We start from the raw sequence: 57,671 nt of genomic DNA, 5'->3' as shown, positions 1-57,671 counted from the left end.
TAGAAGCATGGTGATGGTCATAGGGCCCACACCACCAGGTACTGGAGTGATGAGACTAGCCACTTCTTCGACCTCATCAAAAGCCACATCACCGATGATTTTTCCAGCATCTGTACGATTGATCCCCACATCAATCACCACAGCTCCCTCCTTAACGTAGTCCTTGGTGATGAAGTGACCTTGTCCAATCGCAATCACCAAAATATCCGCTGTCTTAGTGACCTCTTTGAGATTCTCGGTCTTAGAATGGGCAATGGTTACCGTAGCTTCTCTAGCAAGAAGGAGCTGGGCCATAGGCTTTCCAACGATATTGCTACTTCCCACCACAACAGCTCGTTTTCCTGAAATCGCTACGTCATAGGCATCTAGCATAGCGATGACACCAGCGGGCGTACACGGTAACATCAAGGGATGGCCTGTCCAGAGAAGCCCCATGTTCATAGGATGAAAACCATCTACGTCCTTTTTAGGATCGATAGCTAAAAGAATGGCCTCTTCATCAATATGAGGAGGAAGAGGAAGCTGCACCAAAATACCGTGATAGCGACTGTTTTGATTATAAGCCTCTACCTGTGCTAGCAACTCCTCTTGCGAAATGGTCTCAGGCAAACGTACCACCTCACTATGAAAACCAGCAGCAAGAGCTGCTCGCTCTTTATTGCGCACATAAACTTGACTGGCTGGATCCTCACCCACCAACAAGACCACAAGACCAGGGACCACACCCGTCGTCTCCTCTAGGACTTGAACCTTCTTTGCCAATTCCTCTTGCATGCGTTTTGCTAAAGCCTTACCATCAATCATTTTAGACATGTTTTTCTTTTTCCTTTCCTAACGAAAAAAGGCACCCCAAAAAGGTGCTCTTTTTAATAAAGCAAATCGTAAATCTCCATTGCAATCAAATCAATGCTGTCAAAGGTATACGTTTCACGCGCCGCTACGTCACGAAGCGTAAAAACTGGGCCATTTTCAGGATCGTTGCTAAAGGAAACTTCTGCCACCACGACACCTTCGCGCTCAAAATGGCGCTTTAGGTTGCTACCGTCAGTTGCCATCAATTCCAAACGATTGATAATTCGAACTAAGTGTGATTCCATTTCGTTTCTCCTCTTTTTCTTATCGTCTTTATTTTACCACATTCATCCGAGAAAAACGACCAAAATCTCACTTTTTCATGAAATTTTTCTGTTTTTGCTCATTCGCACGCCCTGTTACCGTGTAGAAAATCCTCTTAGTTGTTTTTCTTTTGATGAAATGATAAAATATCTATTAAACTATCGTTTATATTATTCGCCTTTACTTTTCGTTACACTAAAGGTAAAAAATCGAGAGCCACTATGCAAACCACCTTAGAACAAATCAGCGAACGCATTAGACAATTACGCATCAAACAAGGTCTCACGCAGCAAGAATTGGCAGAAAAAACCGATCTTAGCGTCCCTTATATCAGCCAAATCGAAAACAATCATCGCAACATCTCCCTTGAAACACTCCTCAAGATGACACAGGCTTTGAACACGCCACTGAGTGACTTTTTTCTTCCCTTTTCCTCCGTGACGCCAAACGAGCTGACCGATTTAATCTTAGAGTTGCAAAAAATTCAACCATCTAAAGAACTTCTCCAACATATCCTAGCTATTATCCGCCTCTCACGGGATAACTAGACTTGCCACAGCCTGAAAAGGCTGTTTTTTTCGTCAATCAAGGTCAAACTTTTTACTTGCATTCTTGCCAAATCCTGCTATAATAAGGTCTATATATTTGACTATTACTGACTTTTTAGCCAGTAAACAGTATAGAAAGAGGTAAGGCAAATGTTATGTCAAAATTGTCAATTAAATGAAGCCGGTATTCACCTCTATGTGACGGTGAATGGGCAGAACCAGCAGCTTGACCTCTGCCAACGCTGCTACCAAATCATGAAATCCAATCCTTCCCTTCGTAATGAAAGCCAAAGAAATCCACTGGAGGACTTCTTCAATGATTTGAGCCAATTCAGAGCCTTTAATGCGGAGGCTAATCAAAGAGAGCAGGCTAAGAAGCAACAACAAATACCGCCTCAACCACCAAAACAGGGCGGTCTCTTGGCTGAATTTGGCATCAATATCACAGAGCAGGCTAGACAAGGTAAAATTGATCCCGTGATTGGTCGGGACAAGGAGATTATCCGTGTCATCGAAATTTTGAATCGCAGAACCAAAAACAACCCTGTCCTCATCGGTGAGCCTGGTGTCGGAAAAACAGCCGTTGTTGAAGGTTTAGCTCAAAAAATCGTCGATGGCAGCGTCCCTCAAAAACTGCAAAATAAAGAAGTGATTCGCCTTGATGTCGTGAGTTTGGTGCAGGGCACTGGTATTCGTGGACAGTTTGAAGAACGCATGCAAGAGTTGATGAAAGAGATTGAGGAACGCGATGATGTAATCCTTTTCATTGACGAAATCCACGAAATCGTAGGGGCGGGCTCGGCAGGAGATGGCAATATGGATGCTGGAAATATCCTCAAGCCAGCCCTTGCTCGTGGGGAGTTTCAACTGGTTGGTGCAACCACTCTGAAAGAGTACCGTATCATCGAAAAAGATGCCGCATTGGAACGCCGCATGCAGCCTGTCAAGGTCGATGAACCAAGCGTTGAAGAAACCATTACCATCCTACGTGGCATTCAGCCTAAATATCAGGACTACCATCATGTGACCTATACAGATGAAGCCATTGAGGCAGCAGCCACCCTCTCCAACCGCTACATTCAAGATCGTTTCTTGCCAGATAAAGCCATTGACCTCCTTGACGAAGCAGGGTCTAAGATGAATCTCACACTCAATCTCATTGATCCAAAAGAAATTGATCGACGCTTGATTGAGGCAGAAAACCTCAAGGCCCAAGCCACTCGTGAGGAAAATTACGAACGTGCTGCCTACTACCGTGATCAAATCACCCAATACAAGGATATGCAGGCCAATCAAAATCAGCACATTGATTTTCCTGTGATCACGGCAAAACACATTCAAAAAATCATCGAAGAAAGAACGCAAATTCCAGTCGGAGACTTAAAAGAAAAAGAACAGTCTCAACTCATCAATCTTGCTCATGATTTGAAACAACACGTCATCGGTCAAGACGAGGCAGTAGATAAGATTGCAAAAGCCATCCGCAGAAACCGTGTTGGACTAGGCAGTCCAAATCGCCCTATCGGTAGTTTTCTCTTTGTCGGACCGACCGGCGTTGGAAAAACAGAACTAGCCAAACAGCTGACGACAGAACTTTTCGGCTCTCCTGAACGCAGCATGATTCGCTTTGATATGAGCGAGTACATGGAAAAACACGCCGTGGCAAAACTCATCGGCGCACCTCCTGGCTATGTGGGCTACGACGAAGCCGGGCAACTCACCGAGCAAGTGAGACGCAATCCCTACTCCTTGATTTTGCTGGACGAGGTCGAAAAAGCCCATCCTGATGTGCTGCACATGTTTCTACAAGTCCTTGATGATGGTCGCCTCACCGATGGCCAAGGACGGACCGTGAGCTTTAAGGATACCATTATCATCATGACTTCTAATGCCGGAACAGGTAAGGTGGAGGCTTCGGTCGGATTTGCAGCAACCAAAGAAAACAAACAACACTCTGTTTTGGGGCAATTAGACCAATTCTTCAGTCCAGAATTTATGAACCGTTTTGATGGGATCATCGAATTTTCTGCTCTCAAAAAAGACCATCTTTTGACCATTGTTGATCTCATGCTAGAGGAGGTTAAAAAACGCCTCTCTAGCCGACAAATCAACCTCACCATCACCCCAGAAGTGAAGGATAAATTGGTCGAGTTGGGCTATAATCCAAAAATGGGTGCTAGACCCTTGCGCAGAACCATTCAAGATCATATCGAAGACACCCTAACCGACTACTATCTCGAACACCCAGAACAGTCAAGGCTCCTAGCAACCCTAAATGATGATGGCAAAATCATCGTAACCGCAAATGAAAATGCAGTGGTCAAAACCGTCTAAAGCCTTTAAACGAGAGCCAGACGATTGTCTGACTCTCATTTTTTGTGCTTCTTCCACAAGAAAATCATTAAATTCTCAAAGTTTGTTCTTTTCCATTGTCCGATTGGTGCGGATATGCTAAAATATAACCAACGGTCAGCCGTTTTGCTTGCCATATCCTTTCATCTCAACATTGGATGCAAGCATTTCTATAGCGCGACCTCAAAACCTTGCTGAAACAAAGAAAGAGGAAAAATCACATGACATATCCCACTTTTGGAGAGAAAAAAGACGGCGTGACCTACACCCCTCGTTACGGGGTTTATGCCATTATCCCAAATCAGACCCGCGATCAGATTATCCTAGTCCAAGCGCCCAACGGCTCTTGGTTTTTACCCGGCGGAGAAATCGAAGCTGGCGAAGACAAACTTAGCGCTCTTGCGCGTGAACTCGTTGAGGAACTAGGGTTCACCGCAACGATTGGGCAATATTACGGACAAGCCGACGAGTACTTTTACTCCAGTCACCGTGATCAATATTTCTACAATCCCGCCTACCTTTACGAAGTCACTGCTTTTGAGGCTATCGGTCAACCGCTGGAGGATTTTAACCATTTGGCTTGGTTTTCCATTGACGAAGCCCTCCAAAAACTCAAACGTGGCAGCCACCAATGGGGAGTAAAAGCTTGGCAAAAATCACATCAATAACTAAAATTTATCCCATTTTATGGTATAATAAACGTGAAGATATTATCGATATAGAAAGGATTTGCCATGCGACTTATCAATACCACCAGTAGCCACCGTGAGTTGGTCAGCAACCAGCTCAATCACACCGATGCCCAATTGGTTGAGGTCTATTCGGCTGGAAACACCGATGTCATCTTTACCAAGGCACCTAAGCACTATGAACTGCTCATCTCAAACAAATACCGTGCCATCAAGGACACCGAGATTGAAACCATCCGCGAGTTCTTTTTAAAACGTAAAATTAATAAAAACATTGCTCGCTTTGACCAAATCAAAACCATTCACAGCAAACACTTGATTGAGATGTCTATTCCAATCGTTGAAGAGTAAAAATATCCCAACCCTCTCATTTATAGCAAAAAAATGAACTTGAGTGTTTCACTCAAGTTCATTTTTCTTATTCAAATCCTTCTGCAAGGGCATCCTTGAAGTGTTCTTCCAAGATACTTGCGCAGTGATCGCAGACAAAGGCATGGTAAGGGCGTTCTTTGGTCGTTGGATCTAGACGACGGCAACGATCACAAACTTCTCCTTTGGCACGCTCTACAACAAAGGCAACGTCATCAAAGCGAATGGCGCCTTCTGGTGCTGGTTCATCAAGAACGGTTAATTGCGAAACGATGAGGAGTTGGGCAATGTCGCTATCAAGCGCTGCTAGAAGAGTTTTCACCTCTTGGCTTGCATAGACGCTCAAGTGAGCTTCTAGGGATTTTCCGATGCGTTTTTCATTTCTAGCTTCTTCCAAAGCCTTTTGTGCCTTGCTTCTAAAGTCTAGGAAAGCGTTCCATTCTTCTAGAATACTGTCTTGACCAGCAAAGGTTTCGACCATTGGCATTTCACTCAACTGAACAAAGGCTTCAGGCTCACTGAGGTAAGACCAGATTTCCTCTGCTGTATGTGGCAAGATTGGGGTTAAGAGTTTGGTGATTTTCACCAAGATGTCATAAAAGACTGTTTGCATCTGACGACGAGCGAGAGCATCTGCTGCTTCGATATAAACCACATCCTTGGCAAAATCCAAGTAGAAGGCAGACAAATCAACCGTCACAAAGTTGACCACCGCCTTATAAATCGCCATAAAGTCATAGTTATCGTAGGCTTCTCGGATTGTTGCCACCAACTGATTAAAGCGGATGGTCATGTACTTATCTACAGGACGCAAATCTTCATAAGCTACTCGGTCTGTTTCTGGATTAAAATCTGATGTATTAGCTAAGAGGAAACGAAGGGTGTTTCTAATCTTGCGATAGGTTTCTGATACCTGACCTAAGATTTCCATGGAAACCCGAACATCATTGTCCGTATCCACTGACGTTACCCAAAGACGGAGGATTTCAGCCCCGTATTGTTTAGCCACATCATTTGGTGAGATGATATTGCCTTTTGATTTAGACATTTTCTCACCCTTGCCATCTAAAACGAAACCTTGAGACAAGACTGCCTTATAAGGTGCAATGCCATTGACCGCTACAGAAGTGATGAGTGAAGAGTTAAACCAACCACGGTACTGGTCGCTACCTTCCAGATAAAGGTCAGCTGGGTAATCAAGGTCTGGACGAGTTTTCATCACACCATTCCATGAAGAGCCAGAGTCAAACCAAACGTCCATGATATCCGTTTCTTTGGTGAAGTGACCATTTGGCGATCCTGGATGCGTAAAGCCTTTCGGCAATAAATCCTTGGCATCACGTTCCCACCAGATGATAGAGCCATGCTCCTCAAAGAGATCAGCCACATGATCAGTCACTTCCTTGCTCATAATAGCGGTACCGTCTTCGGCATAGAAAATCGGTAGCGGCACACCCCAAGCACGCTGACGTGAAATTACCCAGTCACCGCGGTCGCGGATCATATTGTAAAGGCGAGTATGACCCCATGAAGGGTAGAAGGTGGTCTTATCGATTTGATCTAAGATTTCCTCACGGAATTGTGACACAGAAGCAAACCACTGTGGAACCGCTCTCCAGATGATTGGCTTTTTCGTCCGCCAGTCAAATGGATAGGAGTGAGAGATTTCTTCTTGCGCTAAGAGCAACTCACCCAATTTTTCAATGACAACAGATGTGACTTTTTCGTAGAATTGTCCTGCAAAGTCAGGGCCTGCTTCCTCGGTCATCATACCACGCTCATCCACTGTCACGACGACGTCAACGCCATTGGCAACACCAACATTGTAGTCATCCTCACCAAATCCTGGTGCCGTGTGGACAATCCCTGTTCCTGAATCCGTTGTGACATGGTCACCAAGGACAACCAACTCATCCACTTCTTCATCCCAAGGGTGCTCAGTCACAATATGATTGAGGTCACTGCCCTTGTAAGTGGCTAGGACTTCCACATCTTCCCAACCAAATTTTTGAGATAGGCTGGTTAATAATTCACTAGCAATGACAAACTGACGTGTTTCATCTTTTGGACGCACCAAGACATAGTCAATATCAGCACCGACCGTCAAAGCGCGAGAGGCTGTCACTGTAAATGGTGTCGTCGTCCAAACCACGAGATAAGTGTCGGTATCCAAAACGCCCTTACCATCCTTGACACGGTTAGCATAGTAAAGTGATGTCGAAACCAAATCATGGTACTCGATTTCTGCTTCTGCAAGAGCAGACTCTGATGACCAAGACCAATAAACCGGCTTAGCACCACGATAGATATAGCCCTTATCAGCCATAGCACCAAAAACACGAACCTGTGCAGCTTCAAAATCAGGTGTCAATGTCACATAAGGATTTTCCCAATCTGCAGCGATACCCAAGCGTTTGAAATCCTCACGTTGCTTGTCCACCTGACTCAGCGCATAATCCCGGCACATCTTGAGGTAGTCTGACAAATTAATTTCTTTACGTTTGACCCCTTGTTTGGCCAACATCTGCTCGATTGGAAGACCATGTGTGTCCCAACCTGGGACAAAAGGTGCCCGAAAGCCCATCATAGACTTAGAGCGGGTGATGATGTCTTTTGAAATCTTATTTAGCGCATGACCAAGATGGATGTTTCCGTTGGCATAGGGAGGGCCATCGTGTAAGAAAAAGGTCGGTTTATCAGCATTCAATTCTTGACGTTTTTGATAAATCGCCTCTTCCTGCCAACCTTTTTGCCATTCTGGCTCTTTGTTTGGTAAACCTGCCCGCATTGGGAAGGCTGTTTTTCCGAGATTTAGCGTTTCTTTTAATTTCATTTCTTACCTCCTCTTCATAAACAAAAAAACTTTCGTCAAAAGGACGAAAGTTCGTGGTACCACCTTAATTTAGACACTAGCTCAGCTAGCATCCCTCCTTGGTTAGTAACGTTAACCAAACGTTTCACCCTACTCTTGTTCAGATGAAAATGATGACAAAAGGATAATCGTCATCTAAGGGATTACAAGTCTTCCACCACCACCTGCTCGCTGGAAATATTAGATAACCATCGTGTTTTTGTTATTCATGAATATTCAATTTAAATGTTTGGGTGTAATCCAAAGGGTCGCTGACCTCTTCTTCAACGGTTTCTGCGACAACCTCTTCAGAAAAATCTGGCAGATCCAACTGTTGCGTCATCTCTAACTGTTGGTTACCTTCTTGCATCCGTCTTTGCAATTCTTCCATTTCTTCTGCGGAAAATTGACGTGTGGCATCCAAGGAATTTTCATCCGTTGCTACAGGCACATCTTCATTAAGGACTTTTTCCACGACCTCTTTAAAGGCGGAATCGGAATTTTGCAGATAAACAGCTGTCGGCTGAAGGAGCTCGCTCCACTCAGGCGACATAATCAAACTATGCTGCGCCTCAATAGCTGCCAATAAACGCTGGTGAAAGACACGGCTCTGACGCTTGAGATTCTCCGTTTCAATAGCAATCCCTTTGGCATCATCCGTCGCTTCACGAATAAGGTTATTGGCCTTAATCTTGGCTTCTTCAATCAAACGATCGGCTTGATTATGCGCGCCATTGATGATATTTTGTGCTTCATTTTTGGCAGAAAGTTTCACCTTGTCGGCTGTCTCTTGAGCCAACATCACAGATTGACCCAAGGATTCTTTCATGTCATCGAAATAAGCCAATTTATCTTCCAAGGAACGGATGCGATTGTCTTTTTCTTGGCTGATGCGCAACAATTCTTCGTAATCTTCAATCAAAAGATCCAAAAACTCATTGACTTCATCTTCGCTATAACCACGAAATTTTACACGGAATGTCTTTTCTTTAATATCAAGTGGTGTCAGTGCCATAGGCTCTCCTTAATCTTTTATTAACTTATGAATGTTCAACTTATATTTTCCCTTCTTGGTGCTCCCAAGATTCTCCGTCAGTTGAAAACGTCCGTAGCCGCGTACACTCACTAAATCATTCTGATTGAGCTCAATAAATGCTTTAGATGCTTCACGGTAATTGACAAAAATACGACCTTGATCAATTAACCCAGCCACCTTACTGCGTGATAAACCAAGAACAGCAGATAAAACGCTATCAAGACGCAGACTGCTCGCTAAGACGACTGCCTCTTCTCCCTGACTTTGGTTTTCTAATTTTTGATCAAAAGAAAGCTCCTCAAACGTCACTGGTGCTCGTCCAATTTTATCTAAATGATTCACCAGATAAGTAAACCATTTGCGATCCAAAAAGAGCTGTGCTCGTCCTTTTTGAACTAAAATATCTCCAAAAATGGAACGTTCTACCCCAAGTTGATTGAGCAGCGCTCCTAAGATTTGCCGATGTTCCAGCTGATAAAACTTATTGGGATACTGAATCTCTAATAACATGATTTCAAAATCCCTCTCATCATAGGAATAATAAGGCGGCACAATCAGAACTCTCGCATACTCCATCTCTGACAGAGACGTTGAAACCAGATACTCTTGTCCCAGATAGTCTAGGACTGAACTAGCCACTGAAATTTGTCTAGGATTCAAAAAAGCCGTCAGCTGAGGAATATAAGTTTCCTGCGCTTTTTGAGACAAATCGTTCATGCGATCAATCAGCTCTTCCTCACCAGAGTCAAAATGCTGATAAAGCTTCAAAGGTCTTGACATTATTTTACCACAAATTACTTAAAAAACGACTAAATAAATCTAACAGAAAAATAATAAGGACAATCGAAAAATCAAAGCCTGCAAATCTCAAATTCAAGCGCTCAAAGGGACGAACAATCGGATAAACAATCCATGTCAAAAACCGTCCAATCCTTGTCTGATAGGCTCCTGGAAACCAAGACATAAACGCATATAGGATGAGAAGGAGCGAATAAAGACGAATAATACGCAGGGTAATGTAAATGAGTAATCCCGTCATATTAACGTCTCTTCATGTCAAAATCAAAGGACATGTCTGCACCGCTATTTGGGAAATTCAAATCATCCACATCCACAATGACCGAAGAAGGGGTCAACAGATACATGGATGATCCGACTTTTTGAAGTTTTCCTGACAAAACCTCACTAGCCCCATCAATGAAGTCCAAGCAACGGCGTGCTTGAGCTTCTAACATGTTTTGAAAATCCATCAAAACACATTCATTTTGATTAAGGAGGGCAACAATTTCCTTAGCATCCTCATATTTCTTAGGGTATTTAATCGCAATCGTCACACTCCCCTGCTGTGGAGAGAAAGATTTTCTCTCTTGATTTTGTGAATTCATCGTTTGCCTCACTTGTTGTTTTGCTTCTATTGTTTGATGAGTAGCTTCTTGTTTCGGTAACGAAGCTCTCCTTTGCTCCTGATCTTTAGGGGATGAAGGCGTGTTTACCGAAGCCTCTTCGACTTCACTGAGTTCATCCGTCTCCAGATAGGAAAGCACTTTATCAAATGTATTTTTAAAAAATCCCATAGTTTCCTCACTCGTCAAAGAAGGCTCGACCAACTCTAACAAAGGTCGCTCCATGTTCGATAGCAATCTCAAAGTCACCACTCATCCCCATGCTCAACTGATCAAAGGGCATCCGAGGATAATGCAGCGCTTGTAAATCTTTCTGAAGCTGCTGTGTTTGTTTGAACAAATCATGAAGTTCAGACGGACTTGCTTCCAAAGGGGCCATAGTCATCAAACCAACCAAGACAATGTTTTTTAAATCTCTCATGGATGCAACTGCATCCATAACCTCTTCCTTACGAAAGCCATGCTTGGTTACCTCACCCGATACATTAACCTGTAAAAAACACTGAATGGGGTGCTCTGCACGTTTATCGATTTCCTTGGCTAATTTCAGCGAATCAAGCGCATGAAAATAATCCACCTTGTTGATGACATCCTTGACCTTGCGTGTTTGTAAGGTTCCTATGAGATGCCAAGTCAAGTTTTTATCCTTTAAAAGGGCTTGACGCTCTAGAAGCTGGTCCACACGATTTTCACCGATATGCTCCAAACCCAGATCCATGAGTTGACCTGCTGTTTCAACATCCACGGACTTAGTCACAGCAATCACATAGACATCATCTTTGCGATTGGCCTTCTTTTTGGCATGCTCAACCTGATCTAAAATCTTATTTCGGTGTTCAACTAAACTCATTTTAACGGTTCTTAAAGAATGGTGGTGTTTCTAGTTCGTCATCACCATCGAAACTATTTTGTTGGAAACTAGACATGCTCAATTGACTATCAAGTTGACCTTCTGTTGGACGGGTAATGGTTTCATTTTTCAAATCCCAATTTCCAAAAGCAGAAGTCTCTTGCTGGGTGCTCGTTTGTTGCACGCTCTGTTGACCAGGCATTTCATGATTTTCCGCCATGTCAAAATTAGCTTGACGTCTTTCAAAACTAGAAGCAGACACAGGTGTGCTAGACTCCGTTGTTCGATTTGCACCTAAGTTCCCACTTGGTTGAGAGAGGATACGTTGTTTTGGTTGTGCGCTTGCAAAAGGATTAGTCTCTTTTCCTACTCCTGTTGCAACAACGGTCACACGAATCTCGTCTTTCATATCCATATCAATAGCGGTACCAAGCCAGATGTTGACTCCCTTACCAGCTGCTTGACTGACGATTTCTGAAGCTTCTTCTGCTTCAGTCAAGGTCATATCCATGCCACCTGTCACATTGACGATAACATCCTCAGCACCATCAATGGTCGTCTCAAGTAGCGGAGAGTAGATTGCCTTACGTGCTGCTTCCACAATACGCTCTTCACCACTACCGATACCAATACCCATGAGGGCATTACCTTTATTTGCCATCACAGTTTTCACATCCGCAAAGTCAAGGTTAATCAACCCTGGGCTTGTAATCAAGTCGGTGATCCCTTGAACACCTTGACGAAGGACATTATCGGCTTCGCTAAGCGCTTCTAGAAGAGGGGTTTTCTTATCTACGATTTCAAGCAAATTATTGTTAGAAATAATCAACAAGGTATCCACTTGCTCTCTGAGCTCAGAAATCCCTTCGATGGCAAAATTGCCCCGTTTATTTCCTTCAAAACCAAATGGTCGAGTGACCACGGCAACTGTGAGAGCTCCAAGGCTCTTGGCGATACGAGCAATCACTGGAGCAGCTCCTGTACCAGAGCCTCCTCCCATACCAGCTGTGATAAAGACCATATCAGCCCCATTAAGCGCTTCTGTCAAGACTTCTTCGCTTTCTTCGGCAGCTTTTTTACCTACTTCAGGCTGACCTCCAGCACCAAGACCACGCGTCAACTTAGGGCCTAACTGAATTACAGTCTCAGCCTTAGATGAGCTAAGGGCTTGAATATCAGTGTTTGCAGCGATAAACTCAACACCTGCTACACCTTCATCAATCATTCGGTTAATGGCATTGCCACCGCCACCACCAACTCCAATTACTTTAATAACTGCACCTTGTACCGATGCTGCATCAAATGAAAATGTCATTGTTCTTTTTCCTCTTTTCACTAATCAAATAAACTACCAAAGACACCGCGAACCCGATCTGTCAATTTTGGTTTTGGCTCTTTCGGTTCTTGTGGTGTTTCTACTACTGTTTCGACCGTCTCAACTTCAACCGTTTCTGGCTGTCTTATGCTTTCCGTTCTTGGAAATTCCTGAACAGGAACGCTAAAACTTGGTTGCACTTGAGGACGATCCGGTTTACGTCTTAATAATTCCTCGCCAAAGACAGCTCCTTGAGCCAAGACATCAACGTCGGTCATCATACCCACATACTCTACCAAGCTAATCACATTGGCAAACATCGGGTTTCTAATCCCCACTTGGTTAGGCACATGCAACTTCACATTGGTCTTAAAAATCTCTCTGGCTAACTCCACCACGCCAGGCATAATAGCTCCTCCGCCGATGAGGATGATGCCTCCAGGGAGGTCTAAGAGACGACCACGTTCTAAATCTTGCTTGATTCGCTCCAAAATATGACGAACACGCGCTGAAATAATCTCTGAAAGGTAACGTTCACTCACCTCAACAGGCTCAGTCTTTCCGACCACTTGAACTTGAACAGTTTCCTCTTCACTCGTACTTGTAATATCCGCACTTCCAAAATTAAATTTCAAAGCCTCAGCCACTTTCATGGATGTTTTCAAGACTTTTGAAATATCTTTGGTGACGTATTCTCCACCTTCTGGGTAAATATTGGTGTACTGCAACTCTTGCGCGCGCATAGAGGCAACAGTTGATTGACCTGCTCCCAAATCAATCACCGTAGCACCAAACTCACGTTCGCCTTCATTAAGGACAGCCTTGGTCATTGCAAGCGGGGAAATCACGATATTTTCGACCTTGATGCCTGCTCGCTCAACCGTTTTTCTTAAATTATGTAAAATCGTGCTAGGACCAGTGTAAAGTAACCCTCTCATCTCAAGGCGAATGCCCATCATACCCCTAGGATCTCTAATGCCTTGAAAACCATCCACAATGAACTCTTCAGGAACCAGAGAAATCACCTCACGTTCTGGCGTGATACTCTTTGTCAGAGCAGAACGCACCACACTATCAACGTCTTCGTCCTTGATTTCTTTTGATTCGCTTGGGACTGGAATCATGCCTTGAGTTGGCTCAATCTGAAGCAAATTAGCTGGTAAACCAACGTTGACACGGTCAATGGTAATCCCTGATTTTTCTTCTGCTTGCTCAACAGCTGCCTTAATCGCCAGCGCTGCGGCTTCAATATCGACAATAATGCCGTCTTTTACCCCTTCACTAGGGACATTGCTCACACCGATGACGTTCATCTCACCTTTGATGAATTCTGCAACCAAGACTTTTATCGAGTTTGTTCCAATATCTAATCCTGTAAAAAAGCCATTTCTAGCCATTCTCCATTCCTCTAACTTTCCAATCTTACTAGTCTTTGCTATCTAAAAATAGAACTATTCGCATGCTATTATAACATAAAAACGCGTCAAATGCCTAACATTTTACGCGTTTTGTAAGAGAAACTTAAAATTCCTTTCCTCACTCTATTCAGAAGCAGAAGTCGAGGTGCTTTCTTCTGAATCAGAACTAGAAGAGGTGGTTTCATCCGTTTCATTCTGTTGTGTTTGCGTCTTTTCTTCGCTTTTCTTTTCCTTACTTGCTTCTTTCAAGCTGCTTTCCAAGTCAGACGATGTGGTATAAATTCCAACTTCCATATCAACAATGGAAGGCTCACTCAAGTTTTTCTTAATTTCCTCATAGTAAGGCAGTTTGGCGCTTAATTCTGACAAGGGAACGCGCACGCTATTGCCATCATAAAACTCAACCAAAAGCAAGTCCTTGGTAGCTTTAGTTGGAGATAAGGAAATCGCTCGGATTTGCTTGGTGAGCTTAGGGCTTAAAGATTTCAAGGACTGAATCAAGGATTTCATCATCGTTTTATCGGTTAAAGAAACACTGATATAGCCTTCTGTTATCTGTTTTTCTTGGTTGTCATTGACGACAACCCCATTATCCAAAATTGGTCGATACCCTGACTTGGTTGACTGATAAGCAAAAATCTGGTGTTCTTTGACCTTAACCTCAAAATGATTGAAAAAACGATAGTCCATTGTCGCTTCAGAAATCCAAGGGTTGCGCGCCACCAGACCATTTTCATAACGTTTATGGTGAAAAATCAAATCCGTAATGTAATCGGTCGGCTTCACCGCTAAATCCGTTATAATAGCTGCTTGCGTTGCTTGTTCTTGACCTGACACTTGAATGTCTTTTGCTTTACTGTAAGGGCTAAGGTAAAAAGCAGAAACGAGGAGGATTAAACTTGCCAAAACGACAATCGGCCGTGAACGTCGTTTGGCCTTTGCAACCTCTGTCAAGAGTTTCTTTTGAACAGGTACCTTTGATCTCTTTGTTTTTTTGGGTTTTTTGACTTTTTTAGGCTTGGCTTTTTTTTCTTTGTCCTCTAATTGCGTTTCTTTCTCAACTTCTTCAAAAACTTCACCTCTAGCCTCGGCTTGACGTTTTTTGAGTTCACGTTCTTTTTCTTTGGTGATTTTTGCATCACGTTCTTTTTTTTTCTTCAAGAACTCAATGTTGCGCTTTTGCCATTCGGTTAAAGCCTTTGGTTGACTTTTTTTCTCTTTATCTTCTTGTTCTTTTGCCATAGTATCCTTTTGATGTTTTGACTAGGATAACTTCATATCCTTCTTCAAGCGTGCATAAAAATCACTTAAAGACGTTAATTCCTTGGTTTCTTTCATTGCATTTTGGTAGCTTTCAGCTTGATCCAATAAGATCTTGACCTCTTCATCTAGGCTTTCTAAACTCAAATTTTCTTCGGCTAACTGCCTAGCATACCCTTGCTTTTCAAAATAAGCGGCATTTTCCAGCTGATCCCCCCGACTTGCTGCTTTTCCAAGCGGAACGATGAGATGGAGCTTCTGAAGAGCTAACAGCTCAAACAAGGTATTAGAGCCTCCCCTTGTCACGACCACATCTGCCAAATCCAGCAAGGGCTGGTAGAGATCGGTCACATAGTCCACTCGGTAAAGGTGATCTTGTAAAGTATTCAACTCTGGTTGCCCTGTGATGTTGATGATATTATAACGCTCGCTCAAGTTCGGGTGAGCTGTGATAAAGTCATTAAAAACCTTAGCACCAGCAGAACCACCAACAAATAAGAGAGTCGGACGATCTAACGTCATGTGGGCCTTGATGGCTTCCAATTCTTTTGGAAGGCTTGCGCTTGTCGGTCTAATCTTTGTAATCGCACCAACATGGACGACTTTAGGATCAGAGCTGTCTTGCTCAAAAGTGGTGTAGAGTTTGGTCGCAAAGCGTGAGGCAATTTTATTAGCAAGCCCCATAGAGAGATCGGACTCATGCACAAACACAGGAATTCCTAAGAGACGAGCGGCAATCACAGGAGGAACAGACACGAATCCACCTTTAGAGAACAGGGCTTTAGGCCTTAGTCTCACCAGAATAGCAAAGGACTGTAAAATCCCGTAACCCACCTTAAAAACGTCTGCTAGATTTTGCCAACTAAAATAGCGCCGCAATTTTCCTGTGGCAATACCATGAAAGGTCACATCTAGCTGCAATTTCTGGATTTCTTGGTACTCAACTCCATGCTTATCCCCGATATAATGCACTTCAAACCCGTCATCAAGAAGCAGGGGAATCAAGAGTAAATTAAGGGTCACATGACCAACTGTTCCACCACCGGTTAGCGCGATCTTCGGTTTAGCCATGCTCTTCTCCTTTTAAATCCTCAAAAGTCGCGATAAATTCGTCCCCGCGCACTTCAAAATTCGGATACATATCCCAGCTCGCATTGGCAGGACTAAGAAGAACGACATCCCCTTCTTGTGCCAACTCATAGGCTTTTCTCGTCGCATCAGCTACACGCTCGGCTAACACATAAGGCACCTGTGCTTGCTCTGCTGCCATGGTGAGTTTTGGTGTCACTTCTCCCAAGATGACCATCCCCTTTAGCCCCACCAAGTCAGGAATCAAATCTTCAAAACCAATGCCACGATCGAGTCCGCCAGCAATCAAGATGACCTTTTGCTTGTCAAAGCCAGAGAGAGCCTTTTTCGTCGCTAAACTATTGGTCGATTTACTATCGTTGTAAAAAGCAACCTGCTGAATCTGACCGAGATGCTGCAAGCGGTGTTTAACACCTGTAAAGTGAGAAAGGGCAGTCCGAATAGCATCATCCTCTATCCCCCAAGTCTTGGCAACCACAATCGTTGCTAGAGCATTTTCCACATTGTGTTCCCCAGGCACACCCAGATCAGCTGCTTTCATGATTGGCTGGTCTTTGAAGTAGAGAAGACCATCTTTGAGGTAAGCTCCATCCACCACTTCTTGGCTAGAAAAAGGAACGACCTTGGCTTTGGTTTTTTTCGCCAATTCTTTAGCCATGTCTTGCCCAAAATTAAGAACCAGCGTATCTTCTGCCGTCATCCGGTCTTGCAGATGCCACTTGGCTGCCACATAGTCCTCAAAACTTCCGTGATAATCCAGATGAGTGGGAAGAAGGTTAGTAATGACCGCCACATTTGGATGAAAGTCAGTGACCCCCATCAACTGGAAGCTAGAAAGCTCCATGATGAGCGTGTCGGTACTTTCTGCCTTTCTTGCCACACTGCTAGCAGGAAAACCGATATTACCAGATAGAAGACCTGAGCGACCCGCAGCTTGAAAGACTTCTGCAATCATGGTTGTGGTGGTCGTTTTTCCGTTTGAGCCGGTAATACCAATAATAGGCGCTTCTGAAATCCAGTAGGCCAACTCCACCTCTGTCAAGACAGGAATGCCTTTTTCTAAGGCACGCTGAACCATGGCGTTGCTATAAGGAATTCCTGGATTTTTCACCATCAAAGCGAAATCCTCTTCTAGCAAATCAAGAGGATGCTCACCACAAATCACCTTGATGCCCTCTTCAAGCAGGGCTTGAGCGCTCGGATTTTCGTCAAAGGGCTTGCCATCATTGACTGTGACAATGGCTCCCAACTCCGCTAAGAGGCGGGCTGCTGCTTCACCAGACTTGGCAAGACCTAGCACGAGTACTTTTTTATCTTTTACTTTTGTTGTTGCTTTCATATCGATAGACTCTTTTCCTAATATCTTCACTCTATTTTACCTTTAATTGCCCTATTTTTCAAGAACGCCACAGCCTTTGCCCATGCAAAAAAGATGAGAGAGCCTCTCATCTTTTACTGGTTTCCTTCTTTTTTTTCGGAAGAGGTTTGAGCCTCATAACATCTCTTAGGGCGAAAAAGCCTACGATCGCCATTCCTCCTCCAACAAAAATTTCAGGCGGAGACTGAATCAAACGAATAAAGCTAAGGATAGAAAGGACGATCAAACAGGCAATGCCTGCCACAAGAAAAATCATGTGCATGGTTCCCTTGATGGATTTCGGTGCGACGAACACATAGTATAAAATCATAGCAACCGCAATAATCAAGTAAAACATTCCTACCTCCTTCTCTAAGATACAAAGGGCGTTAAGAAAGCGAGAAGAAAATAGACAGTTTGACGCTGGAACTTTCAGTTCCTAGGAAAACTAGAGATTTTCTCGACGCTTTTAGCCCGTGTTCAGTTTCATAAGATACAAAGCCCGTTAAGCGAACACAGAAAAATAAGAAAGCTGACGAAGAACGGATTGCGTTCTAGGAAGGTTTCGCAGTTCCATAAGATACAAGGTTCCTAGGCTTTGTTCAATTTCTTCTTCAAACAGCCAATTAGGCTTCTTCAATCGCTTGCTTTTTCTTCTTAGCCGCCTTAGCACGCAAGTTTTTATCCAAAATTTGTTTTCTCAAGCGAATAGACTCCGGAGTGACTTCCATATACTCATCGTCATTCAAGAACTCTAAGGATTCTTCCAAAGTCAAGATCCGTGGTGTCTTGATGACAGCCGTTTGATCCTTGGTTGCAGAACGCACGTTGGTCATCTGTTTCGCCTTGGTAATGTTGACCGTCAAGTCGTTATCACGCGAGTTTTCTCCGATAATCATGCCTTCATAGACTTCTGTCCCTGGATTGACAAAGATGGTCCCACGCTCTTCAATTGACATGATAGAGTAGGTCGTTGCCTTACCGGTATCGATAGACACCAAGGCACCTCTATGACGACCACCGATTTCACCTGGAACAACTGGCAGATACTGGTCAAAGGTATGGTTCATAATTCCGTAACCACGTGTCATAGAAAGGAACTCGGTCGAATAACCAATCAAACCACGCGCAGGCACAAGGAAGATCAAGCGCGTTTGACCATTTCCAGTTGACTGCATATCAAGCATCTCACCCTTACGCTCAGAAAGAGATTGGATAACAGAACCTTGGTACTCTTCTGGTGTGTCGATTTGCACACGCTCAAAAGGCTCCATCTTCACCCCATCAATCTCTTTGATGATAACCTCTGGACGAGAGACTTGAAGCTCATACCCTTCACGACGCATGGTCTCAATTAGAATAGACAAGTGCAGCTCCCCACGTCCTGACACCGTCCACTTATCTGGAGAATCTGTCGGATCCACACGCAAGGACACGTCTGTTTGCAACTCAGCCATGAGACGCTCTTCGACTTTACGAGAGGTAACCCATTTTCCTTCACGCCCTGCAAATGGCGAGTTGTTAACCAAGAAAGTCATCTGAAGCGTTGGCTCATCAATGCGAAGCACTGGAAGAGGCTCAACCGCATCCGTCGGTGTGATGGTTTCCCCGACAAAGATATCCTCCATACCAGATACGGCAATCAAATCTCCTGCTTTAGCTTCTTGGATTTCACGACGCTCCAGACCAAAGAAGCCAAAAAGCTTTGTGACACGGAAATTCTTTGTGGTGCCATCCAACTTAGACAATGTCACCTGATCTCCGACCTTGATAGTGCCACGGAAAACACGCCCGATACCGATACGTCCAACAAAATCATTGTAGTCTAGGAGCGATACTTGGAACTGGAGGGGCTCATCCGAATTGTCAATAGGCGCTGGGATGTGGTCAATAATGGTATCAAAAATCGGTGCCATTGTCTTTTCTTGATCCGCTGGATTGTCAGAAAGCGAAGAGGTTCCATTGATAGCTGAGGCATAAACCACTGGAAACTCCAATTGATCATCATCTGCACCCAATTCGATAAAGAGTTCCAACACCTCATCAACTACTTCTTCTGGACGAGCAGAAGGTTTGTCAATTTTATTGACCACCACGATTGGAGTCAAGTTTTGCTCCAAAGCTTTTTTCAAAACAAAACGCGTCTGTGGCATGGTACCTTCGTAAGCATCAACGACGAGCACGACACCATCAACCATTTTCATGATCCGCTCAACCTCACCACCAAAGTCCGCGTGTCCTGGGGTATCCATAATATTGATGCGCACATCATTGTAGGCAACTGCTGTATTTTTCGCCAAAATGGTAATTCCGCGTTCTTTCTCTAGATCATTGGAATCCATAGCCCGCTCATAAAGCGTGGTTCTTGCATCTAAAGTTTGGGATTGCTTCAACAACTCGTCAACAAGGGTGGTTTTCCCGTGGTCAACGTGGGCAATAATCGCAACGTTGCGAATATCTTCTCTTAATTTCGTCATGATGTCCTCTATCTCTTAAAATTTTCTATTAACCCATCAATTATAGCACAGATTAAACAAAAAGACACCAAGAAAATCGCGGTAAACGTTTTCTAGGTGTCTTTCTTATTTGATTTCGTTACAACATTTTCATTCTTTCCTTATTTCTCATCATCTTTGACAATTAAAACCAAATCTAATTGCACTATCAGAGTGAGGACAAATAGCACAGTGATTAGAATGTTTCTGTTATACAAATAGCGGTCTAAAAAGATATAAATATTAAATAAAAAATAGTAGAACAGCCATTTTTTATAGAAATGCCGATTGAACTTTCGCCGCTTCATCCTTTTTACCTCCTCAACCTATCTCTCTCTTTTTATTTTACTCCTTTCTGGTACAAAAAGAAAGAAGATACTGTTGTACCTTCTTTGCCATCCTTATTTACTTTCTTTGACCTTACCATTCCAGTAGTCAAAACCGTCTTTTAAGGCATAGACCTGCGTGTAGCCTGCTTTTTTGAGTTGCAAGATTGCTCTTGCTAGGTTGCTCCCTCTGGCAGAGTCATAGACAAGGACGGGACGGTCTTTTCTAAGGGCAGAGAGCGACTCTTGAAACTGCCCCATTTGGAAATTTCTAGCTCCTAGGATGTGCTTTTTCCTAAAACTCTCAGGGTCTCTGACATCGATGACCTGCCCCTCTCTCATATAGGCTTCAAAAGTGCGATTATCCACGAAATCAGCTGCTTTTCTGACGCGGTAATATTGGAAACCAAACCATACCAAAAGACCGATTAGAACAATCCATAAAATCAATGTGACCATATTCTCTCCTTAGTCTTTGACTGAAAATTGACGGGCCAAACTAGCTGCTCCGATAATACCAGCATCATTGCCCAGTTCTGCGAGCTTGATTTTCGTTGTGAGACGCACCTGCGGAAAGGCATAGCGCTTAAACTGGTCTTCGACCTTGGCTCTTAAAAACTCACCCGCAGCAGATACCCCACCACCGATGACAATGGCATCTGGGTTGAGGATATTGCCTAGATTGGCAGCTGCCAAACCAAGATAAAAGGCAACCTTATCGACCACTTGACCGGCAAAGAAATCACCTGACTCAGCTGCAACAAAGACATCCTTGCTGGCCACCAAATCTCCATTATCAATAGCAAGTTTGATGGCAGATTCACCCTCATACTCCTCAGCTAGTAGGCGCGCTACACGGACCACACCCGTCGCAGAAGCCACCGTTTCAAGACAGCCTTTGTTGCCACAGGTACACTCAAAGCCATCTGGCTCTACAATCATGTGACCAATCTCACCACCAGCACCAGCCACACCATGAATGAGGTTGCCATCTGCAATGATGCCGCCACCAACACCCGTTCCAAGGGTCATAAAGACAACATCTGGCTGATTTTCACCAGCTCCCATCCAGCGCTCCCCTAGAGCAGCCACGTTAGCATCGTTATCAATGGCAAAAGGGATACCAAGTGCTTGCTCAATCGCAGCTCCTACTTCTTGCTTTTGTGCCCAGTTGAGGTTAAAAGCCCCTGTCACTGTTTTGGCCTTACGATCCACTGCCCCTGGAGACCCCATGCCAATCCCAGCCACATCTTGGCTAGAAAGACCATACAAATCTAAACGGTGCTGAATAGAAGCAATGATGTCTGGAACGATATGTTTGCCCTCTTCTAAGCTGTTGGTTTCAATCGCCCATTTTTCCTGCACTTGGCCATCCAAGGTCAAAATGCCAAATTTAATGGTTGTTCCACCTAAATCAATCCCTATTAATTTTTGTGTCATCTTCTCTTTCCTTTTCTAAACGATGTTCACGCCTTAAAATCAATTCGGCTTCTAAGTACTCCATCTTGTCCAACAAACCTGCTTGATACAAGGCTTCTAGCTCTATTTTCATCATTTCGATATCATACAAACGTTTGCCTAGATAGACCAAAATGCCAAAGCGTTTTAGAAGTTGCTGCACATCATATAAAGTTTTCATATACACTTGATTCTATCAAAAAATCCTTAATTTTTCAATCCTTCTTCCATTCAAAAATGACTAGGAATAATCCCTAGTCATTTTCACTTTTATCGCATTAACGCGCTGCTTTTCCAAGCTCAGCTCTTAGCATCCAAACAATCTTTTCTGCTTCACCAATCGCATCAGAAAATAAGTTATTTGATGCCTCGTCACCCTCTTCATCTGTGATGGCAAGACCTGTTTGGTAGAGGCTAATCAAGTAAGTATAAACATCCACGATACGTTCTAGATGCTCCGCCATCGTCTTATCGTAACTTCCAGGAACTTCTTCAAGGTTAGATGCTTCATCAAATTCCTTCAAAGTCGAATAAGGATGACCACCAAGAGCAATCAAACGCTCACTCATCTCGTCCAAATGCGCATTCAAACCATCCATGAGCTCGTCCATCTTAGGATGGAGGTAGAAGAACCCCTCACCTCGCATATACCAGTGAGCTTGATGGATAATCGAAATTGCTTTAGATAGGTCTGCCACAGCTTGATTTAACACCGCTTGACTTTGTTCATAGGTTGGTAATTCGTTCACAGTAATTTTCATTTTCTTTTCCTCCTTTCTTTATATTTTAGAACAATTCTAATTAAAAAGCAAATATTTTACTTCTTTTTACGAATAAAAAGATATGATGATTGTTCTCTTATTTTTCGGGGCATTGACAGGCTATTTCCTGTCTCAAATTGTCCTTTATTTCCCAGATTTTCCTTTTTCAAGCCGTTTTCATACCTGTCCGACTTGTTCTTTTAGGCTACCTCTTTTTCACTTTTGTCTCATCGTCGGGCGGCTCTTAACCAAGCATGCTTGTCCATCTTGTCACCACCACCTGCCTTGGTTTTTGACTGGTCTTGAGATAGGATTTGCTCTTCTTGCTTATGGCTATTTAGAGCATATCCTTTCGTTTCCCGTGGTCCTCCTCTTAGGGCTTGGATTTGTCCTTAGTCTGTATGATAGCGCCCATCAGGAGTATCCTCTTTTGATTTGGGTCATTGGAACACTTTTCTTAATTCCCATCACTGGGATAACACCTTTTAGTTTACTCTTATTGGCTTTTGGCATCTTGGCTTTCATCTTTCCTATTCCCATCGGCAGTGGAGATTTCTTGTACCTAGCCAGTCTTGCACTCGTTTTTTCTTTCCAAGACATGCTCCTCTTAATCCAGTTCGCCAGCCTTTCAGGTATTCTTTATTGCCTAATGAAGAGAAAAACCAACGAAACCATCGCTTTTGTTCCTTTTCTATGGGCAGGGCTAATCTTAATCACTTTTCTCTCTTTATGACGCTTTCACCTTTTATTTGTCTTTTAAATCATCTGGGAGGGTAATTCCTAGCTCTTTTGCAACAGCATCATTGACCACAGGGGTTCCTTGATCAAAAATCTCAACCGGTAAATCAGACACCTTTTTACCAGACAAGATTTGTGCGGCCATCTTACCTGTTGCCACACCTAAATCATGCTGATTGATGACAACAGAAGCAAGACCGCCTTCTTCAACCATCTTTGCAGCGCTTGGATAAATCGGTTTCTTTTGCTCTTTTGCGGCAGAAACCACGCTAGAAAAGGCACTGGCAATCGTGTTATCTAGGGGAATATAAACGGCATCAACCTTGCCTAACATGACGTTCATGGTTGTTGCGATTTCATTGCTAGAAGGAACCGCATAAAGCGAAACCTCATAACCTTCTTTTTGAGCTAGTGACTTGAACTCTTCGACTTGTGATTTAGAATTGTCTTCGTTACTGGAGTAGAGGACACCGACACGCTTCACATCAGGGGTGAGGCGTTTCATCAAGGTAATTTGTTTGGCAATCGGGGTATGGTCAGAAACGCCGGTCACATTTTTATCTGGCTTTTTCAAATCCTTAACCAATTTTGCTCCCACAGGATCGCTAACAGCTCCCATCACAACAGGAATATCAGAAGTCGCATTTGCCAAACCTTGGGCGGCTGGTGTTGCGATGCCGATGAGCACATCATTTTTGTGGTCAACCAAGGTCTGACTCATGCTTTGTACCTTGCTTTGATCAGCTTGGGCATTGAGAAAATCAATCTTTAAGTCTTTCCCGCTATAACCACTTTCTTTCAAACCATCTTGGATGCCCTTATAAATCTCATCCAAGGATTCATGGGTGACATATTGCAAAACGCCCACTCTAGCCACTTTTTGACTAGCTTTTTCTTTGGTTTTACCAAACTGAGAATAAAGCCCACCTCCCACTAGAAGGACGACTAAAGCAAGCAACACGACCATTAACGATTTATTTTTCATTTCTCTTCTCCTTGTCTTTTGTTTTCATTGGTGATTGTCCTTTGAACTTTGCCATCGTTTCATCGCTTGACTCCTTTCTATTTCCTTCAAAACAAAAACGCCCCCACATAGAAAATTCTATGTGAGGACGTCAAAAACGCGGTGCCACCTCTCTTATGGGTACCAAAAAAGACCCATCTCCTTAGACCTGTCCAACAACAGGTTGCACGATAAGGGGTGCCTACCGAATTCTTATGGTTTCGAATTCTATGATAACCTCAGTCCAATATTCATAAAGACCTGCTACCCACTTTCACCAACCGCGAGCTCTCTACTTAGAAGTTCTTTACTACTTTTCTGATTGTCACCATTTTAAACATTTTTCAGACTTTTGTCAAGTTTTATTGTCCGATTTTTTATTTTTTCTTCACTTTCACTTTTTTTGACGAAAACGGACGAACTATTGGTCTTTTGTGGATAGCTTGTCTAGTCTCTGATTAACTGTGGCGAGTAGCTCTTCTAAAAGCAACTTGAGAAGCCCCAATACACGCGGGTCATCGCTTTTAAGGTAAGCCTTAATCCCAGCCAAAGGATCTTGTCCACTGGTATAAAAATCTTCTAAAGAAATCTGCTCGTCTTTTTTATCTGTCATGTGCTCACTCCTTTTTCTTTTAGTGTATCACACCCAAACACTAAAAACAAGATAAAAAAAGGCCCTCCTTGCACCGGCAAAGAGGGAACATAAACTGTCTTTCGACAATTTTAGGAGATTTATGAAAAAGAAAAGTTTTTAGGATGGTTATATTGTAAGGTATTTAGCTTAAAGAAACCTTAAAGCATCTTATTTTTTTCCTTCTTTTATGAATAAGAAAAATCTGGAACTTTTTTCGCTCCAGATTTGCTTTTTTTACGCTTAAAAATTGCGTTTTGAACGATTGTAGCCATAACGCTCGACAAAGTCTTCTCTAAATTCTAAGAGATTGTCATCCAAGATGGCTTGTCTGACATTTTTCATGAGGTTAAGCAAGAAATAGAGATTGTGATAGCTGGTTAGTCTGATACCAAAGGTCTCATCCGCTTTAAGGAGGTGACGTAGATAAGCCCTCGTGTAGTTCTTGCAGGTATAACAATCACAGTTGTGATCAAGTGGGGTGAAATCCTCGGCATATTGAGCATTTTTCACCACTAAACGACCTTCACTGGTCATGCAGGTTCCGTTTCTTGCAATCCGAGTCGGTAGAACACAATCAAACATATCGACCCCTCTAATCACCCCATCAATCAAGCTATCTGGCGCTCCAACACCCATGAGGTAGCGCGGCTTATCTTCTGGTAAGAGAGGGGTAGTAAAATCAAGCACTGCATTCATTTCTTCGTGGGTCTCCCCAACCGCTAGACCTCCGATGGAATAACCAGGGAAATCCATGCTCACCAAATCTTGGGCAGACTGTCTTCTCAAATCCTCAAAGCCCGCTCCTTGAACAATGCCAAAGAGACCTTGGTCTTCTGGACGACGATGAGCCTTTAGGCCACGTTCTGCCCAACGAGAGGTGCGCTCGATGGATTTTTTCACATAATCATAAGGTTGATAGAACTGTGGGCATTCGTCAAAACTCATCATGATGTCACTTCCGAGATTGTTTTGAATGGAAATGGCCTTTTCAGGTGAGAGAAACATCTTGGCACCATTGAGATGGTTTTTAAAGGTCACCCCTTCTTCTGTGATGTGACGGCTATCTGCTAAAGAATAGACCTGAAAACCACCACTATCGGTCAAAATCGGCTGATTCCAGTTCATAAATTGATGCAAACCACCCGCTCTTGCGACCAACTCATCACCTGGACGGAGCCAGAGATGGTAGGTATTAGATAAAATAATACCTGAACCCATGGTCTTGAGTTCCTCTGGCGAGAGAGTCTTGACGGTTGCTTGTGTCCCCACAGGCATAAACATAGGAGTAGGAAAGGTACCGTGCGGTGTGATAATCTCACCCAAACGGGCACCTGTGTGTTTTTCTTTTTTAATCAATCGATATTGAATCGGTGGTGTTGTCATTTTGTCTCCTTTATCTGCAAATGGCAAAAACAGTGCCACGCGTTTTTTCAACTGTTCCAGTGTACCAAAAAATCCACGTCTTGTCATGCTTTATGGTATAATAAAACGGTTAGGAGAATACTATGTCGAATCATCATATCAAACAATTTGCAAAACAGTTCCTAAGGGAAAATAAAAGTCACTACGCTGTCTTTTTGACCCCTATTATCCTGTCGATTCTGTCTTTATGGGTACTTTTTTGGGATCAGGGCAGACAATCGCTCTTTAATTTTTCAAACCTCATCACCTTGATTGCTACGATGTTTACCACGTCCGCTTCTTTTTCTGTTTTGGATCTGTTGCACCGCAAAAAGCAAGCGCTTGATTTTACAGACAGCAGCCTTATTTTTTCGAGAAAGATTTTTTTCCAGTGGCTACTGCTGATAGGGCTAAAATTTTTACTCATCTTCACCCTTTCTTTTCTCGTCTTGATGCTAGCAACCTTGCTTCTTTTAGGCTTGGGACTTGGGCAAACTCTTGCCTTTGAACTGTTGATACTCATAGCTCTTGCCGTCAACTTGCCGCTCTATTATTCTTATCTCTTTGCAGATCTGATCCTCTATGAACAACTGACACAAGGAATTTATCTCGGTCCTTTCCTTGCCTTGCGCTTATCCAGGCAACTGATGGCAGGAAAGCGAATCAAAGCCTTCTTGCTTGATCTTTCGTTTATTCTCTGGTATGTTTCCATTCCGTTTACTCTGGGTTTGACGTATTTTATCCTCCTGCCTTATCAAACGACCAGTCGTATCTTCTTTTACCAACAGCTCATCTTTGAAACCATGGAAAAAGGATTACAGAAAAAAGACTTAGCCTAAGGGGCTAAGCCTTTTTTAATGCTTCTTGACAGTTGGGACAAAGTCCGTAAACGACTAACTGAGAACGGGTGACTTGATAACCTGTTCGTCTTTCAATCGCCTGATGAATATTAGGATGGTGGCTATCCATAAAATCCTCAATAGCCCCGCAACGTTCGCACACGATATGAGGGTGTTCATTTCCCATAAAATCATAGCGACTGGTGCTGTCTTGGCTAACCTTCAACTCACTAATAAACCCCTCATCCACCAGCAATTTAAGATTGTTATAAACCGTTGCTAAACTCATGCTTGGAAAAGAAGGCAAGAGATCACGGTAAATCATCTCTGCACTCGGATGATTAGGACTTCCGATAAGGTAATACAAAATCGCCTTTCTGGTATCTGTCAAGCGAATGCCCTTTCCTTTTAGGTGATCCAGCGCATTCTGATAAAGTAATTGTCTATCTTCTTCGAGATGAGTGTGCATATCCTCCACTCCTTATCGTAATAGGTTTATTATATCACAAAATCTAAAAAGACAGAAGCCATTCCTTATTTTAGTCTTGATTTTCTTCAAAAATCGCTTTTGCCCGCGTCAAAGCAGACCAAGCCTTGGGCCAACCGGCATAAAAGGCCAGGTGGGTCAACATGGCGGCCATCTCTTCTTTTGTGATGCCGTTTTGCTTACCAAGTTTGAGATGGGCATCGAGTTGTTCGAGATTGCCTGCTGAAACAAGGCTTGCAATAGTAATCATAGACCGTGTCTTAGGGGTTAGGACGCTATCTTCTTTGAACCAAACTTCCCCAAAAAGGACATCATCATTAAAATGTGCAAAATCTGGGGCGAAATCCCCTAGCAAATCCTGTCCTGCTGTTTGTTTTTCTGCCATTTTAGTTCTCCTTTTGATTGGCTGCTTGGTAATCTTCTTCAGAAACCGCCTCTTCCCACTTGGCGCTGCCTTTGGTGATAGCGATATGGGCAAAATAACTGTCCTTGGTCGCCCCGTGCCAGTGTTTGACATTTTCCCTAGTGACAACCACATCACCCTTTTTCAAGTGTCTAGCAGGCTTGCCCCACTCTTGATAGAGGCCTTCACCAGCGCTCACCAAAAGGACTTGATAGCCATTTTCATGACGGTGCCAATGATTGCGACAAGACGGCTCAAAACTGACTTGTGCGATGCCAACCTCGTCATCTGGCGTCGTGGCTAAAAATTCCAAATAAGATAGACCTGTAAAATAGTCTTGATAGGCCGTATTTTCCTGACCGATTGGAAATGGGCTGGTTTGTTCTAATTCGCTTTTGTTCATACTTTTACCTCAAGTTTTTTCTTAGATAATGCCTTACTTGGCTTCGTACCAAGTTTTTCCTGCGTGTTCATCGACAATGAGAGGAACACTTAAATCCACCGCTTGTTCCATGATTTCTTTGACCAGTTGACTGACAGCTTCGAGTTCTGCTTTTGGCACTTCTAGGACGATTTCGTCATGCACCTGCAAGAGCATCTTGGCCTCAAAACCTCCCTCAACCAAGCGTTTATCTAGCTCAATCATAGCCAATTTCAAAATATCTGCGGCACTTCCTTGGATGGGAGAATTAATAGCGGTGCGCTCAGCAAAACTTCTGACATTGAAATTTCTCGAATTGATGTCTGGCAACTCTCTTCTGCGTTTAAAGATGGTTTCCACATAGCCCTTATCCTTGGCCTCACGGACAATGGTCTCCATATAAGCCTTGATACCTGGATAGCGCTCAAAGTAAGTTTCGATATAGTGTTTGGCTTCTTTTCTGGTAATGCCTAGATTATTGGACAGACCAAAATCAGAAATTCCATAAACCACACCAAAGTTAACCGCCTTAGCATTGCGCCTGTCGTTATCCGTCACCTGATCTGGCGAAGCAATCCCAAAGACCCGCATGGCTGTGCTGGTGTGGATGTCCGCCCCATGTAAAAAGCCGTCAATCAAATGCTGGTCTTTGGCGATATGTGCCAAAACCCGCAATTCAATCTGAGAATAGTCCGAGCTTAATAAGACCGCATCCTCACGAGAAGGCACAAAAGCCTTACGAATTAAACGCCCTTGCTCTAAGCGAATGGGGATATTTTGAAGATTGGGATCAATGCTTGATAAGCGCCCCGTTTGGGTCAAATCCTGAACGTAACGCGTATGAATCTTCCCATCGGATAGGATATAATCTTGAAGACCAATCACATAAGTCGATTGTAGCTTGGTAATCTGACGATAATCCAAGATTTTAGAGACGATTTCAGACTGACCAGCAAGACGCTCTAAAACATCTGCAGCTGTCGAATAGCCTGTCTTGGTTTTTTTGGTTGCCGATAGAGGTAGACCCAGTTTTTCAAATAAAAGGATGCCCAGCTGCTTGGGAGAATTGATATTAAATTCCTCACCCGCCAAGTCATAGATGTCCTGTGTCAACTGGTCAATGACCACTTGATTGTCCCTAGCCATCTCCTCTAAGGTTTCTTTTTTGACGGTAATACCTGCAATTTCCATCTTGCCTAGAACATGAGCGAGAGGAATTTCCATATCAAAGAGCAGACTTTCTTGACCATTGTCGTGAAGGGCCTGCAAGATAGGCTCCTTGGTTTCCACTAGGACTTGCACTTTATTGGCCAAATGCTGCAACAAGGTTTCTTTTTCCGGAATCGCTCGTTTAGCGCCCTTGCCATAGACCGCATCATCACTAGGCAAGTCTCTTTGCCCATAAAGGCTAGCAATGGTGGTTAAAGTATTATCCTCTACCGTAGAGAGCAGGTACTTGGCCAAACGGCTGTCAAAGGAGGCTTGGGGGAAGTCAATTCCAAAGCGACTGAGCAGGACCTGACTGCGCTTGGCATCATAGGTTTGAATCGGCTTAGCCAGCAGCTCTCGTAAGAGAGGATGCTCCAACAAAGAAACAGCCTGTGTCGCAAAAATCCGCTCCTTATTGCCCCAAGCAAAGCCAATCACTTCTTCGGTGTGATAGTTGTCTCCCAAAATTTCAAAATAGAAAAAGTCATCTGGCGCAAACATCTCTGCGGACAACTCTTCCACCTCTTGGTAGGAAACTTGCTCAATAGCTGTCTCAGGCACATCTAAGCCCAACTTAAACTGTTTGAAACCCAGCTCATCATAAAGTGGCAACAAGAGCTCTGGTCTCGGTCCTTGGTAGCGAATATCATCCAAACCAATGGTAATTGGTGCCTTGGTATCAATGGTTGCCAAAGTCTTCGACAAGAAAGCCTGTTCCTTATCTTGAAGCAGATTTTCCTTCATCTTGGAGGGTTTCATCTGATCGATGCGCTCATAGATCCCCTCTAAACTACCGTACTCATGTAAGAGCTTGAGACCTGTCTTTTCACCGATTTTGGTCACACCGGGAATATTATCCGACTTGTCCCCCATCAAGGCCTTGAGGTCAATGAACTGCTCAGGAGTAAGCCCCATTTTTTCAAACAGATAGTCGGGGGTAAAAGCTTCAAACTCAGCCACTCCTTTTTTGGAGATTTCCACCACTGTGTGAGCATCCGTCAGTTGGATCAGGTCCTTGTCCCCACTGACAATGGTGATGGCAAAAGCTTCATCATCCTGCTCAGCTAGTTTATCCAAGGTCCCGATAATGTCATCTGCCTCATAATTTTCAAGGTCGTAATAGGCAATCCCTAACCCTTCTAGCATCTCACGAATATAAGGGAATTGCTCACGAAACTCATCAGGAGTCTTGGCTCTTCCAGCCTTATAATCGGTAAACATCTCTGTCCGAAAAGTCGTTTTACCCGCATCAAAAGCCACCAGCACATGCGTCGGGTTGATGCGTTTCATGACATGGTCCAACATCAAATGAAAACCATAAATGGCATTGGTATGCAGACCACTGGTCGTTTGGAAGCGATCCAGCTGATTGTAAAGGGCAAAAAAGGCCCGATAAGCCACAGACGAACCATCTATCAATAATAATCTGTTTTTCTTCATACCCTTATTTTATCAAAATTAAGCCTTTATTTCAAAAAAGACAAAAAGAGGCTGAGACAAAAAAATGAATCAACCTCCTTATACTTTCTAAATAAACGACTGACGCAGTAGGTGATGGGGCTACGAACTAAAAATGTTTCATTTTGAGTTCTGTCCCACTCTCAAAAAGCTGTCCCTAAAGGAACAGCTTGTCAGTCATCTTATTTCGCAACTGGATAAACAGATACTTGGCGTTTGTCACGACCTTTGCGCTCAAAACGAACCACACCTTCAACCTTAGCGTAAAGGGTGTCATCTCCACCACGACCAACGTTTACACCTGGATAGATATGTGTTCCACGTTGACGGTAAAGGATAGAACCACCAGATACAGTTTGTCCGTCAGCAGCTTTTGCGCCAAGACGTTTAGCTTGAGAGTCACGTCCGTTTGATGTTGAACCTCCACCTTTTTTGTGGGCGAAGTGTTGCAAATTAGCAAGATTTAGTTTTAACATATTGATAATCCTTTCTGATTTCTTAGATAAGGCTAGCAACAAGGAAATCCCTCTACTAGCGCAGTTGACTTTTCTAAAGTCTAACAGGATTGATGCTGAACGTCAGCAATCTTCCTTATATCTAGTCTTTATTAAGCGTTGATGGCTTTAATAACAACTTTGGTATAAGGTTGACGATGACCTTGTTTACGGTGGCTACCTTTTTTAGGTTTGTATTTGAAAGTGACAACTTTCTTTTGTTTGCCTTGTTTTTCAACCGTACCAACAACAGTTGCTCCAGCTACAAGCGGTGTTCCAACAAGAGTCTTCTCACCACCAACCAAAACAACTTCATCAAATGTTACATCTGATCCTGCTTCTACGTCCAATTTTTCAACGTAGATGGCTTGACCAACTTCAACTTTAACTTGTTTTCCACCAGTTTTAATGATTGCGTATGTGCTCATTATGCACCTCCTATATAAAATATTTTGAGGTTTCCCTCTTAGTGAAGACTCGCCTAGCATCGTGGAGTAACTCACTTAAAACGATGGTCGAGCGGTTGCACAGGACGTGCATTTAGTCAACTGTTATAGTTTACCATACCTGCTCACAGATTGCAAGAAAAAGATGATTTTTCTTCTTTACTTTAAGCCACGATAGCTTTTGCGACTTCTTCGGTAGTCATCCGTGAGAAATAATCTGCAATCGGTAGTTTCTCTAAGGTCGCAAGGACATCCTTATAGTCATAAGGGACACCAACGAGAGCGTCTTCAACATCAACCACATCTTTGATGCCAAAGAAATCACCATAAATCTTAATCGATTGGATAATAGATTTTTCAACATTGGCATAGGTTGTGATTTTTCCAGCTGGATAGCGAACATCACGTGTAATGGTATATTCTGGCGCTTGTCCGTAGGTCCAATCCCAAGTACCAAACTGTTCTTTTTCTAGTTGTTTAATCTTAGCCAAATCATCATCTGATAACACATACTCCGTCATATCTGGATAGTGTTCTTTCATCTTGGCAAGCAACAAGTCAGAAAACTCATTGACCGTAATCTTTTCTGGAAGTTCATCTAAGATATTGGTCACACGCGCCCGAACAGATTTGACCCCTTTAGATTCAATCTTGTCCTTGCTCACCTTGAGGGCATCTCCAAGAACGGTCATATCCACATCAAACAAGAGGCAACCATGGTGCATCATACGTCCCTTGTGGTAGGCTTGAGCATTGCCGCAGAATTTTTTGCCATCAATTTCAAGGTCATTACGTCCAGTAAATTCCGCCTTAACTCCTAAATCTGCAAGGGTTTCAATGACGGGAGCAGAGAAAGTCTTAAAGTCAAAAGCCCCTTCCTCACTCTTGTTTGAGATGATAGTGTAATTGAGGTTATTCAAGTCGTGATAAACCGCACCACCCCCTGACAAGCGACGGACAACACGAATATCGTGGGCATCGGTGTATTCTTTATTGATTTCTTGAATAGTGTTTTGGTGGCGGCCAATGATGATGGAAGGGCGGTTAATCCAAAGAATGAACAACTCCTCTTCATCCACCAACTCCCTAAAAGCATAGGCTTCAAGAGCAATATTGTAGGCTGTTTCGTTGCTAGTGTTGACAATATATTTCATGTTCTTATCCTCACAAAAATGTGCAAAAAGGACAAAGTAAACTCTTGTCCTTTTCGACACTCAATTCTTAATTATTTGCGTTTTGGTGGGTTGTGGATGGCTTCGCCAAGTACATCAAGGAAAGCTTCGTACATCACTTCTGAATAAGTTGGGTGTCCGTGGATAGATTGTGCCACATCGTCCACTGTCAATTCAGATTCCATGATGGTAGATGCTTCGTTGATGAGTTCGGCAGCAGATGGACCAATGATGTGTACACCAAGGACTTCATGGTATTTCTTATCTGCGATGACTTTTACAAAGCCTTGAGCTTCGCTTGATGCGATAGAGCGTCCATTTCCAGCAAAGCTAGCACGTCCAATCAAGACATCACCATATTTTTCGCGGGCTTGATCTTCTGTGAGACCACACATAGCCACTTCAGGATGCGTATAAACCGCTGCTGGTGTGAATTCAAGATGAGCCTTACGCGTATTGCCGTGAAGAGCGTTTTCTGCTGCGACTTCACCCATACGGTAGGCTGCGTGTGCAAGCATCTTGGTACCATTGACATCACCTGGAGCATAGATCCCTGGGATAGAAGTTTCTTGGAAGTCATTGACCTTGATACGACCACGGTCCATAGCAAGATCGAGTTCTTCAAGACCTTCTAGCTGTGGCACACGACCGATAGACAGAAGGGCTTTTTCTGCAACAACCACTTCACCGTTATTGAGTTTGAGGTTTAATTGACCGTCTTTTTCAACGATTTCTTCCAAACCAACAGAAGTCAAAATCTTCATGCCCTTCTTAGACAAGATTTTTTGCAATTCAAGTGAGATTTCTTTATCCATAGCTGGGATGATACGGTCTGCCATCTCAATAACAGTCACTTCAGTACCAAATGACTCAAATACCAAACCAAGTTCAACACCAACAACCCCACCACCGATAACGGCAAGAGATTTTGGCACTTCACGCATATCCAAGATCTCATCAGAAGTAAGGACAAGCGGCGAGTCAATACCTGGGATATTGATACGAGAAACCTTAGAACCCGTTGCAAGGATAATATTGCGACCCTTAATGGTCTTATCTGCAATCGTCACACTCTTATCTGGGTGAACTTGACCAAGACCATCAAAAACAGTCACCTTGTTAGCCTTCAAAAGACCACGAACCCCGCCTGTCAATGTTTTAACAACAGAGTTCTTAAAGTCAACAGTCTTATCCATATCAACAGTGAACTCACTTGAAGACAACTTAATCCCACGACCAGCTGCAACCTTAAGGTTGTCTAGGATACGCGCATTTTTAAGATAAGTCTTAGTTGGGATACATCCTCTGTTCAAGCAGGTTCCACCGTATTCGATTTTTTCCACAATGGCGATTTTTCCGCCCAATTGTGCACCACGAATAGCCGCATAGTATCCAGCAGGACCACCTCCGATGACAACAATATCATACTCGTCTGCACCAAGTTCTGCTTTTGGTGCTTGTGCTTCACCTGGAGTGGCTTTTGGTACTTCAAGTCCAGCTGCTTCTAGCTCTTTTGCAGCAGAACTTTCACCAACCACTTCACCTGCTTCACCAATATATCCGATGACTTCTGTAACAGGTACAGTCTCGCCATTGCCACGAACAATCTTAACCAATACACCAGAGTCTTCTGCTTCTAGTTCCATGTTGGTCTTATCAGACATGATCTCAAGGAGGACTTCTCCTTCTTTAACCTCATCTCCTTCTTGTTTTTTCCACTCGATGATTTCACCTTCTTGCATATCTACACCGAGTTTTGGCATAATAATCTCGACAGCCATTCGTTTCTCCTTTGTTTCTTTGCTTGTAAATAAATCGTTTCAATACCCTTATGCTCTTATCAGATAAGGAGTTCCATTGGGTTTTCCAAGATATGTTTCAAATCAACCATAAACTTAGCACCATTCATACCATCCACTAAGCGGTGGTCAATGGTCAGGCAAAGCGCCATAATTGGACGAATCACCACTTCTCCGTCTAATGCTACTGGTGTTGGAACAGTTGCTGCAACACCCAAAATAGCAGAGTTTGGTTGGTTAATAATTGGGTTGAAGCTCTTGGTACCAAACATACCCAAGTTAGTAATAGAGAAGGTTGAACCTGACATTTCAGCTGCCTTCAACTTACCAGTTTGAGCTTTTTTAATCACGTCCTTAGAAGCCACAACAAACTCAGACAAGCTCATCTTGTCTGCTCCGTGCACCACTGGAACGACCAAACCATCATCAAGACCAACGGCAATACCAAGGTTAACGAAGTTATGAATTTCAATATCGTTAGCGTCGTTGATGAGTGAGGCATTGAGGTAACGGTGCTCAGGCTTCATCAGCGTTCTCACTACAGCAAGACCGATCAAGTCAGTAAAGGTCACTTTGTTCCCTGTTTTGTTCATGATTGGCTCAAGCACTTGTTTTCTAAGCGCCATAAGATTTGTCATGTCCACATCATAGTTAAGGGTAAAGGTTGGAGCTGTGAGGTAAGAGTTGACCATACCTTTTGAAATTGCCTTACGCATAGCGCTCATCTTGATGATTTCAACATCACCTGCAGGAGCTTTTTCTGGTGCCGCTTCTGGAGTAGCAACCACTGCTGCTGGCGTTTCTTTGACTTCTTCTTGACCAAGAGCAGAAAGAACGTCACGTTTCATAATCTTACCAGCTACACCGCTACCACTAACGTCAGCGAGGTCAAGTCCCTTATCTTCTGCAATCTTACGGGCAAGTGGAGAAACACGTGGACCTGAAGCTTTAGCTGCTGCAACATCATCCTTATGAATCCGACCTCTCGCTCCAGAACCTGAAACGCTAAAGAGGTCAATTCCTAGTTCTTTAGCTAATTTACGCGCTGCTGGAGTAGCTCTAACTTTTCCATTTTCATTGACCGCTGCAAGGACAGGGGCTTTTTCTGGTGCTGAGGCTTGAGGTGCTTCTTGAGCTGGGGTTTCAGTCGCTGTTTCTAGTGCTGCGTTAGCAGAGCCTGCCTCTACGACTTCGCCTGCTTCACCGAGATAACCGATGATTTCTGTAACAGGAACGGTTTCACCATCTCCACGCACAATTTTAATCAAAACACCAGAATCTTCTGCTTCTAGTTCCATGTTGGTTTTATCAGACATGATTTCAAGGAGAACTTCCCCTTCTTTGACCTCATCGCCTTCTTTCTTTTTCCACTCGATGATTTCACCTTCTTGCATATCTACACCGAGTTTTGGCATAATAATTTCGATAGCCATTCGTTTTTCCCTTCTAATCTAATTGATATTAAACTCATGTTCAGATAGGTAATAGAGGTATATCATCAATATACCTCTTACCTTGCCTGCTATTCTTTATTAGCCACTTTGTAAATCGCTTCTTTGATTTTTTCGACACTTGGAATAACAGCTTGCTCCAAGACACGAGCGTAAGGAATTGGCACATCTTCACCAGCAATCCGTACAATTGGGTGATCAAGATAGTCAAAGACTTCGCTTTCTGCAACGAGTGAAGCAATCTCACCGATATAACCACCTGTCTTATGCGCATCGTTGACCAAGATCAAACGACCTGTCTTTTTAACAGAGTCAAAAATCATTTCCTTATCAAGCGGAACAAGGGTCCTAGGGTCAACCACTTCAACACTGATGCCATCCGCTGCCACTTCTTCAGCTGCTTGAAGCGCACGTTCTAACATACGACCATAAGACACAAGGGTGATGTCTGTCCCTTCACGTTTGATCTCGCCTTTTCCAAGTGGGATATAGAAATCAGGGTCAAGTGTTACCTCTTCTTTTTTACCGTAAAGAGATTTTGGTTCCATGAAAAGAACGATGTTATTATCGCGAATGGATGACTTAAGAAGCCCCTTTGCATCATTAGCTGTTCCCGGAGCAACCACCTTGATCCCTGGAATATGCGCAAGCCACGCTTCAAGAGATTGGGAGTGTTGAGCGGCTGAACCAATACCAGCTCCAGAAGCCACACGGAAGGTTACAGGGGTTTTAAGACCGCCACCAAACATGTAGTTGTTTTTCGCACCGTTGTTAACAATAGCATCAAGGGCAATGGTGATGAAGTCCATGAAGGTCAAGTCGATAATTGGACGAAGACCAGTGATCGCAGCTCCGATAGCAGAACCTGCAATCGCTGCTTCTGAGATAGGCGTGTCGCGAACGCGTTTTTCACCAAATTCTGCTAGCATTCCAACGGAGGTACCAAAGTCCCCGCCGTAGATACCAACGTCTTCCCCCATCAAATAAATATCTTCATCTTTACGCATTTCCTCAGTCATAGCAAGGTTGATTGCTTCACGTAAAGCCATTACTTTAGTTTCTGACATACTTTTTTCTCCTAGCTGTTTCATTTTCAAACGTGTTTCTAACTAATCTACCCAGATATCTTCAAAAGCTACAGAGACATCTGGATCTGGACTGTTGATGGCAAATTCGTAAGCATCATCAACTTCTTGTTTCACTTGAGCATTAATCTCATCCAATTCTTCATTGGTTGCAAGTCCATGCTCTGTTAGATAAGCGCGGAACTTAAGCATAGGATCTTTTTTCTTCCACTCATCCACTTCTTCTTTGGTACGATACACACCAGCATCTGCTGTTGAGTGACCAAACCAACGGTAAGATACCACTTCCACGATAGCAGGACCTTTGCCTGAACGCACATGGTCAACCGCTTTACCCATGGTTTCGTAAACAGCAACCACATCGTTTCCATCCTCACAGTAGTATCCTGGGATACCGTAGGCTTCTGCACGTGTGTAGAGGTGAGGTGTATTGGTTGCTTTTTTGATATCCATAGAGATACCATAGCCGTTATTCAAGATGAAGAAGATAACAGGAAGTTTCCAAGTTGCCGCTAAGTTGACAGACTCATGGAAAGAACCTTCGTTGGTTGCACCGTCTCCTGAAAAGGCAACAACGATATGGTCTGTGCCTTTGTATTGTTGCGTCAGAGCAGCACCAACTGCAAGGGCAAAACCACCCCCTACGATACCAGTTGTTCCGTAGTTTCCTTTTTCAAAATCTGCCAAGTGCATAGAGCCACCACGACCTTTTGAAACACCAGTCGCTTTACCAGCAAGCTCTGCCATCATCGCATTCAAGTCCATGTCTTTGGCGATACATTGACCATGTCCACGGTGGTTTGAGAAAATCAAATCATCATAAGAAAGGTGAGCCACAGCACCAACGTTTGCTGCTTCTTCTCCGACGGAAAAGTGTGTCATCCCTTGTACAAATCCACGACGAACCAACTTGTTGATCCGAGAATCGAACTCTCTGATTCGTTGCATTTGTAGATACATTTCCAAACCTTTTTCTCTAGAAATCGTTACCATAATGGCCTCCATAATTTTTATTACATTTCAATTATACCGTTTTCTTTCACAATATGCAACTAGAAAAGTTCTTGTGAAATCAACAATGAAAAGGCTTTTCAAGGCATTTATTGATAACAATTTCACAAAGTTGTTTCTGTATATTTTGAACCTTATTCTAATAATTCCGACAAGCGTTCCCAATCTGCCATCAAGCGAACTTCTTCCTCTGAAATCGCCTCCAATTTGGCTTGTAACTCCATAAGAACCTGGTTATCATTCGTCGTGTGCATCTCTTCTTCAATCTGGGACAGCTCTTTTTCGACTGCTTCTAATCGTTTTTCGACATGCTCCAGTTGACGTTCGAGTTTGCGTCTTTCCCTTTGGGTTTCTTTTTGTTGCTGATAGTCTAGGGGCCCTTGAGAAGAATGGTCCTGACTTTCCTTAGGGGTTTCTTTTTGAGCTTCTTGAGCTTTTTTTTCCAAATAGTAATCATAATCCCCAAGATAAACATTTGTGCCATCAGGCGATAGCTCAACCACCTTGGTAGCTAAACGGTTGATAAAATAACGGTCGTGACTGACAAAAAGCAGAGTCCCTTCAAAAGCAATCAGCGCATCTTCCAAAACCTCTTTGCTGGCAAGATCCAAGTGGTTGGTCGGTTCGTCTAGAATGAGAAAGTTTTGGCGTTCCATGGATAGTTTTGCTAGCAAGAGTCTTGCTTTTTCACCACCTGAGAGCATGCCAACTGTCTTTTCCACGTCATCTCCAGAGAAAAGAAAGGCACCGAGTCGGTTTCTGATGTCCACTTCTGGTGTCGTTGAAAAATCCTGCCATAGTTCCTCCAGTACACTCAAAGAAGGAGTGAGGCGGGCTTGGGACTGGTCGTAGTAACCAAGACTGACTTGAGCACCAAAGCGCATCTCCCCAGAAATCAAAGGAAGAAAGCCCATAATGGTTTTAAGCAGGGTCGTCTTTCCCACACCGTTTGGGCCGACAATGGCGATGGCTTCTTGCTTTCTCACCGCTAGATTGACAGGGGAAGCTAAGACCGTTTGATCGTAACCGATAGCGCCATTTTCCATCATCAAGACTTCATTTCCAGATGGTTTTTCCACCTCAAAGACCATGTTGGCGGTTTTTTGCCCCTTGGTCGGCTGATCCAGACGTTCCATTTTTTCGAGCTGTTTTCTACGAGACTGGGCACGCTTGGTGGTTGAGCTTCTAGCGATGTTGCGTTTGACAAAATCCTCTAGCTTTGCAATCTCCTTGGCTTGCTTGTCGTATTGTTTTTGTTCTTGCAACAAACGCTCTTCCTTGAGCTGGATGAACTGAGAATAATTGCCCGGATAAAGATATAAGGCACTAGGTGTCAGATCTGCTGTCTTAGTCGCTACCTTGTCCAAAAAATAACGGTCATGACTGACAATAAGGAGCGCACCTTGATAGTGGGAGAGATAATTTTCTAGCCAAGCGATGGTTTCAATATCCAAATGGTTGGTCGGCTCATCTAGAATCAATAAATCTGGTTTTTCAAGGAGCATCTTAGCAAGAGCAAGACGAGTCTTTTGCCCACCCGAAAGCGACGAAACCTGCATCTGCCACATGCTCTCGTCAAATTGAAAGCCATTGAGCATGCTCTTGATGTCGCTATCATAAGTGAACCCACCCTTGGTCCGAAAGTCTTCTGACAAGCGGTCATAGTCCGCCATAAAGGCCGAGAGCGCCTCTGCGCTCAAGTTAGCCATCTCAAGCTCCATCTGACGGAGTTGCTGTTCGATGGCTCTAACCTCTGAAAAGACCGATGCCAACTCATCAAACAAGGTCCGCTCAGAAATCAAGGTGCTGTGCTGGGTCAGATAAGAAAGCGCTAAATCTTTTTTTCGCATCACCTCACCAGAAGTCGGCTCTTCTACGCCGGCTAAAATATCAAGCAGAGTGGTTTTTCCAGCACCGTTACGCCCCACAAGGGCAATCCGGTCCTTATCTCCCACTTGTAAAGAGATATTCGTAAACAAAGTATCGCCCCCAAAGGAGCGTTCAATTTTATTGGCTTGTAAGATAATCATAATCAAATTGTAGCAAAAATGAAGGCAATCGTCCATTGTCCAAAGAAAAAAAGCCAAGCAGGCACTAGCGATAGAGTGCTTGCACGGCTTTGATATCTGTTTCTTGAATGCCATAATTTGAACCAGCTGACTGCATCACAGAAGGCTCAGCATCATCATGCCCAAGTCCAATGGCATGCCCAAGCTCGTGTTCTGCTGTATAGGCGATTCTGTCCTCGTTATAGCCATAAGCATCATTGAGCAAATAATAACGATTGAGCTTGACTGTCACGTGTAACAAACGACTGGTAATGCCATCACTTTCTGTCTCAGCAATCCCTGCTGCTGCACTTCTGCTATTATCCTCGTCTGTGGCAACAATATCAGCGCTCGCTTCCTTATCCACCAAAACAAAGGTAAAGCTACCTGTGTCATTCCAATCTTGAATAGCCCGGTGATAAGCGCTCACAAAGGTGGGGTCTGTCGATTTGATATAAATCGTCGCACTATTTTTCTCCCACCGGAGATCTTTTTGTTGCGTGTGATCATCTGTGAGTAGTGCTTCTTGACTAGAACTCTCACCTGTCATCGTCCTTGCTTTTCCCCTGAGCTCTGTCACCATCTGTGCGAGCTGTCCTGCAAAATCCGAATCACTGTGATTGATATACCATAGCACCCCTACGGCAAGAAAACCTAAGATCACCACCGTTTTTAACAGACCAAGCATGAGCCGAAAAATCAAGCCAATCATCGTTCTTATCAGACCTAATACTGTTTTCAATCGCTCTTCCTCCTGTTCTAAAAATTTAGTATAGCAGGTTTGGCTTAAAAAAACTTAAAAAGTGAGGGGTTCTTACCTCCTCACTCCTTTTTCTAACGCACTTCCATAATGACTGGTAAAATGGCTGGTCGGCGTTTGGTTTGTTCAAATAAGAATTTACCGACCTGATCTCTCACGCTATTTTTCAATTCAGACCAGTCAAAGTTAGGCTGATTGAGGTAGTCTTCCACCACTTGGTTGACCAAATCAGCACTTTCTCTGAGGATATCTCTGCTCTTTTTCACATAGACAAAACCTCGGGTATTGACACGCGCCTTGGAGATAATCTTTTTCTCACGCTTGTTGACCGTCATCGCCACGATGAAAATCCCGTCCTCTGACAAAATCCTGCGGTCTCTTAGGACGACGTTACCCACATCTCCCATAGCATTACCGTCAATCATGACATCACTGGCAGGAACCGTGCCTTCGTGGAGGAAACGATCGCCCTGATAAACCATGACATCCCCACGCTTCATAATGTAGATATTCTCAGGAAGCATGCCGACCTCCTGCGCCAAATCAGCGTGCGCTTGCAGGTCGCGGTACTCCCCTTGGATAGGGAAGAGAAATTCTGGCTTGACGAGATTAATCAAGAGCTGCAAGTCCCTGCCACTCGCATGTCCTGACACCTTGAGCTGATCGGTAATGAGACGTACAGACCCGCCTGCCTTGTAAATGAGGTTTTCAACACGTGCCACCATGGCTTCTTTAGCGATGCTTGGGGTGGTAACGATATAGACCAAGTCTCCCTCTTTGATGCTGACATAACGGTGGCGGCCAATTGCCATCTTGCGAAGTCCGTTGATCGGCTCACCCATCCGTCCGGTCTCAAGGATGATGAGTTCATGATCTTCATAACGATTCATGTCTTTTGGCTTAATCATGAGGCGGTCATCTGCTACGGACAATTTATTCAAGCGAATGGCTGTTCTGACAATATTTTCCGCATCAAAACCAGTCAGGACAACTCTTCGTCCAGTCTCAGCTGCCGCATCAAAGACCTGCTGAATGCGAACCAAGTTGCTAGCCACCGCAGCCACAATGACCCGTCCTGTGGCATCTTCGATGGTTTCTTCCACTTCGATGCCCACCTCTGCTTCACTGGCCACTTGGACTTGGCTAGTCGCATTGGCAGAATCTGCCAAAAGAGCCAGCACGCCTTCATTTCCAATCTCTACCAGACGGGCGAGGTCGGTCTTGTAATAAGGGCGAGCTGCTTGGTCAAATTTGAAATCACCCGTATAGACAATATTGCCCTCACTCGTTCCGACCACAATACCTAGACTCTCTGGGATGGAGTGGGTCGTTTTAAAGAAGGAAATGGTCGCATCATGAAACTCAATTTCAGTGTCTGCGGACACCACATGAAACTGGTTGAATTTCTTGATATTGTTATTGTTTTTCACGACGAGTTTGGCGAGTTCGATGGTCAATTCAGATCCAAAAACAGGGACTCTCACCTCCTGCAAGAGGTAAGGAAGAGCTCCGATAGCATCGGCGTGTCCATGAGTCAAAAAGACACCTTGAATGCGGTCCTTATTTTCCACCAAGTAATCAAGGTTAGGAATGACCACGTCCACCCCTAGCTGCTCGTTTTCAGGGTATTTGAGTCCTGCATCAAGGACAAAGATGGACTCGCCCACCTCTGCGAGGTAAAAGTTCTTCCCATTTTCTCTCACGCCACCTAGGGCGATGATTTTAATCTCTTTTTGAGGTTTCATTGTTTCTCCTATTCTTTCATTTTTCTTATCTTTTTTTCATCATGACAAAGCATAATCCTTGTTTTCGTCTTAGCAACGATACAGTCTTTTTTATTATATCATACTTTTGATAAAAAAAGAGCCTGAGAACTCTTTTTTGTCTCAGGCCTCATCTGCATCAAATAATCGGTAATAATCACTCAAGGTTAATTGATCTTTTTCTTCTTTGTTCAAATCTTTGATGATGCGTCCATTTTTCATGACCAAGAGGCGATTGCCATAGGTCAGCGCATCCTCCATTCGGTGGGTAATCATGAGTGCTGTGAGCTGATCTTTCTTGATAAAGCTATCTGTCAGCTGCATCAAAGACTGGCTTGTCTTGGGATCAAGGGCTGCGGTGTGCTCGTCTAAAAGCAAGAGTTCTGGACGCTTCAAGGTCGCCATCAAAAGACTCAGTGCTTGACGTTGCCCACCAGATAAAAGCCCTGCTGGAGTTTCGATATGCTGCTCCAAACGATTTCCCACCCGAGCTAAGAGGTCTTGAAAGGCTGGTTTTTGCCTTTCGATTTGCCTGCTTGTTAATCCCCGCTTTTCTCCCCTAAACTGGGCAATCAAGAGGTTTTCAGCAACGGTCATCCGAGGAGCTGTCCCCATTTTGGGGTCTTGAAAGACCCGTGAGAGATACTTGGCCCGCTTTTGGGCAGTCAGAAAAGTCACATCCTCGCCTAAGATAAAAATTCGTCCGCTCGTCAGTGGCAAGGTGCCTGCAATCACGTTAAAGAGGGTTGATTTTCCTGCCCCATTACCTCCTAAAACCGTAATAAAATCTCCTTCGTAAATGGTCAAGTCAATCTGATTCAAAATTACTTTTTGTCCATCAAATCCATTATTGACCGCTACGGTTGCTTCTTTTAATTCGACAATGGGTTTCATTTGGACCACCTCGCTCTCTTTAACAGACGTTTCTTTAGCTCTGGCACCATCAAGGCAATCGCTAAGATTAAGGCGCTAAAGAGTTTTAGATAATTAGTATTGAGACCAACAGCCAAAACAGCCCAGATGAGCAGTTGGTAAAAGATGGAGCCCACCGCAATGGTCAAGAGGCGCTCAAACAAGGTCAACTCCCCTGAAATCACGACTTCACCGATGATAATGCTGGCAAGACCGATAACAATGACACCAACCCCTTTTGACACATCTGCATAACCGTCTTGTTGACTGATAAGAGCCCCAGAAAGGGCGATAATACTGTTAGACACCACAAGCCCCATGACTTCCATACGGTCGGTATCAATCCCAAAACTCTTGGCCATATCTGCGTTATCCCCTGTTGCGATATAGGCTTGACCCAAGCGGGTGTAGAAAAAACCAATCAAGCCTGCGATGACCACCGCCGCAACAACAACCCCTAAAATGAGGAGGTTCCACTCTTTTGAAAAGGGGAGGAAATCCTGCAAGCGCTTAGTGTCTAGAAGCCCCAGATTAGCCCGCCCCATGATCATGAGCATGATCGAGTGGCAAGAGGTCATGACTAAGATCCCAGCCAACAGAGTCGGAATCTTGCCCTTAGTATAGAGCAGACCCGTGGCAAGACCAGCCAAAGCCCCTGCAAACATAGCACAAAGCGTCGCCAAAAAGGGATTGACCCCGTGAACCATCAAGGTCACAGCAACCGCCCCTCCTAGTGGAAAAGACCCTTCAGTCGTCATATCTGGGAAATTTAAAATCCGAAAGGTCATAAAAATCCCTAGCCCCAAAATAGACCACAAAAGGCCTTGTGAAATAACGGAAACCAGCATAAATACCCTCACTTTCTCAGTTAATCAGATGACTTACTCTTTCTTCATCAAAAGAAAAATCAGAAATCATAAAGATATGCCCCTATTCTACCACATTTTCAGAACTTTGTGATATAATATTAGGCACGATTTTAAAACGACGGAGGAAATCATGTCTTTTGATGGCTTTTTTCTACACTATATGACCAAAGATTTGGAGCATCAGCTCCTTGGTGGGCGCATCCAGAAGGTCAATCAACCTTTTGAGATGGAATTGGTGCTTGGCATCAGACAAAACCGCACCAACTACAAGCTCCTGCTCTCTGCTCACTCGGTCTTTAGTCGAGTGCAGCTGACCCAGACCACTTTTCAAAATCCCCCCCAGCCTAACACCTTTACCATGATCATGCGCAAGTACCTGCAAGGGGCTGTGATTGAAAGCATCCAGCAGGTGGAAAATGACCGTATCCTTGAGATTAAGGTGTCTAATAAAAACGAAATCGGAGACCACATCCAAGTCACCCTCGTCGTCGAACTCATGGGCAAGCACAGCAACATCATTCTTTTGGATAAAAATGAAGGAAAGATTATCGAATCCATCAAACATGTGGGCTTTTCCCAAAACACCTACCGCACCATCCTTCCTGGTAGCACTTACCTGACACCACCTTTTAGAGAGCATCAGCTCAACCCTTTTACCGCAAGCGACGAGGAAATTTTTGAGCGCCTGCATACCACAGACGGACAAGCTAAAACACTGCAAGAACAGTTTCAAGGTCTAGGACGCGATACAGCTCAAGAACTGGAGAAACAGCTCAGTGCCACCAAGGAAAAACTCCAAGCCTTTAAAGCCTTTTTTGCAGCGCCCCTCGCTCCGAAGCTGACGGCATCTTCTTTTTCTGCTGTGGCGTTTTCCTCTGGAACAAAGACCTTTGACTCATTGGAAGGGCTTTTAGACTATTATTATCAAGACAAAGCGCTAGAGGACCGCATCAAACAACAAGCGAGTGACCTCATCCACAAGGTGCAGTCCGAGTTGGAGAAAAACCGCAAAAAGCTACGTAAGCAAGAACAAGAGCTAGCCGACACCGAAAAAGCCGAGAGCTTTAGGCAAAAGGGAGAACTCCTCAACACCTATCTCCACCTCGTTCCCAATGACCAAACAACAGTCACTCTTGATAACTACTATACAGGAGAGCCTCTTACGATTGCACTTGATATTGCCCTTAGCCCTAGCCAAAATGCCCAACGTTACTTTAAGAAATACCAAAAATTAAAGGAAGCCGTCAAGCACCTGAGCCACCTCATTGAAGAAACCAAGCAAACCATCGCTTACTTTGAAAGTGTAGAACTCGCCCTTGCCCAAGCCTCCTTGGAAGAGGTGGCAGACATCCGTGAGGAGCTGGTCCAAATCGGCTTTCTCAAAAAACGCCACGGGCAAAAACAGCATAAGCGAAAAGCACCAGAGCGCTATCTCGCTAGCGACGGCAAGACCATCATCTTGGTAGGGCGCAACAATTTGCAAAACGAAGAAGTCAGCTTTAAATTGACTAAAAAAGGAGAACTCTGGTTCCATGCCAAGGACATCCCAGGTAGCCATGTCATCATCAAGGACAACCTTGACCCAAGCGACGAGGTCAAGACCGATGCGGCTGAATTGGCGGCCTATTTCTCCAAGGCCAGACACTCTAACTTAGTGCAGGTGGATATGATTGAAGCCAAAAAACTCCACAAACCTACTGGCGTAAAACCGGGATTTGTCACCTACACAGGGCAAAAGACCCTGCGGGTCACACCAGATGAAGTCAAGATTCAAGCCATGAAAATAGAGAAATAAACCAAAAACGTCTAGGAAAATCCTAGACGTTTTTTAATCTTCTTCCAACAAATGCAGGATATCCAAATCATCTGGAACTAAGTGATGGTAACGCTTAGCCAGCTGTCTGGCTTTTTCTTTTTGTCCCATCTCACGCGCCAGATAAGCATAGTCTTTCAAGAAATCTGGATTGTCCTTGAGGTCGTTTTCCACTTCCTCGTAGAGGGAAATGGCCGCTTCTTCTTGTTCCAAGGCTTGATGGCTCTTGGCTTTTAGCCAAGAAGTCAAAGGCGATAAGGTTTCTTCGTCAGACAAGAGATCAAGCAGCTCTTGATAACGCTCCTCTTCCAAATAGAGATTGGAGAGGCGCAGTAAGACCTTTTCTTGATCCTCAGCCACCTCCTTTGCCTTTAGGAGGTAGTTTTCAGCTTGGGCCAAATCATGCGTTTCATAAGACAGTTGTGAGGCTAGTAGCAACAACTCACTATCAAACTCATTTTTACGCAAGCCTTGTTGGGCAAGCCGCAATGCTTCTTCAATGTGATGCTCCTCGTGAAGGCTCATAGCGTAAGCATACTCATAGCCGGGAAAATCTGGATTCATGGTTTCTAATTGTTTGAAATAAAGATTCGCCCGCTGATATTCCCCTTGGTCTGATAATAGCAAGGCCAACTCAAAGACGGTCTGATCGTCATACTCAATCTCCACTGCCTTTTCTAAAAATTCGATTGCCGCCTCAAATTTTCCTTGATAAGCATAAGCCAGCCCAATGCGCTGATAGGTAGACACCCCTGTCTGCTCTAAGATCTCACGGTTATCTAAGCTAGCATAATGACGGATAGCTTCACTGAAACGCTCCAAATTGAACTCAATCTCTGCTAAACCAAAGGTCACCAAAGGGTCTTGACTAAGGGCATGCGCCTCAAGCAATTTTTCAAGAGCCACATCTGTCAAACCCTCCATATCATAGAGATCCGCCATGACCATGAGGCTATTGACATAATAGGGACTGTCTTTTTCAATCTGATCGAGATAAAAGAAAGCCTGTTCACTATCACCTTCTTCGGCTGCAATTTGAGCAAGATTGAGATACACTTCGGGGAAATCTTGGCCAATAGTCAAATACACTGACTTTGCCTCCTCCCAAAAGCCGATCTGTTCCAGATAAGTCCCAAGCTCTAGCAAAACCGCTGGATCATCTAAGGCCAGTGCCTCTTCTAGGTGCTCGTGAAAGTTCTGTAAATCTCCTGATTCTAGAGCGGATAGTGTCGCCTCACTGGCTGAGTGCTTCATGGTTTTCCTCCTTTTCGTCCTCCTCATAAAGACCGCTGACTTTTCGGTACCAATCAAAAATTTCCTTGACCACAACCTTAATAGCAGAATAGACTGGAATCCCTAGAAAGACCCCCCAAACACCAAACATGGAACCAGCCGTAAGGAGGATAAACATGATGGTAATCGGGTGAATACTGAGCTTGCTTCCTAACACCAACGGGGTGACAAAACGTCCCTCAATGGTCTGCTCAATAGCAAAGACCGCCAAAACCTTAATCAACATAACAGGCCCAGCTACTGCGCCCAGGATAACCACAGGCACCATAGCCAAAAAACTGCCTAGATAAGGAATCATATTAAGTACCCCTGCCATCACTCCAAACGTAACGGCATAAGGCAGACCAATCAAGGTAAACATGATGGAAAACATGATCCCAACCACAATGGCAACCGTCACCTGACCTTGCACATAACCAGAGAACTGCTCATTGATACCAGATAAAATCCGTGACACAGATGCCCTAGACCTAACTGGCAAATACTTGACAAAACCTTCTTTCATGGACTTGGCATCTCTCAGGAGATAAAACAGAATGAAAGGCGAGATGATAAGAGCGACAATGACCCGAGCAAGAGCTGAGGTAAAGCTCCCTATCCAGTTGACCGCACCACGTGAGAAGGTCTCTGCGTAGCCGAGCGCCTTTTGGCTAAAGCTATCCACCAAGTCCTCCAGTTGAGGTCGAAGATTAGCCAGTCGCTCGTCCTGCAAAAGATGGGTGGACTGGCGCTCGACACTTCTGATATAAGAAGGAAGGTTACGAATAAAGCTCATCACCTGACTCTCTGCCATCGGCAAGAAACTAGCAATACCAACCAAAATAACCAAAACCAACCCAATAAAAACAAGAGCAATAGCAAGCGTGCGATTCATCCCTTTTTTCTCCAACCAAGAAACGAGAGGCTCAAGCAAGTAGTAAAAGATGGTCGAAATCACCAAAGGTAGCATAATGGCTGCCCCAAAATAAAGCAGGGGTTTAAACAGCCCACTAATCTTGGTAAAGACCAAGATATTAAGGAAAAAAAGTAACGTCACAAGAAGTGTGACCACAGCTTGATTGTTCAAAAACCATTTGAAAAACCAAGTCTTAGACGGTTGTTCAGGTGTTTTCATTGTTCCTCCAGTTCATGATTTATCAGATGTTTGATACCTCCTCCGAGATGGGGGAGGGTTTCTTTTAACACAGCAGGATTGAGATCCTTGTCAGATAGTTGGTCCAAAGAAAGCCAAACCAAGGAGCGCTTATCCTCTTTTTCTACGATAGCTTTTGGGGGCTGTCCGTCTAGGCTGACCAGATACAACAACTCGATATTATGGTGCAGCATCCCTTCTAGGTCAAAGAGATTTTCCACCACATAGACCAGCTCGCCGACGCTGGCTTCTACCCCCAGCTCTTCTTTAATTTCTCTTTTCAGAGCTATCTGACTGGTTTCTCCGACAGTAACTGCTCCACCTGGCAAGTAGTAACGCTCTAGCTTCGGCGCATAAACCGCAAGGATCTGATCGTCTTTTCTAATCACAGCACCGACCCGAAAGCTCGCTCTCTCACCATTCTCCGTAAAGCGAAAATCATGCGTCATAAAAGACCACCTCTTTTTCTACAAGCATTTGTTGGTCATAGGTAAACTTGGCGGAAAAGAAGGGAACATCCTCCAAAATCCAGCGAAACATTTCATAGTCGCCTTCCCAAGTCGGCTTATCCAAAACCGCTTCATAGGGTACCCACTCAAGTGTCCCTTCAATGCAGTCTTCTCGCAAGTCTCCATCAAAATCTGTCACTTGAAATACATAAGTGTACCAATCTTCATCAGGAGTGAAATGAGGAAACGTAATGACCCCACGAAAACGCATGCTTTTCACGTGAAGTCCTGTTTCTTCCAAAATCTCACGCTTGGCACAGTCTTCTGGGCTTTCCCCTTGCTCTAGTTTTCCCCCAACAGAGATCCACTTGCCCTCATGAACATCATTTGGCTTTTTGTTGCGGTGCATAAGAAGCAGCGCCTCACCATTATCAATATAGCAAATCGTTGCCAGTTTAACCATAACCACTCCTTTCTGTGTGTTTTTTATTATACCACAATCTGCATTGGAGAACCTTTAAAAAGCTCCTTTCTCTTCGTTAAAAAAGCAGGACATAACATCCTGCTGTTACCATTTAAGCTGAACATGATCCGTCATCTCTTTGTAGGCGGTATCGACCTTATCTTTCATCTCCTCGTCAAGTTCTTTGCGGTATTTCCCCCCTTTGATAAAATCCTCTAAAATCATAATGCGGTAGTCATAGTAATCATAACCTTCTTGACCGCCTTCGCCTTTATCCCAAGCCCAAACCAAGGTTGGGTGGGCTTTGATGGTTTTGACGATGGTCTTGTTATTTCTTTTTTCAAAGGTCACATCCATCAAAAGGCCCCGTTCTGTCCAAGGATTTTCTAGCATCTCATAGATCTGATTGGAGATAAAATTCCCCATAGAATAAATGATGAACTTCTTCTCACCATCTTTTGTCACCGTTTCTGCCGGCTCAACCACATGAGGATGTCCTCCAAAAACCACATCTGCTCCCCAGTCAATCATCTGATGATAGAGTTTGATTTGCTCATCTGTCGGCTCTAGTCGGTATTCAACTCCCATCTGCGGCATGACAATCGTCACGTCCGCTTCTTTTTCCGCTCGTTTGATGTCCGCTTTTATCTTATTTTCATCTAGGTCGGATAAATGCTTTTGATATTCCTCATCCGTGAGACCAGCTTCTAATCCATTGTAACCGTAGGAATAGCCTAAAATAGCAATCTTGATGCCATTGACCTTTTTAATCAAAATCGGCTCTTTCTCCCGATCCTTGGCATAAATACCGATGGTATCTAGTCCCAAGTCTTGAAAAGTCTTTTGGGTCTCAAGCGCCCCTTCTAAACCAGAGTCCAGCAAGTGATTGTGCGCCAAATCGACCACATCATAGCCCACTTTTTTCATGGTGCTAGCAATCTCCTTTGGCGCATTGAACAAAGGATAACCTGCTAAGGGATAGTCAGACGAGATGGTGCCTTCAAAATCCCCGATAGCCAAGTCTGCCTGCTCTATCCAAGGCTTGGCATACTTGAAATAAGGATTAAAATCATAAGTCCCATCGTCTTTCCTAGGACTGGTATAAAGGCGATCGTGAAGGAGAATGTCACCATTCGCCACCACTCTGGCTGTTTTCACTTTCGTTTCAACCGGCTGATTCTTCAGCCCTTGCGACAAACCATAAGCCGCTAGTCCAAAAACAACAATCGCTCCTGCCATTAAGGCCAATCCATGTTTCTTTTTCATTACACGCTCCTCCTTGCCTCTATTGTACCATCTTTCTAGAGAAAAAAACTATATTTTCTCAAAAAAAGAGCATGAGTTTTAAACTCACACTCTATTGGTTTATTCATCTACTTTCTTACGAAGGGCACCAAAGAGGATTCCTGAAACAACTGCTCCAATCAAGACAAAGACAAGATAAAGAATTGGGTTGCTCGTAAGGGCAATGACGAAGATACCGCCGTGTGGCGCAAGTAATTTGATACCTGCTAGACCAACCAAGCCACCTGCTACTGCAGAACCAGCGATAAAGCTTGGAATAGCACGAGCTGGGTCAGCTGCGGCAAATGGAATAGCACCTTCTGTGATGAAAGAAAGTCCCATGATAATGTTGGTCAAACCTGATTCACGTTCTTCTTCGGTAAATTTATCCTTGAAAAGAAGGGTTGCAATAAAGACTGCGAGCGGTGGTACCATACCTCCTGCCATAACAGCTGCCATGACGATAGATCCACCTGTCGAAACGCTGGCTGCCAAGGTTCCTGTACCAAAGACATAAGCGGCTTTATTGACCGGACCACCCATATCCACTGCCATCATCGCTCCTACCACTAAACCAAGGAGAACCGCAGAGCTACCAGACAAGCCTTGAAGGAAGTTGTTGAGTCCTGTATTGATTGCTGCCATTGGGATATTGACAAAGAGCATGAGGAAACCAGTAATAAAGACCCCAAGCACTGGGTAAAGGAGGATAGACTTGATTCCTTCTAGGCTACGAGGCAGACCAGCAAGCGCCTTACGAAGGGCTAAAATCACACCACCAGCAAGGAAACCACCGACCAAGGCACCAAGGAAACCAGAAGAGACCCCAGCAAGACCAAGTGTCGCCTCACCACCTGAAGCAAATGGAATCTTGCCCCAAGCTAAACCGCTTGAAGCGATGCTACCTGCCACAAAACCAGCAACAAGACCTGGTTTTTCAGCGATAGAGTAGGCGATGTAACCTGCAAGAACAGGAAGCATGAAGCCAAAGGCTGCCTTACCGATATTGATGAACATGGAAGCCATCTCATGATAAGAACCGAGGTTGCCGAGCTGATCTTTTGGCACACCCAGCATATTATCAATCAAGAAGGCAATGGCAATCATAATCCCGCCACCGATGACAAACGGTAGCATCTGACTGACCCCACCCATCAGGTGTTTGTAAAAGGCACTACCAAGGCTGCTTGGCGCTTCACTGCTCGTTTGAGCGCTCGCTCCTGCTTCATTGTGGTAAACAGGTGCTTTTTCATCTAAAATCGTTTGGATGAGCTCTTCTGGCTTTTTAATGCCGTCAGCTACTGGACGAGAAATCAAATGCTTCCCGTTAAAGCGTGGCATCTCTACCGCCTTATCTGCTGCGATGATGACCCCTTTGGCTTTTTTGATGTCGTCTGCACTAAGGGCATTGCCAACACCAGAAGCACCGTTGGTTTCAACCTTGATAGCGACACCCATCTCAGCTGCTTTTTTCTTGAGGGCTTCTTCAGCCATATAAGTGTGGGCAATCCCTGTGGTACATGCTGTGACCGCAACGATGAAGTCTTGACCTGCTTGAGGAGCACTTGTTTCCTCTTTCTTTTCGTCACTAGCTTGGTCAAACGTTGCCACCACCTCATCTGGAGTGTTGGCTTTTCTGAGTTTATCCGCAAAACCATCTTTTAAGAGGTATTGGGAGAGTTGGGCTAGAGCCGCCAAGTGGGTATCGTTGGCCCCATCTGGTGCTGCAATCATAAAGAAAAGATCCGTCGGCTGCCCGTCAAGCGCTTCATAGTCCACTCCTTTAGTAGAGCGTGCAAAGAGAACAGTCGCTTCCTTTACCGCTTCATTTTTACTGTGGGGCATGGCAATCCCATCGCCAAGTCCTGTTGACGTTTGGGCTTCACGCGCCATGATACCTGCCTTAAAGACATCAAAGTCACTCACATAGCCTTCTTCGACCAAGCGAAGAACCATCTCATCGATTGCTGCCTCCTTGGTGGTGGCTTGCAAATCCATGATCATGACATCTTTTCTTAATACATCTTGGATATTCATAGTTTTACTACCTCTACTTGTTGATAAATTTCTTTGATGAATGAGAGTTCGGCTAAATCATCGGAGAAAGCGGTCGCTGTGCCACAAGCTACGCCCCATTTGAGGGCTTCAACGGGATCTTTTGTGGTCATGATGCTACCCGCAAAGCCTGCCACCATCGAATCACCCGCACCGACCGAATTTTTCACCTGCCCCTTAATAGGTCTGGCAAAATAAGTCGCTTCTGCCGTTACCAGCAAGGCCCCATCTCCTGCCATGGAGATGATGACGTTTTTTGCACCCATTTCGAGTAATTTTTTGGCTTCTTGCTGGATATCATCTAAATCTGTCAAGGTTTTTCCAAAAATCATGCCTAGCTCATGATGGTTAGGCTTGACCAAAAGGGGTTCAAAAGCTAGACTATCTAGCAAGGTCTGCCCTTCAAAATCACAAACCACCTCAGCTCCCTGAGCCTTGACGATAGCGATTAAATCTTGATAAATGCTATTCCCTAGATTATGAGGCGCTGAGCCTGCAAAGACCACCACATCCTCAGCTGTCACACGAGCCAGCTTTTCTTTTAAAGCCTCAAGTTGCTCTGGCGTGATGGTAGGACCAAGTCCGTTGACTTCTGTCTCTTGGTCTGCCTTGATTTTGACATTGATTCTGGTGTCTTGATCTACCTTTACAAAGTCAATGCCAATGCCTTCTGCCAACAAGCCGTCTTTGACAAATTGACCCGTAAAACCACCTAGAAAACCAGTGGCGATACTGTCTTTTCCCAAACGCTTCAAAATCCGGCTCACATTAATCCCTTTTCCTCCGACAAACTTGTCCTCGCTCTCCATCCGATTGACCTCGCCTAAGGTCAATTGGGGCAAGCGAACGATAAAGTCAATGGAAGGATTTAAAGTGACGGTATAAATCATACTTCTATTACCCTCGTTTTCTCTTTTAGTTGTCGCACCAAGGCCTTTTCGCTGCTGTTGGTCACAAGGACCACATCTTCCACATGCGCCACCTTGACAAAATAGGTCTGGTTGCACTTGGAATCATCCGCCAAGACATAAGAAACCTTGCTATTTTTGATGATGGCTTTTTTGACCATGGCTTCTTCCAGATCAGGGGTGGTGATAAACTCACTATCAAGACCGTTCATGCCTAGAAAAGCCTTGTCAAAACTCACTTGGTTGATTTGCTCAACCGCAATAGGACCGATATTGGCATCCGTTGAAGGCTTGACATAACCACCAACAATGATGGTCTGGATGCCTTTTTCTACGAGCTTGACCGCATGGTGAATGGAATTGGTCACCACCGTTAGATTGACTTGACGAATGGCATCAATGAAGAGTTCTGTGGTTGTGCCAGGATCAATAAAAATCACATCGCCATCGTCAATCAAATTCACCGCTGCCTGAGCTAGCGCTTTTTTCTTTTGAACGTTTTTGATAGATTTTTGCTGGATGGTTAACTCCTCTTTTGAGGTCTTGATTTTTTCCGCCCCGCCGTGAATCCGACGTAGCAGATGCTCACTCTCAAGCTCATCCAAATCCCGTCTAACCGTTGACTCTGAGGTTTCCAATAGACTGACCAAGTCCTCGAGACTGACCACATCTTCCCAGCGTAATTTCTCCATAATCAGGCGCTTACGTTCTGATTTGAGAATAAGACCACCTCCAATCTGAAATCGTTTACAGTTATCATTTTACCACTTTTTAAAGACTTGTCAAGCAAAATCTGTCATTTTCTATCAAAAACCGTTAAATTTTAAAGAAAAATTTATCAATCACCCCAAAAAAGCACCTCATCATTGACTTTTTGAGAAAAGAGCGGTAAAATGAATATAGAAAAAGGAGCTGGTCTGCAAACCAACTCCATGTAGAACCGTCTAAGACGGTGGCTCGTTTTAAATTATTAAAGAATAACCGTTAACTCCCCAAAGCTAGACGGTTATTTTTTTGTCGTTTTTACGAGTTCAAGTATCAACATCACTATAGCGATAACAAAGTTACCAGCTGCAAGCATGAGTGTCAATACTTCAAACGTTGACAAAAGTTGCTCCTCCTTTCTGGCAGATTTTAATGATTCGCCCATAGGCATCACCGTCCTTTCAGAAATGAGAGCCACCGTCTCTACTTTTCTACGCTGTCTATTACATCATAAAAATCTCCTTTTCTGATCGCGAATTGATAGGCAAGAATTTCTCTCATCTGCTGCTTGTTTTCGGCAGATTACGTTCACTACATTTGGTGTCGTTTTTGGTGTGAGAACGCCGTCTACATCTTTGAAGGCCACCAACTGTCCCTTGGTATTTTCTTCATATTCTCAACTAGTCCACACTTAGCTTTGATATCCCTATTAGATGCATAAAGGAATTTGTCCCTAGCTGGCTGGTGCTTTGCGGATTTTTTTGCTATACTAGATAAATCTGTCCTTTGCTCGCTCGCAAGTGTCAGTGACCATTGCAGCTGGCGAGTAGAACACGTCGCTATTTTCTTCGGGAAAATTTCTGCCAAAGGCAGAATCGCGACTTTGTATCTTATGAAACTGAACACGGAGCTAACTTCTTCAGAAAAAAGATAGGTTTTCTTAAAGTCTTTATGACTTTTTCAAAAATCTCCTATTTTTCTTTTGAAGTTTTCGCTAAAGCGAACCGCTCCTTTGTATCTTATGTAACTGAACACGGGCTAAAATCCTAGAGAAAAAGACTCATCTTCCTGGAAGCTAATGCTTCTTCGTCAGATTCCCTATTTTCTTACGGATTTTTGAACGCCCTTTGTATCTTACTCTTAAAATAGAAAGGTTATGATGTCAAAAACACGTTTAGGTCTTTTTCTGGGGCTATTAACTTATGCGCTCTGGGGGTTGTTATCCCTATTTTGGAAGTTGCTTTCTAGTATTGATAGCTACACGGTGCTGTCCTACCGTGTCATCTTTACCTGTCTGACCATGCTGATTTATATGCTGCTTAGTAGGCAAGAGGAGCGCTACAAGAGGGAGCTTGGTCTGTTTATATCAGACAAAAAGATGTTTGGCACGATGGTTCTAGCGGGCTTTTTGATTGCGACCAATTGGTTGCTATTTATCTGGTCTGTCAACAATGGACGCGCGACCGAGGCCAGTCTTGGCTACTATATCATGCCCCTTTTTTCCATTTTTCTCTCACTTCTTATCCTAAAAGAGCGGCTCAACGCTTGGTCTATGGTCGCCCTTGGTTTAGTGGGAGTGGGTCTAGCTAGCCTCATCCTTCAAACCGGCTATATTCCGATGATTTCTTTAACCCTAGCTCTTACATTTGGGCTTTATGGTCTCATCAAAAAAGGTATCCCTCTCTCTAGTGATGTCACCATGCTGATTGAAAGTAGCGTGGTCTTGCCTTTTGCGGCTGGTTACCTTCTCTTTTTCTCCCAAACCTCTCTAGCCGAGGTGGGACTGCTAAAAGCCCTTCTTCTTGTTTCTTCTGGGGTTATCACAGCGATTCCACTTCTCCTCTTTTCATCGGCGCTCAAACTAGCCCCTTTAAATGTCATCAGCTTTTTACAATACATCAATCCCACCTTGCAGCTGATCCTAGCTGTTAGCTTTTTTAACGAAGTGGTCTCCCCCGAACAGTGGCTGAGTTTTTCCTTTATCTGGCTGGCCATATTGGTCTTTCTCATTGGGCAAATCCGCACTTTTCGGCAGGAAAAAAAGAAGGTGTCTTGATAATTTCCATACTTTTTCAGAAAACATCTTGACGATAGCTTGAAAATCCTATATAATAAACACCAACAAAATAGATTTTTCGATTGATGCAGCCTGGAGAGCAAGGTCAGCTGACCTTCGCCGAAGGAGTCATACTCTCAGGCGTCTCTTAGGGACAAAGACAGGTTGCGGACGAACTTCTGGAGAGACCGTTTTTACGGCACCGAAGGGGCAAGGTTGTCTTAAGACTACCCAATCTCTCAGGTAAAAGGACAGGAGAAATATGTTTCAAAAAGTTATCTTCTCACCAAAGACATTTTTTGAGATGCTTTTCTTTTGCATGATTTACTGAGATGACTAGGGGCTTGCCTTAGTCTTTTTTAAATGAAAAGGAGAAATGTATGCTACATCTATTGACTCAAGTCGACAATCTGGTCT

54 protein-coding genes, 4 pseudogenes, 1 riboswitch and 1 other annotated feature (2 of these 60 cut by a window edge) are annotated in these 57,671 nt (G+C 44.0%); of the genes and pseudogenes, 9 read left to right on the top strand and 49 right to left on the bottom strand.

The window, feature by feature from the left end; translation table 11 throughout:
- Both ACZ49W_RS03630 and ACZ49W_RS03625 read right to left on the bottom strand, forming a co-directional pair.
- Nucleotides 1–813, bottom strand: partial view of a bifunctional methylenetetrahydrofolate dehydrogenase/methenyltetrahydrofolate cyclohydrolase gene (locus ACZ49W_RS03630; RefSeq protein ID WP_464813972.1) — the 5' portion only. It extends 42 nt beyond the left edge of the window; the window shows 813 of its 855 coding nt (coding positions 1–813); the start codon lies at nt 811–813; the stop codon falls past the left edge of the window.
- 53 nt (nt 814–866) lie between these two features.
- On the bottom strand, nt 867–1,097 hold the full coding sequence (locus ACZ49W_RS03625) for a DUF1797 family protein (protein ID WP_464813971.1): 231 nt from the start codon (nt 1,095–1,097) through the stop codon (nt 867–869).
- 240 nt (nt 1,098–1,337) lie between these two features.
- Between ACZ49W_RS03625 and ACZ49W_RS03620 the strand changes: the two genes are divergently transcribed.
- The 4 genes and pseudogenes from ACZ49W_RS03620 (at nt 1,338) to ACZ49W_RS03605 (ending at nt 5,056) form a co-directional block, all read left to right on the top strand.
- Nucleotides 1,338–1,664: a helix-turn-helix domain-containing protein gene (locus tag ACZ49W_RS03620; protein ID WP_464813970.1), complete on the top strand. Its 327-nt coding sequence runs from the start codon at nt 1,338–1,340 to the stop codon at nt 1,662–1,664.
- 150 nt (nt 1,665–1,814) lie between these two features.
- A pseudogene (locus tag ACZ49W_RS03615) lies at nt 1,815–3,912 on the top strand (ATP-dependent Clp protease ATP-binding subunit); the annotation flags it as partial.
- Nucleotides 3,913–4,237: 325 nt separating this feature from the next.
- A complete protein-coding gene (locus ACZ49W_RS03610; protein WP_464813969.1) occupies nt 4,238–4,684 on the top strand; it encodes an NUDIX hydrolase in 447 nt (148 codons plus the stop codon).
- Between the two features lie 66 nt (nt 4,685–4,750).
- Nucleotides 4,751–5,056, top strand: a complete 306-nt coding sequence (locus ACZ49W_RS03605) for a DUF1827 family protein (protein ID WP_464813968.1) — start codon at nt 4,751–4,753, stop codon at nt 5,054–5,056.
- Between the two features lie 67 nt (nt 5,057–5,123).
- Here the strand turns inward: ACZ49W_RS03605 and ileS are convergent, their stop codons facing one another.
- The 18 genes and pseudogenes from ileS to ACZ49W_RS03515 form a co-directional block, all read right to left on the bottom strand.
- Nucleotides 5,124–7,907 (bottom strand): isoleucine--tRNA ligase, encoded by a 2,784-nt coding sequence (ileS, locus tag ACZ49W_RS03600; RefSeq protein ID WP_464813967.1) that lies wholly within the window; start codon nt 7,905–7,907, stop codon nt 5,124–5,126.
- A 241-nt stretch (nt 7,908–8,148) separates the two neighbouring features.
- Nucleotides 8,149–8,940, bottom strand: a complete 792-nt coding sequence (locus ACZ49W_RS03595; RefSeq protein ID WP_464813966.1) for a DivIVA domain-containing protein — start codon at nt 8,938–8,940, stop codon at nt 8,149–8,151.
- Nucleotides 8,941–8,949: 9 nt separating this feature from the next.
- Complete coding sequence (locus tag ACZ49W_RS03590; RefSeq protein WP_464813965.1) at nt 8,950–9,741, bottom strand: YlmH family RNA-binding protein; 792 nt, start codon at nt 9,739–9,741, stop codon at nt 8,950–8,952.
- A 4-nt stretch (nt 9,742–9,745) separates the two neighbouring features.
- Nucleotides 9,746–10,000, bottom strand: a complete 255-nt coding sequence (locus ACZ49W_RS03585) for a YggT family protein (protein WP_464813964.1) — start codon at nt 9,998–10,000, stop codon at nt 9,746–9,748.
- Between the two features lies 1 nt (nt 10,001).
- Nucleotides 10,002–10,535, bottom strand: coding sequence for a cell division protein SepF (locus tag ACZ49W_RS03580; RefSeq protein WP_464813963.1), 534 nt, complete (start codon nt 10,533–10,535; stop codon nt 10,002–10,004).
- 7 nt (nt 10,536–10,542) lie between these two features.
- Nucleotides 10,543–11,214 carry a YggS family pyridoxal phosphate-dependent enzyme gene (locus tag ACZ49W_RS03575; protein WP_464813962.1) on the bottom strand — a complete coding sequence of 224 codons (672 nt, stop codon included), beginning with the start codon at nt 11,212–11,214 and terminating at the stop codon, nt 10,543–10,545.
- Between the two features lies 1 nt (nt 11,215).
- Nucleotides 11,216–12,529 (bottom strand): cell division protein FtsZ, encoded by a 1,314-nt coding sequence (gene ftsZ, locus ACZ49W_RS03570; protein WP_464813961.1) that lies wholly within the window; start codon nt 12,527–12,529, stop codon nt 11,216–11,218.
- Between the two features lie 20 nt (nt 12,530–12,549).
- Nucleotides 12,550–12,738, bottom strand: a pseudogene (locus ACZ49W_RS03565) (cell division protein FtsA C-terminal domain-containing protein); the annotation flags it as partial.
- A 3-nt stretch (nt 12,739–12,741) separates the two neighbouring features.
- A pseudogene (ftsA, locus tag ACZ49W_RS03560) lies at nt 12,742–13,926 on the bottom strand (cell division protein FtsA); the annotation flags it as partial.
- A gap of 144 nt (nt 13,927–14,070) precedes the next feature.
- Nucleotides 14,071–15,189, bottom strand: a complete 1,119-nt coding sequence (locus ACZ49W_RS03555) for a cell division protein FtsQ/DivIB (protein WP_464813960.1) — start codon at nt 15,187–15,189, stop codon at nt 14,071–14,073.
- A gap of 21 nt (nt 15,190–15,210) precedes the next feature.
- Nucleotides 15,211–16,278: a UDP-N-acetylglucosamine--N-acetylmuramyl-(pentapeptide) pyrophosphoryl-undecaprenol N-acetylglucosamine transferase gene (locus tag ACZ49W_RS03550; protein ID WP_464813959.1), complete on the bottom strand. Its 1,068-nt coding sequence runs from the start codon at nt 16,276–16,278 to the stop codon at nt 15,211–15,213.
- The gene (murD, locus tag ACZ49W_RS03545; protein ID WP_464813958.1) at nt 16,271–17,635 is read right to left on the bottom strand and encodes a UDP-N-acetylmuramoyl-L-alanine--D-glutamate ligase; all 1,365 of its coding nucleotides are present in this window, start codon (nt 17,633–17,635) and stop codon (nt 16,271–16,273) included. The genes ACZ49W_RS03550 and murD overlap by 8 nt, the downstream gene beginning before the upstream one ends.
- A gap of 106 nt (nt 17,636–17,741) precedes the next feature.
- Nucleotides 17,742–18,011: a DUF3165 family protein gene (locus tag ACZ49W_RS03540; protein WP_464813957.1), complete on the bottom strand. Its 270-nt coding sequence runs from the start codon at nt 18,009–18,011 to the stop codon at nt 17,742–17,744.
- A gap of 268 nt (nt 18,012–18,279) precedes the next feature.
- Nucleotides 18,280–20,130, bottom strand: coding sequence for a translational GTPase TypA (gene typA / locus ACZ49W_RS03535; protein ID WP_464813956.1), 1,851 nt, complete (start codon nt 20,128–20,130; stop codon nt 18,280–18,282).
- Nucleotides 20,131–20,549: 419 nt separating this feature from the next.
- Nucleotides 20,550–20,933, bottom strand: coding sequence for a rhodanese-like domain-containing protein (locus ACZ49W_RS03530; RefSeq protein ID WP_464813955.1), 384 nt, complete (start codon nt 20,931–20,933; stop codon nt 20,550–20,552).
- Nucleotides 20,934–20,942: 9 nt separating this feature from the next.
- Nucleotides 20,943–21,914 carry an ROK family glucokinase gene (locus ACZ49W_RS03525; protein ID WP_464813954.1) on the bottom strand — a complete coding sequence of 324 codons (972 nt, stop codon included), beginning with the start codon at nt 21,912–21,914 and terminating at the stop codon, nt 20,943–20,945.
- Entirely contained in the window at nt 21,889–22,113 is a 225-nt protein-coding gene (locus ACZ49W_RS03520; protein WP_464813953.1) for a YqgQ family protein, read from the bottom strand. The genes ACZ49W_RS03525 and ACZ49W_RS03520 overlap by 26 nt, the downstream gene beginning before the upstream one ends.
- Nucleotides 22,114–22,210: 97 nt before the next feature.
- Entirely contained in the window at nt 22,211–22,693 is a 483-nt protein-coding gene (locus tag ACZ49W_RS03515) for a Dps family protein (protein WP_464813952.1), read from the bottom strand.
- Nucleotides 22,694–22,778: 85 nt separating this feature from the next.
- On the opposite strand from ACZ49W_RS03515, the gene ACZ49W_RS03510 reads away from it, so the two are divergent.
- Complete coding sequence (locus tag ACZ49W_RS03510; protein WP_464813951.1) at nt 22,779–23,426, top strand: A24 family peptidase; 648 nt, start codon at nt 22,779–22,781, stop codon at nt 23,424–23,426.
- Between the two features lie 12 nt (nt 23,427–23,438).
- On the opposite strand, the gene trpX is transcribed toward ACZ49W_RS03510, so the two are convergent.
- From trpX to tgt, 3 genes are all read right to left on the bottom strand, one after another.
- Nucleotides 23,439–24,416: a tryptophan ABC transporter substrate-binding protein gene (gene trpX, locus ACZ49W_RS03505; protein WP_464813950.1), complete on the bottom strand. Its 978-nt coding sequence runs from the start codon at nt 24,414–24,416 to the stop codon at nt 23,439–23,441.
- Between the two features lie 439 nt (nt 24,417–24,855).
- Nucleotides 24,856–25,047, bottom strand: a complete 192-nt coding sequence (locus ACZ49W_RS03500; RefSeq protein WP_464813949.1) for a hypothetical protein — start codon at nt 25,045–25,047, stop codon at nt 24,856–24,858.
- 261 nt (nt 25,048–25,308) lie between these two features.
- Nucleotides 25,309–26,451 (bottom strand): tRNA guanosine(34) transglycosylase Tgt, encoded by a 1,143-nt coding sequence (gene tgt / locus ACZ49W_RS03495; RefSeq protein WP_464813948.1) that lies wholly within the window; start codon nt 26,449–26,451, stop codon nt 25,309–25,311.
- 122 nt (nt 26,452–26,573) lie between these two features.
- Here tgt and ACZ49W_RS03490 point away from each other — a divergent pair, with 122 nt between their 5' ends.
- A complete protein-coding gene (locus tag ACZ49W_RS03490; RefSeq protein ID WP_464813947.1) occupies nt 26,574–27,308 on the top strand; it encodes a DUF975 family protein in 735 nt (244 codons plus the stop codon).
- A 4-nt stretch (nt 27,309–27,312) separates the two neighbouring features.
- On the opposite strand, the gene ACZ49W_RS03485 is transcribed toward ACZ49W_RS03490, so the two are convergent.
- From ACZ49W_RS03485 to ACZ49W_RS03405, 17 genes and pseudogenes are all read right to left on the bottom strand, one after another.
- Nucleotides 27,313–27,777, bottom strand: a complete 465-nt coding sequence (locus ACZ49W_RS03485; RefSeq protein WP_464813946.1) for a Fur family transcriptional regulator — start codon at nt 27,775–27,777, stop codon at nt 27,313–27,315.
- A 70-nt stretch (nt 27,778–27,847) separates the two neighbouring features.
- Nucleotides 27,848–28,180 (bottom strand): carboxymuconolactone decarboxylase family protein, encoded by a 333-nt coding sequence (locus ACZ49W_RS03480; protein ID WP_464813945.1) that lies wholly within the window; start codon nt 28,178–28,180, stop codon nt 27,848–27,850.
- 1 nt (nt 28,181) lies between these two features.
- A complete protein-coding gene (locus ACZ49W_RS03475; protein ID WP_464813944.1) occupies nt 28,182–28,601 on the bottom strand; it encodes a cupin domain-containing protein in 420 nt (139 codons plus the stop codon).
- A 33-nt stretch (nt 28,602–28,634) separates the two neighbouring features.
- The gene (gene polA, locus ACZ49W_RS03470; protein ID WP_464813943.1) at nt 28,635–31,268 is read right to left on the bottom strand and encodes a DNA polymerase I; all 2,634 of its coding nucleotides are present in this window, start codon (nt 31,266–31,268) and stop codon (nt 28,635–28,637) included.
- Between the two features lie 200 nt (nt 31,269–31,468).
- Nucleotides 31,469–31,762, bottom strand: a complete 294-nt coding sequence (rpmA, locus tag ACZ49W_RS03465; RefSeq protein ID WP_464813942.1) for a 50S ribosomal protein L27 — start codon at nt 31,760–31,762, stop codon at nt 31,469–31,471.
- 131 nt (nt 31,763–31,893) lie between these two features.
- Nucleotides 31,894–32,208: a 50S ribosomal protein L21 gene (gene rplU, locus ACZ49W_RS03460; RefSeq protein WP_464813941.1), complete on the bottom strand. Its 315-nt coding sequence runs from the start codon at nt 32,206–32,208 to the stop codon at nt 31,894–31,896.
- Nucleotides 32,209–32,243: 35 nt separating this feature from the next.
- Nucleotides 32,244–32,315: a sequence feature (ribosomal protein L21 leader region), on the bottom strand.
- 75 nt (nt 32,316–32,390) lie between these two features.
- Nucleotides 32,391–33,380 (bottom strand): lipoate--protein ligase, encoded by a 990-nt coding sequence (locus ACZ49W_RS03455; protein ID WP_464813940.1) that lies wholly within the window; start codon nt 33,378–33,380, stop codon nt 32,391–32,393.
- A gap of 71 nt (nt 33,381–33,451) precedes the next feature.
- The gene (gene lpdA, locus ACZ49W_RS03450; protein WP_464814948.1) at nt 33,452–34,936 is read right to left on the bottom strand and encodes a dihydrolipoyl dehydrogenase; all 1,485 of its coding nucleotides are present in this window, start codon (nt 34,934–34,936) and stop codon (nt 33,452–33,454) included.
- Nucleotides 34,924–35,179 (bottom strand): annotated as a pseudogene (locus ACZ49W_RS03445) (biotin/lipoyl-containing protein); the annotation flags it as partial. The gene lpdA and the pseudogene ACZ49W_RS03445, both read right to left, overlap by 13 nt.
- Before the next feature lie 59 nt (nt 35,180–35,238).
- Complete coding sequence (locus ACZ49W_RS03440; protein ID WP_464813939.1) at nt 35,239–36,630, bottom strand: dihydrolipoamide acetyltransferase; 1,392 nt, start codon at nt 36,628–36,630, stop codon at nt 35,239–35,241.
- Nucleotides 36,631–36,719: 89 nt separating this feature from the next.
- Nucleotides 36,720–37,715 carry an alpha-ketoacid dehydrogenase subunit beta gene (locus ACZ49W_RS03435; protein WP_464813938.1) on the bottom strand — a complete coding sequence of 332 codons (996 nt, stop codon included), beginning with the start codon at nt 37,713–37,715 and terminating at the stop codon, nt 36,720–36,722.
- 42 nt (nt 37,716–37,757) lie between these two features.
- Nucleotides 37,758–38,726: a thiamine pyrophosphate-dependent dehydrogenase E1 component subunit alpha gene (locus ACZ49W_RS03430; RefSeq protein WP_464813937.1), complete on the bottom strand. Its 969-nt coding sequence runs from the start codon at nt 38,724–38,726 to the stop codon at nt 37,758–37,760.
- A gap of 152 nt (nt 38,727–38,878) precedes the next feature.
- Nucleotides 38,879–40,774 carry an ABC-F family ATP-binding cassette domain-containing protein gene (locus ACZ49W_RS03425; protein WP_464813936.1) on the bottom strand — a complete coding sequence of 632 codons (1,896 nt, stop codon included), beginning with the start codon at nt 40,772–40,774 and terminating at the stop codon, nt 38,879–38,881.
- Between the two features lie 64 nt (nt 40,775–40,838).
- Nucleotides 40,839–41,534, bottom strand: coding sequence for a matrixin family metalloprotease (locus ACZ49W_RS03420; protein WP_464813935.1), 696 nt, complete (start codon nt 41,532–41,534; stop codon nt 40,839–40,841).
- A 92-nt stretch (nt 41,535–41,626) separates the two neighbouring features.
- Nucleotides 41,627–43,297 carry a ribonuclease J gene (locus ACZ49W_RS03415; protein WP_464813934.1) on the bottom strand — a complete coding sequence of 557 codons (1,671 nt, stop codon included), beginning with the start codon at nt 43,295–43,297 and terminating at the stop codon, nt 41,627–41,629.
- Nucleotides 43,298–43,438: 141 nt separating this feature from the next.
- Nucleotides 43,439–44,209, bottom strand: a complete 771-nt coding sequence (locus tag ACZ49W_RS03410; RefSeq protein WP_464813933.1) for an ABC transporter ATP-binding protein — start codon at nt 44,207–44,209, stop codon at nt 43,439–43,441.
- A complete protein-coding gene (locus ACZ49W_RS03405) occupies nt 44,206–45,075 on the bottom strand; it encodes an ABC transporter permease (protein WP_464813932.1) in 870 nt (289 codons plus the stop codon). Before ACZ49W_RS03405 ends, ACZ49W_RS03410 begins: the two co-directional genes overlap by 4 nt.
- A 151-nt stretch (nt 45,076–45,226) precedes the next feature.
- Between ACZ49W_RS03405 and ACZ49W_RS03400 the strand changes: the two genes are divergently transcribed.
- On the top strand, nt 45,227–46,891 hold the full coding sequence (locus ACZ49W_RS03400; RefSeq protein ID WP_464813931.1) for an Rqc2 family fibronectin-binding protein: 1,665 nt from the start codon (nt 45,227–45,229) through the stop codon (nt 46,889–46,891).
- 33 nt (nt 46,892–46,924) lie between these two features.
- Here the strand turns inward: ACZ49W_RS03400 and ACZ49W_RS03395 are convergent, their stop codons facing one another.
- The 9 genes from ACZ49W_RS03395 to ACZ49W_RS03355 form a co-directional block, all read right to left on the bottom strand.
- Complete coding sequence (locus tag ACZ49W_RS03395) at nt 46,925–48,163, bottom strand: tetratricopeptide repeat protein (RefSeq protein WP_464813930.1); 1,239 nt, start codon at nt 48,161–48,163, stop codon at nt 46,925–46,927.
- On the bottom strand, nt 48,144–49,316 hold the full coding sequence (locus ACZ49W_RS03390; protein ID WP_464813929.1) for an AI-2E family transporter: 1,173 nt from the start codon (nt 49,314–49,316) through the stop codon (nt 48,144–48,146). Before ACZ49W_RS03390 ends, ACZ49W_RS03395 begins: the two co-directional genes overlap by 20 nt.
- The gene (locus tag ACZ49W_RS03385) at nt 49,313–49,783 is read right to left on the bottom strand and encodes an NUDIX hydrolase (protein ID WP_464813928.1); all 471 of its coding nucleotides are present in this window, start codon (nt 49,781–49,783) and stop codon (nt 49,313–49,315) included. The genes ACZ49W_RS03390 and ACZ49W_RS03385 overlap by 4 nt, the downstream gene beginning before the upstream one ends.
- Entirely contained in the window at nt 49,773–50,246 is a 474-nt protein-coding gene (locus ACZ49W_RS03380) for an NUDIX hydrolase (RefSeq protein ID WP_464813927.1), read from the bottom strand. The genes ACZ49W_RS03385 and ACZ49W_RS03380 overlap by 11 nt, the downstream gene beginning before the upstream one ends.
- A gap of 105 nt (nt 50,247–50,351) precedes the next feature.
- A complete protein-coding gene (locus tag ACZ49W_RS03375; RefSeq protein ID WP_464813926.1) occupies nt 50,352–51,512 on the bottom strand; it encodes a CapA family protein in 1,161 nt (386 codons plus the stop codon).
- 99 nt (nt 51,513–51,611) lie between these two features.
- A complete protein-coding gene (locus tag ACZ49W_RS03370) occupies nt 51,612–53,567 on the bottom strand; it encodes a PTS fructose transporter subunit IIABC (RefSeq protein ID WP_464813925.1) in 1,956 nt (651 codons plus the stop codon).
- Entirely contained in the window at nt 53,564–54,475 is a 912-nt protein-coding gene (pfkB, locus tag ACZ49W_RS03365; RefSeq protein WP_464813924.1) for a 1-phosphofructokinase, read from the bottom strand. Before pfkB ends, ACZ49W_RS03370 begins: the two co-directional genes overlap by 4 nt.
- Complete coding sequence (locus ACZ49W_RS03360; protein WP_464814947.1) at nt 54,472–55,215, bottom strand: DeoR/GlpR family DNA-binding transcription regulator; 744 nt, start codon at nt 55,213–55,215, stop codon at nt 54,472–54,474. The genes pfkB and ACZ49W_RS03360 overlap by 4 nt, the downstream gene beginning before the upstream one ends.
- Before the next feature lie 284 nt (nt 55,216–55,499).
- Nucleotides 55,500–55,643: a putative holin-like toxin gene (locus ACZ49W_RS03355; protein WP_464813923.1), complete on the bottom strand. Its 144-nt coding sequence runs from the start codon at nt 55,641–55,643 to the stop codon at nt 55,500–55,502.
- A gap of 714 nt (nt 55,644–56,357) precedes the next feature.
- Between ACZ49W_RS03355 and rarD the strand changes: the two genes are divergently transcribed.
- A complete protein-coding gene (rarD, locus tag ACZ49W_RS03350; protein ID WP_464813922.1) occupies nt 56,358–57,254 on the top strand; it encodes an EamA family transporter RarD in 897 nt (298 codons plus the stop codon).
- A 169-nt stretch (nt 57,255–57,423) separates the two neighbouring features.
- Nucleotides 57,424–57,519: riboswitch (glycine riboswitch) on the top strand.
- 115 nt (nt 57,520–57,634) lie between these two features.
- Nucleotides 57,635–57,671, top strand: partial view of an alanine/glycine:cation symporter family protein gene (locus ACZ49W_RS03345; RefSeq protein WP_464813921.1) — the 5' end (the start) only. 1,289 nt of this gene lie beyond the right edge of the window; 37 of the gene's 1,326 nt are visible here — the first part of the coding sequence; it begins with the start codon at nt 57,635–57,637; its stop codon lies off the right edge, out of view.

Source organism: Streptococcus sp. STR1/CE/0325 (genome assembly GCF_055386095.1).
The sequence above is the reverse complement of the archived record's forward strand: the minus strand, read 5'-3'. Positions and strand labels throughout refer to the sequence as shown.

What these genes read in the sequence shown, in the direction of transcription:
- ACZ49W_RS03625 (WP_464813971.1), bottom strand. Translation starts at nt 1,097, where the DNA reads ATGGAATCACACTTAGTTCGAATTATCAATCGTTTGGAATTGATGGCA.
- ACZ49W_RS03620 (WP_464813970.1), top strand. Translation starts at nt 1,338, where the DNA reads ATGCAAACCACCTTAGAACAAATCAGCGAACGCATTAGACAATTACGC.
- ACZ49W_RS03610 (WP_464813969.1), top strand. Translation starts at nt 4,238, where the DNA reads ATGACATATCCCACTTTTGGAGAGAAAAAAGACGGCGTGACCTACACC.
- ACZ49W_RS03605 (WP_464813968.1), top strand. Translation starts at nt 4,751, where the DNA reads ATGCGACTTATCAATACCACCAGTAGCCACCGTGAGTTGGTCAGCAAC.
- ileS (WP_464813967.1), bottom strand. Translation starts at nt 7,907, where the DNA reads ATGAAATTAAAAGAAACGCTAAATCTCGGAAAAACAGCCTTCCCAATG.
- ACZ49W_RS03595 (WP_464813966.1), bottom strand. Translation starts at nt 8,940, where the DNA reads ATGGCACTGACACCACTTGATATTAAAGAAAAGACATTCCGTGTAAAA.
- ACZ49W_RS03590 (WP_464813965.1), bottom strand. Translation starts at nt 9,741, where the DNA reads ATGTCAAGACCTTTGAAGCTTTATCAGCATTTTGACTCTGGTGAGGAA.
- ACZ49W_RS03585 (WP_464813964.1), bottom strand. Translation starts at nt 10,000, where the DNA reads ATGACGGGATTACTCATTTACATTACCCTGCGTATTATTCGTCTTTAT.
- ACZ49W_RS03580 (WP_464813963.1), bottom strand. Translation starts at nt 10,535, where the DNA reads ATGGGATTTTTTAAAAATACATTTGATAAAGTGCTTTCCTATCTGGAG.
- ACZ49W_RS03575 (WP_464813962.1), bottom strand. Translation starts at nt 11,214, where the DNA reads ATGAGTTTAGTTGAACACCGAAATAAGATTTTAGATCAGGTTGAGCAT.
- ftsZ (WP_464813961.1), bottom strand. Translation starts at nt 12,529, where the DNA reads ATGACATTTTCATTTGATGCAGCATCGGTACAAGGTGCAGTTATTAAA.
- ACZ49W_RS03555 (WP_464813960.1), bottom strand. Translation starts at nt 15,189, where the DNA reads ATGGCAAAAGAACAAGAAGATAAAGAGAAAAAAAGTCAACCAAAGGCT.
- ACZ49W_RS03550 (WP_464813959.1), bottom strand. Translation starts at nt 16,278, where the DNA reads ATGGCTAAACCGAAGATCGCGCTAACCGGTGGTGGAACAGTTGGTCAT.
- murD (WP_464813958.1), bottom strand. Translation starts at nt 17,635, where the DNA reads ATGAAAGCAACAACAAAAGTAAAAGATAAAAAAGTACTCGTGCTAGGT.
- ACZ49W_RS03540 (WP_464813957.1), bottom strand. Translation starts at nt 18,011, where the DNA reads ATGTTTTACTTGATTATTGCGGTTGCTATGATTTTATACTATGTGTTC.
- typA (WP_464813956.1), bottom strand. Translation starts at nt 20,130, where the DNA reads ATGACGAAATTAAGAGAAGATATTCGCAACGTTGCGATTATTGCCCAC.
- ACZ49W_RS03530 (WP_464813955.1), bottom strand. Translation starts at nt 20,933, where the DNA reads ATGGTCACATTGATTTTATGGATTGTTCTAATCGGTCTTTTGGTATGG.
- ACZ49W_RS03525 (WP_464813954.1), bottom strand. Translation starts at nt 21,914, where the DNA reads ATGACACAAAAATTAATAGGGATTGATTTAGGTGGAACAACCATTAAA.
- ACZ49W_RS03520 (WP_464813953.1), bottom strand. Translation starts at nt 22,113, where the DNA reads ATGAAAACTTTATATGATGTGCAGCAACTTCTAAAACGCTTTGGCATT.
- ACZ49W_RS03515 (WP_464813952.1), bottom strand. Translation starts at nt 22,693, where the DNA reads ATGAAAATTACTGTGAACGAATTACCAACCTATGAACAAAGTCAAGCG.
- ACZ49W_RS03510 (WP_464813951.1), top strand. Translation starts at nt 22,779, where the DNA reads ATGATTGTTCTCTTATTTTTCGGGGCATTGACAGGCTATTTCCTGTCT.
- trpX (WP_464813950.1), bottom strand. Translation starts at nt 24,416, where the DNA reads ATGAAAAATAAATCGTTAATGGTCGTGTTGCTTGCTTTAGTCGTCCTT.
- ACZ49W_RS03500 (WP_464813949.1), bottom strand. Translation starts at nt 25,047, where the DNA reads ATGACAGATAAAAAAGACGAGCAGATTTCTTTAGAAGATTTTTATACC.
- tgt (WP_464813948.1), bottom strand. Translation starts at nt 26,451, where the DNA reads ATGACAACACCACCGATTCAATATCGATTGATTAAAAAAGAAAAACAC.
- ACZ49W_RS03490 (WP_464813947.1), top strand. Translation starts at nt 26,574, where the DNA reads ATGTCGAATCATCATATCAAACAATTTGCAAAACAGTTCCTAAGGGAA.
- ACZ49W_RS03485 (WP_464813946.1), bottom strand. Translation starts at nt 27,777, where the DNA reads ATGCACACTCATCTCGAAGAAGATAGACAATTACTTTATCAGAATGCG.
- ACZ49W_RS03480 (WP_464813945.1), bottom strand. Translation starts at nt 28,180, where the DNA reads ATGGCAGAAAAACAAACAGCAGGACAGGATTTGCTAGGGGATTTCGCC.
- ACZ49W_RS03475 (WP_464813944.1), bottom strand. Translation starts at nt 28,601, where the DNA reads ATGAACAAAAGCGAATTAGAACAAACCAGCCCATTTCCAATCGGTCAG.
- polA (WP_464813943.1), bottom strand. Translation starts at nt 31,268, where the DNA reads ATGAAGAAAAACAGATTATTATTGATAGATGGTTCGTCTGTGGCTTAT.
- rpmA (WP_464813942.1), bottom strand. Translation starts at nt 31,762, where the DNA reads ATGTTAAAACTAAATCTTGCTAATTTGCAACACTTCGCCCACAAAAAA.
- rplU (WP_464813941.1), bottom strand. Translation starts at nt 32,208, where the DNA reads ATGAGCACATACGCAATCATTAAAACTGGTGGAAAACAAGTTAAAGTT.
- ACZ49W_RS03455 (WP_464813940.1), bottom strand. Translation starts at nt 33,380, where the DNA reads ATGAAATATATTGTCAACACTAGCAACGAAACAGCCTACAATATTGCT.
- ACZ49W_RS03440 (WP_464813939.1), bottom strand. Translation starts at nt 36,630, where the DNA reads ATGGCTATCGAAATTATTATGCCAAAACTCGGTGTAGATATGCAAGAA.
- ACZ49W_RS03435 (WP_464813938.1), bottom strand. Translation starts at nt 37,715, where the DNA reads ATGTCAGAAACTAAAGTAATGGCTTTACGTGAAGCAATCAACCTTGCT.
- ACZ49W_RS03430 (WP_464813937.1), bottom strand. Translation starts at nt 38,726, where the DNA reads ATGGTAACGATTTCTAGAGAAAAAGGTTTGGAAATGTATCTACAAATG.
- ACZ49W_RS03425 (WP_464813936.1), bottom strand. Translation starts at nt 40,774, where the DNA reads ATGATTATCTTACAAGCCAATAAAATTGAACGCTCCTTTGGGGGCGAT.
- ACZ49W_RS03415 (WP_464813934.1), bottom strand. Translation starts at nt 43,297, where the DNA reads ATGAAACCTCAAAAAGAGATTAAAATCATCGCCCTAGGTGGCGTGAGA.
- ACZ49W_RS03410 (WP_464813933.1), bottom strand. Translation starts at nt 44,209, where the DNA reads ATGAAACCCATTGTCGAATTAAAAGAAGCAACCGTAGCGGTCAATAAT.
- ACZ49W_RS03405 (WP_464813932.1), bottom strand. Translation starts at nt 45,075, where the DNA reads ATGCTGGTTTCCGTTATTTCACAAGGCCTTTTGTGGTCTATTTTGGGG.
- ACZ49W_RS03400 (WP_464813931.1), top strand. Translation starts at nt 45,227, where the DNA reads ATGTCTTTTGATGGCTTTTTTCTACACTATATGACCAAAGATTTGGAG.
- ACZ49W_RS03395 (WP_464813930.1), bottom strand. Translation starts at nt 48,163, where the DNA reads ATGAAGCACTCAGCCAGTGAGGCGACACTATCCGCTCTAGAATCAGGA.
- ACZ49W_RS03390 (WP_464813929.1), bottom strand. Translation starts at nt 49,316, where the DNA reads ATGAAAACACCTGAACAACCGTCTAAGACTTGGTTTTTCAAATGGTTT.
- ACZ49W_RS03385 (WP_464813928.1), bottom strand. Translation starts at nt 49,783, where the DNA reads ATGACGCATGATTTTCGCTTTACGGAGAATGGTGAGAGAGCGAGCTTT.
- ACZ49W_RS03380 (WP_464813927.1), bottom strand. Translation starts at nt 50,246, where the DNA reads ATGGTTAAACTGGCAACGATTTGCTATATTGATAATGGTGAGGCGCTG.
- ACZ49W_RS03375 (WP_464813926.1), bottom strand. Translation starts at nt 51,512, where the DNA reads ATGAAAAAGAAACATGGATTGGCCTTAATGGCAGGAGCGATTGTTGTT.
- ACZ49W_RS03370 (WP_464813925.1), bottom strand. Translation starts at nt 53,567, where the DNA reads ATGAATATCCAAGATGTATTAAGAAAAGATGTCATGATCATGGATTTG.
- pfkB (WP_464813924.1), bottom strand. Translation starts at nt 54,475, where the DNA reads ATGATTTATACCGTCACTTTAAATCCTTCCATTGACTTTATCGTTCGC.
- ACZ49W_RS03355 (WP_464813923.1), bottom strand. Translation starts at nt 55,643, where the DNA reads ATGGGCGAATCATTAAAATCTGCCAGAAAGGAGGAGCAACTTTTGTCA.
- rarD (WP_464813922.1), top strand. Translation starts at nt 56,358, where the DNA reads ATGTCAAAAACACGTTTAGGTCTTTTTCTGGGGCTATTAACTTATGCG.